The following is a 57,671-nucleotide window of genomic DNA, read 5'->3' as shown; positions in this document are numbered from 1 at the left end:
AGCCCCGATCCCCGCCGACGACCTGGCCCCCGGCATCGAGCTCCCCGACTACCTGGCGACCCTGAATTTCTAGCCCGTCCGGCCTTTGAGGACGAGCGCGTGGGTTCAGGGGCGCAGGCCACAGTGTGCCCGCGCCCCCGAACCCCCCGCCTCAGACAAGCACCGTTTCCTCCTCAGGTGCCGCGCGCCCGCCGGCGCCCGCGCCACGCGTTTCCGCCACCGCGAGCCCGGCGACCGAGCCCAGCATCAGCAAGGTGCCCACGAGCGTCGCCACGGTCAGTCGTTCACCGAGCAGCCAGACGGCCAGGACAGCCGCGCTCACCGGCTCAAGGAGCATGATCACGGAGACGGTCGCGGAACGGACGACGGCGGCACCCGCGAAGAACAGGGCGTAGGCCAGAGCCGTGGGGATGGCGGCGATGTACGCCAACAGGGCCAGGACGTGCATCGGTTGAGCGGCATGCGGGACCAGGCCCTCGGCCAGCCCGAGCGGCAGGAGGCAGACGGTGGTGACGGCGAACGTCCACGCCGTCGTGCCGGACCCGTCGGCTCGGCCGTCGCGTCCCCACCACCGGGTGAGCAGCGTCATCGTGGAGTACCCGGCCGCGGACACGACCGCGAGCACGACACCCCAGGGACGCACGGCCGCGTCCCCGCTGCCCAGCATCAGCACCCCGAGCCCGGCGAGCGCCCCGGCGACGGCGGTGGCTCCACCGCGCCCGAGCCGCTCCCTCATGGTCAGCCGCGCGCCGAGCGCGATGAGCACGGGCCCCGCACCCAGGGTGACGACGGTCGCCACCGCGAGGCCGGTCGCCTCGACGGCGGCGAAGTAGGCGGTCTGGAAGACGGCGAGCCCGAAGCCCGTGACGCCGATCCGCAGGGCCTTGCGGCCGAGCGGTTCACGGACGGCGGGGCGCTGTTCACTGACGGCGGGCGCGACCCGTCGGCCCCGCAGGAGGCGTACGGCGAGCAGCAGCACGAGTCCGCCCGCGCAGCGCCAGAAGGAGAGGGCGATCGGCCCCATGTCACTGGCCCGGTAGACCAGTGAGGCGGCCGCACCCGCGGTGCCCCAGGCGGCACCGGCGACGATCAGATAGAGGAGGCCTCGCCCGATGGGCAGGCCGGAAGCAGCGTTCGACACGTGTTCTCTCCGCAGATACGCAGAAGTTCAGGAAGGGACCGCGTCGCAGCCCGTGCCGCGGGGGCAGGGGCGTACGGAAAGGTCCTCGGACTTCTTCTGCGGGCAGCACCGTTCCGCCCGGCGTGGGGCCGGGCGTGGATTCCGGAGGGCCCGCCTCAGGCGGCCGGAGGCGGAAGAACGAGCGTCGAAGGCATGATCAGCACCCTAAGCGGAAATCCTGTGCGCCGACAACTCCCCTTCGACGCCGCCCCCACCGACATCACTCCCGGCGACGTCGCTGCCACCGCCGCCGACCGGTCCGTCCCAGGGCTTCGCGGGAGCCGACGACTGCGCGATGAACGCGCCGAGCAGCACCACCGCACCGCCGACGATCTGCGGTACTGAGAGGTGCTCGCCGAGCAGCACCCAGGCGAGGACGGTCGCGATCACCGCTTCGAGACAGGCCACGACGCCCGCGACCTGCGGGGAAAGCCGGCGCACGGAGACCACTCCGGTGACGTACGCGACGACGGTCGCGATCAGCACGATCCAGCCGAGGAGCAGCGCGGCGAGCACGGACGTCCCGTTCATGTCCGCGCTGCCCCCGAGCACGGACCAGTCCATGGTCCAGGGGCGGGCGATGACGGTCAGCACGAGGGCGCCGACGAGCAGCCCGTAGGCGATGACGCCGAGCGGGTTCGGCGCCTCGCGGCCCGCGTCGCCGCCCTGGTCGGACAGGACGAAGTAGCCGACCTGGCAGCAGGCCGCGCCCAGCGCGAGCAGCAGTCCGACGGTGTCGAAGCTCAGCCCCGACCAGACCTCGACCACACAGGCGAGCCCGCCGACCGCGAGGACGACCCCGAGGGCGGCGGCCCGCGTCACGGGCCGGCGCTGCACGAAGCGCACCCAGCCGAGCACGAGCGCGGGCGCGAGGTACTCGACGAGCAGGGCGACGCCGACGGGGATACGGGAGATCGCGGCGAAGTAGAAGGCCTGGACACCGGCCACGCCGAGCAGTCCGAACCCGGCGAGCAGCGCGGGGCGCTCCCGCAGCAGCGCCCGATGGCGTACGGCCAGCGGCAGCATCACCAGCGCGGCGCCCGCAACCCGCAACCACACCACGTGGAGCGGGTCGAGACCCGCCTCGATCAGCGGCTTGGCCGCGACACCCGATCCACCGAACGCGACCGCCGACACGAGCGCGAGGCCCAGGCCGACGCCCCTTCCGCGATTGCCCTGACTGCCCTCAGACGTATGCACCGGCACATGATGACAGGCGATGACATGAGCGTCATCCCCAGTGACACCTGTCTCAACGACTGGACGCAGACGCACCGACGCGACCGGTCGACAGCGGGCGACGCGGTAGGCGCCAAGAGCCGATGCGGCAGCCGGACAACAGCTGGGCGATGCGAAACCGGCGAAGGGTTTGGCCGACCGGGCGGCCGGGCTTGAGTACACCTGGACTCGACGACCGAGCGACGGAAGCGGAATTCCAGTCCCGGCTCGGCTTCACCACCCAACTCGCCCACCGCACGGCGAGTTCAGCGCCTCAGCAGCCCCCGTCACCCCGACCGGCGTACTCCTCGGCCCCCGGCTCGATCCGCCCCAGCAGCACCCGGGCATCGACTCCCGCGCGGCCCAGGACCTCGACGGCCCGCGACTGGGGATCGGCGATGGCCGCCGCGAGCAGATCGAGACCGCGGGCCTGCTCGTCGCCGCGCAGTGCGGCCCGCTCGTACGCCTCCTCCATGGCACCCGCCGCCACCGGGGACCAGCCCGCCTCGGTCACCACCGGCACGGCACCGGAGTTCTCGACGGTGCTCTGCCAGCGCAGCCCGTAGCCGATGCTGCGCTGCACGAGGTAGCCGAGCAGCCGGGCGATCTGCGGCCCGCCGTCGAAAACAGCGCGTACCCCGGGGTCGGACTCCAGCAGCGAGTGCAGCAGATGGGCCGTGTCGATCTGCCGGTCCCCGTCCCGCAGCGCCCGTCTGCGCGCGCCGGAGACCGCCGAGGCCAGCTCGGCACTGAGCCCGGCCTCGAGTTCCCTACGGTTCGGGCCGCTCTCGGCGGACTGCTGGGGAATACGGGATGACACAACCCCTACCCCATCAGTCTCTTCGAGTCGGGGCATCCCCGGCTGGCAGCATTTTCGCGTCCCACACAGGGAGGGCAACCGGGAGCACCTTCTCCTCCTTGCGGATGACTTCTCACCGATTTCCCCCCGGAGCGCGCGCCGCCTTGCCCCGCGCCCCTCACGCAACCGCCACGCTCGACCGCTCGTCCCTCGGAACATGGAGAGCAGGTGCTGGCTGGTGGCCCTGCCGGCGATCGACGGCAGGCAGTACGTGTACCGGGTGTACGCCCCCGAGGACGCCCTGCTCGCCGACCTGTTCTGGGAGGCGTGGCACTGCCACGACGAGGGTCCCCACCCGCGGGCATGGGACCTGTTCGACGCGGCGGTGATACGACGGGCGGGCTGAACCCGGCGACCGGCCCAGCGCCGGCAACCGGTCCCTCCCTGCGACCGGCCCAAGGCAGACAACCGGCGCCTCCCAGTGACCAGCTCCTCCCGCCACCCCTCCCCTCCACAATTCCTGACGGTTCATCAGTATTGAATGTTTCAGGCCCCGCGGCTACGTTCCGCGACACCGTAGCCCGACACGAAGAGGTGGTCGCATGGCCGAAGTCAGCGCGGAAGCTCGTATCGAGGCGCCCGCCGAGAAGATCTGGGCCCAGCTCACGGACTGGTCCGCGTACGGCGAGTGGAACGCGACCCACACCGGCTTCCCGAAGGGCGGCCCCGAAACCCTCGAAGTGGGCGGCACCTTCGAGGAGAACATGAAGCTCATGGGTTTCCCGGCCGAGGTGAGCTGGACCATCGAGCAGCTGGAGCCCGCCCGTACCCTGGCCATCCGCGGCAAGGGCCCGATGGCGGTGAGCGTCGCGACGCGCTACACACTGACGCCGGATGGCGACGCCACGACGGTACGGATCGACGGGGAGTTCACCGGCGCGGCCGTCTCGCTCATGGCGGGCAAGCTCAAGGACTCGGGGACGGCCGCCCTCAACGAGTCACTGCGCAAGCTGGCCGGACTGGTGACCTGAGCCCCGCGCGCCGCTCCCGCACGCGGAACGGCGCCCCGCGGAACGCTTCCGCGGGGCGCCGTCAGCTACCACAGCGCACCTTCAGTCTTCCTCGGCGAGGATCAGGTACAGCTTCTTCCGGGCTTCGTTGATGACCGCCACCGCCTTGTCGCGCTGGTCCTTGCTGCCGGTCTTCCAGACCTGGCCGAAGGCCTCCATGAGGCCGAAGCCGGCCTGCCGGATCTCGTGCAGCGTCTCCCAGTCGAGCCCGCGCCCGGCCTCTTCCCACGGCGCGTTGGGACCCTCGTCCGCCGCGCTGCGGCCGGACTCGGTGAGCGAGAACAGCTTCTTGCCGCCCTCCGCCTCGCTGGTGATCAGGCCCTCGTCCTCCAGCAGCTGAAGGGTCGGGTACACCGAACCCGGACTGGGCTTCCACGCCCCGCCGCTGCGCTCGGCGATCTCCTGGATCATCTCGTAACCATGCATGGACCGGTCCTTGAGCAGGGCCAGGATCGACGCGCGTACGTCGCCGCGCCGCGCCCTCCCCCGGTGCCCGCCCCGGCCGCCGCGCCCACCCCAGGGGCCCGGGCCGAAGCCGGGAACACCGAAGCCGGGACCACCCGGCCCGAAGGGCCCGAAAGCCCCACGCCGCCCCTCGAAGCCGCCCCGATCACGAGGACCGGGGCCGCCGTGGTGTCCATGTCCGTGTTCGTGCTCGTATCCGAAGTCTTGTCCACGGGAACGCATCGCCATCACTCCATTCCATCGTTGATCGGTCGCGATGCGTCAACGATATATCGGAAGCGCCTGCCCGACAACCCCCTCGGGGCCAGGCACGAGAGGCGCGGCCGCGGCCGCCTAGGGGGAAGGGCCAGGGCAAGTGACGTAACAAGACGCGTGTCGTGCCGTGTGGCACGCCACCCGATCCCGGTCCGCACCCCGGCCCCGAACCCGGTCCGGATCCAGGTCCAGATCGCGCGAATTGGCCTTGGCCCGCGACTACGCGAGGCCGTTAGCGTCATGCCATGCGGATTCGAATCGTCGACGCCTTCACCGACCGCCCCTTCGCCGGCAACCCGGCCGGGGTCCTCCTCCTCGACGCCTTCCCGGACGACGCCTGGCTCCAGCGCGTGGCCGTCGAGGTCAACCACGCCGAGACGGCGTTCGCCCACCGCCTTCCCGAGGGCGGCGAGGCCGACTGGGCGCTGCGCTGGTTCACTCCCGCCACCGAGGTCGCGATGTGCGGCCACGCGACGCTGGCCACCGCGCACGTCCTGCACACCACGGGCGCCCACGCGGGGCCCGTACGGTTCGCCACGCTCAGCGGCGTCCTCATCGCCGCGCCGCACGAGGACGGTTCGATCACGCTGGACTTCCCGACCGCGCGGCTCACCCCGGTCGAGGTCCCGGACGGCGTGGCCGAGGCACTGGGCGCCGAGCCGCTCACCGCCTTCGACGCCGGTCCGAACATCGGCGACCTGGTGATCGAAGTCGCCGACGAGAAGACGGTCCTGGGCCTCGCCCCGGACCACAAAGCGCTGGCGCGGTACTCCGAGCGCGGCATCATCGCGACCGCCCGCGCCGAAGACCCCTCCCGGGGCTACGACTTCGTCTCCCGCTGTTTCTTCCCGAACGTCGGCATCGACGAGGACCCGGTCACCGGAAGCGCCCACACGGCCCTCGCCCCCTACTGGTCCGAACGCCTCGGCCGTCCCGACCTCACCGGCCTGCAGGCTTCCCCGCGCTCCGGCCTCGTCCGCACCGAACTGCGCGGCGACCGCACCCTCCTCACGGGCCGCGCGGTCACGGTCATCGAGGGCGAGCTGTTCGCGTAAGGGCACCTTCCGAGCAACGGCACAAAAGGGGCGTACGACATCGCCGTACGCCCCTTCAGAACCCGTCCACGCCGATCACACAGAACCCGCCCCACCGCTCACGCCGTCGGCAGCCACCCCACCTTCCCGGCCAGCAGCGCGTACCCCACGAACGCCCCGATGTCGAGCAGCGAGTGCGCCACCACGAGCGGCCCGACCCGCCCCCAACGCCGGTACAGGAAGACGAAGACCACGCCCATCACCAGGTTGCCGACGAACCCGCCGATGCCCTGGTAGAGGTGGTACGAGCCGCGCAGCACCGAGCTCGCCATCAGGGCCGCACCCGGCGTCCAGCCCAACTGGCCGAGCCGGCGCAGCAGATACCCGACGACGATGACCTCCTCCAGTACGGCGTTCTGCATGGCCGACAGGATCAGCACCGGGAACTTCCACCACACGTCGGGCAACGCCTCCGGCACCACGGTGAGGTTGAAGCCGAACCCCCGGGCCGCCAGATAGAAGGCGATACCCGTGCTGCCGATCACCGCCGCGATCACGGCTCCGCGCCCGAGGTCCGACCACGGCCGCGTACGGTCGAAACCGATCACGCGCAGCCCCTGGCCCTCCCGCAACAGGAAGTGCGCGACGAGCAGGACCGGCACCAGAGCCGACGCGATCCCGAACAACTGCCAGGCCAGATCGAGCCAGGGGCGCCCCGGCGCCGCCGAGGCGTTGAGGGTGGCCGCCTGGTCCTTGAGACCACCGGGTTTGGTGACCGATCCGACAAAACTGATCAGCGCGGACACCCCACTCGCACCGAGCGAGAGCCCGAGGACGAGCAGCGTCTCATCCCGGAGAATCCGTCGTGTCAGCCGCTCCTTCGGACCTGCGTCGGCCATCGACCCCGCCTCCACCTGCACTCCCGCCTGCAGTTGAGTCATCCCGCCTCATCCCCATCTTCGCCCCGCCAGGGTCTCGAAAGACGTCACGAAGATCGTGCGCGACAGGCCGTTGAGGGACGGGCGCCGCACGGGGCGCACCTCCCCTTTTGTCTGCCTTACGGCTGTCTCACGGCTCGAGACTCACCAGGGAGCGGCACCGCCGTCATGGGACGTCACAGCTTGCCCGACGAACACTGGGCGGGCGCAGCCGCCCCCCGGACCCACGCGCGCCGCCGCAAGGTGACCGCCGCGACGGCGCGCGTTCTCACCGTCGCGGCGGGTACGCGGCCGCGGTCCGCGGTGACCTGCTCTCCTTCGGTGCCTCCTGCCAGGTCGGCCCGGACGCCGACCTAGAGGAGGCCGAGCAGATCGTCAGGGCGACCCGAGGGGAACCGGCTCCGGCAGCCCCACCGGCCATGTGTGCACCGGCTCCCCGAGATGCATCAGTTCGCCGTACCGCCTGGTTGTCGCGGCCAGCGCGGCGTCCCGTCCGAGCCCCTTCTCCAGGGCCCGGTGGAAGGTGGTCGCCTGCCACCCCGCTCCGTTGGTGCGCAGCCGGCAGCGGTCGTCGATCACGCCCAGGTAAAGGTCCCGGTCGGCGGGCTCGACCCCCCACGCGTCCAGCCCGGCGGCGGCGAGCGGCAGCAGCTCGTCGCGGACCAGGTTCACGGCGTCGACCCGCGTGGTCCCGCCGTGCCGGCCGCGCCGCGGCCACTCCAGGCGCGCGTCGATGCCATGGCGGCAGGCGGCGTCGAAGTTGGCGGCGGCGGCCTCGAACGGCAGCCGCGTCCATACGGGCCGCGCGTCCTCGGCGAGCGCGCGGACGAGCCCGTAGTAGAAGGCCGCGTTGGCGATGACATCGGTGACGGTGGGCCCCGCGGGCAGCACGCGGTTCTCGACGCGCAGATGGGGGACGCCGTCGGCGATGCCGTACACGGGCCGGTTCCAGCGGTACACCGTGCCGTTGTGCAGCACGAGTTCGGCGAGCTTGGGGACGCCTCCCTGGTCGAGGACACCCAGCGGATCCTCGTCGTCGCAGATGGGCAGCAGGGGCGGGAAGAAGCGCAGGTTCTCCTCGAAGAGGTCGTACGCCGACGAGATCCACCGCTCGCCGAACCAGGTGCGCGGCCGGACCCCCTGCGCCTGCAGCTCGGGCGGCCGGGTGTCGATGGACTGCTGGAACAGCGGGGCCCGCGACTCACGCCACAGCTCATGTCCGAACAGGAACGGCGAGTTGGCGCCCACCGCGACCTGCGCGGCCGCGACCGCCTGTGCCGCGTTCCACACGTCCGCGAACCGCCCCGGGGTGACCTGGAGGTGCAACTGCACGGAGGTGCAGGCGGCTTCGAGCGCGATGGACTGCGACGTACAGACGAGGCGCTCCACGCCGTCGATGTCCAGCGCGAAATCCTCACCGCGAGCGGCGACGATCTGGTCGTTGAGCAGGGTGTAGCGGTCGACGTCCGAGAGGTTCGAGGAAACCAGGTCGTCCTGGCCGAGCGTCGGCAGAATGCCGATCATCATGATTCCGGCGTCGACTTCGCTCGCTTTCCGATGGGCATACCCGAGTGAGGTACGCAGCTCCTCTGCGAGTCGGTCGAATACCCGGCCGCCCAGCCGATGGGGGGCTATGTTGACTTCTAGGTTGAACATGGCGAGTTCTGTTTGGAAATCGCGGCTCGCAATCCGTTCGAGTACTTGCGCATTCATCATTCGTGGCATGCCGTCGGGCCCTGCGAGATTCAGCTCGATCTCCAGACCCATGAGATTCTTGGGGCGGTCGAACCGCTTCTCCTCCAGCAGCCGCTCCAGCCCCGTCAGACACCGCCGGAGCTTGCCGCGGTAGCGCTGGCGATCGGACAGGTCGAACGGCCCCGCCACGACCTTCTCCCCCATCGAAGCGTCCTTCCTCGGAGGGGCAGGCCGATCCTCCGGCCCCTGGTGTCCCGGGTCACGGGGGATGATGCCCCGGCAACGCGATCGATAACGCCCCGGACAAGCCATCCGCCCGCTACGCTGGATCGGGGCCACGGGCACATTCACCGGGCAAGCGGCAATACGCACGTTCCCCGTCGACACGATCTCGTGAAAAACGCCGACGAGAATCGGCCGACCGCTCCGGCGAAGAATTTCGAGGTCATCGCGGCGTGTCCCCGCCGAAGAGGGATGAACTTCGCGTTTCACCGACCGAATACCGCCTTGTTCTTCATATCCAGGAACGCTAGACGAAACACCGTCTGAACCCGTCTCGTATAAACTGCGCAAACGAGGCAGAGAGTCGGCGCGCGCGGTCCTCGGTCCTGTCGTCAAGGTGACTTACGGCAGGCAGCATCCAGACGAAAGATCACGGCCCCCTCGCCCCTCTGACCCCGAGAGCTGACAACGCCGTCCGCCCTCGCGCCACCGTGCCTGTCGAATGAGAGGCGACCCACCATGCCGCTGCATGTCCCCCCGGCTCCCGCGCCCGCCCTGCGTACCGTCCTCACGGCACTCGGTTCCCCCACCGCTGTCCGCGAGGCGCGCACCCCGTCCCTGCGCATGGCCCAGGGACCCGTCACACCCGAACTCCCGCTGCCCGTACACGTCCTGGACCGGATCACCCCCGCGGGCGCGTCTGCCACCCGGCTCGCCGGCTGGCGCTTCCTGATCCGCTGCGGCGAACGCGCGGTGGCCGCGGCCGACACCATGCTGACCCCCGACGGCTGGGCCTTCTCGCGCTTCTTCGAAGGCCCGTACATCACCGCCACCGAACACGCCCTGCGCCAAGCCGAAACGATGCAGCAGTCGTATCAGGCCCGCCTGTTGTCCGTGCCCGAGCTGTACATGCTCACACTCTGGCTGCACGGCGACTGCGCCGCGGACGGCGCCACCGGCCACCCCGTCGCCACCGACCTCCTGGTCCCGCTGGCACCCGCCCCGCCCGGCATCGCCGCCCACCGTCCGCACCGCGTCGCCGAATTGCTGCCGGTGCTCACCCATCGGGTCACGCCCGCTCCCACGCCCGCCCCGCTGATGAGCTCCCCCGCGTAAGCGAGACCATCCGTGCCCCACGGCCGCGCTCTCGGCCGCGGGGCACGTCGCTGTCGGAGCCCGATGCCGGAGCCGTAGAGCTGTCTGCTCGTTAGGGCCACACCCCGCTCGTACGAGGAAAAACGCGCTCTCGCCCCGACCGGACTAGCCCCATTCGGCCATCGCGAACCACCCGAAGAGACAGTGGAGTTGAGATGAACCGTCCGCTCGGGTGATGCGTCATCAACCTGTGAGAAGCGGTGCCGCGAAATCCCTGCGGATTGACGCCCGTAGGGCAACACTGGGACCCAGACCACACACCAACGGGGGGCGGCCATGAACACATCGAGCCGCGGGACAGACGCCACATCCACCACTCACATCTCAACCCAGCGAAAGATCCCATCCATGTGCCAGCACCAGCCGCCGTGTCCGTCAGCCGAATCAGCCGACCGGGAGTCCGCCCGCCTCATGGCGCACCACCCGGAGCAGGGATGGAGCCTGCTGTGCAACGGCGTTCTGCTCTTCGAGGACACCGGTGAGCTCCTGCCGGACGGCCAGATCATCGCCCCGCACCGCCCGTTGGGCAGCGGACATGTGATGACGGCCGCCTGAGCCGCACGACCACCAAAGGCATCTGCCCCGACAGAACCAAAGGCATCTGCCCCGACAGAACCAAAGGCATCTGCCCCGACAGAACCGAGGGCATCTGCCCGGACGAGCACCAAGGGCATCTGCCCGGACAGAACGAGGGGCCGGCCGGAGACACATCCTCCGAACCGGCCCCGACGCGTGCCCGAGGGCGATTACTCCCCGTAGGCGTCCACGTCCCGAGCGCTGATCAGTCCCCGTAAGCGTCCAGCGGCGGGCAGGAGCAGACCAGGTTCCGGTCACCGAAGGCCTGGTCGATGCGGCGCACCGGCGGCCAGTACTTGTCGGCGGCGGAGACCCCGGCCGGGAAGACGGCCTCCTCGCGCGCGTACCCGTGCTTCCACTCCCCGCCGAGCGCGGCGGCGGTGTGCGGCGCGTTCCGCAGCGGGTTGTCGTCCGCCGCCCACTCGCCCGAGCCGACCTTCTCGATCTCCGCGCGGATCGCGATCATCGCCTCGCAGAACCGGTCGAGTTCGGTCAGGTCCTCGGACTCGGTCGGCTCGATCATCAGCGTCCCGGCCACCGGGAACGACATCGTCGGCGCGTGGAAGCCGTAGTCGATCAGGCGCTTGGCGATGTCGTCGACCGTCACGCCGGTCGCCTTGGTCAGCGGGCGCAGGTCGATGATGCACTCATGCGCGACGAGCCCGCCCGGACCGGTGTAGAGCACCGGGTAGTGCGGCTCCAGGCGCTTGGCGATGTAGTTGGCGGAGAGCACCGCCACCTGCGTGGCCCGCTTGAGGCCCTCGCCGCCCATGAGGCGGACGTACGCCCACGAGATCGGCAGGATGCCCGCGGAGCCCCACGGAGCGGCCGAGATCGGGCCGACACCGGTCTCCGGACCGGCCGCGGGCTGCAGCGGGTGGTTCGGCAGGTACGGCGCCAGGTGCGCGCGCACACCGACCGGGCCGACACCCGGACCGCCACCGCCGTGCGGGATGCAGAAGGTCTTGTGCAGATTGAGGTGCGAGACGTCACCGCCGAAGTGGCCCGGTTTGGCGAGCCCCACCAGGGCGTTGAGGTTGGCGCCGTCGACATAGACCTGGCCGCCCGCCTCGTGCACCTGCGCGCAGATGTCGGCGACATGCTCCTCGAACACACCGTGCGTCGAGGGGTACGTGATCATCAGCACCGCCAGCTCGTCGCGGTACTGCTCGATCTTGGCGCGCAGGTCCTCGACGTCGATCTCGCCGTCGTCCGCCGTCTTCACGACGACGACCTTCATACCGGCCATCACGGCGCTCGCGGCGTTCGTGCCGTGCGCGGAGGACGGGATGAGGCAGACGGTGCGCTGCTCGTCGCCGTTGGCACGGTGGTAGCCGCGTACGGCCAGCAGACCGGCCAGCTCGCCCTGCGAACCGGCGTTGGGCTGCAGCGACACCTTGTCGTATCCGGTGACCTCGGCAAGCCGCTCCTCCAGTTCCTGGATGAGCGTGAGGTAGCCCTGCGCCTGCTCGGCGGGCGCGAAGGGGTGCAGCTGGCCGAACTCGGGCCAGGTGACCGGCTCCATCTCCGTGGTGGCGTTGAGCTTCATCGTGCAGGAGCCCAGCGGGATCATGCCGCGGTCCAGCGCGTAGTCGCGGTCGGAGAGCCTGCGCAGGTAGCGCAGCATGGCGGTCTCGGACCGGTGCTGGTGGAAGACCGGGTGCGTGAGGTAGTCGTCGGTGCGCAGCAGCGCGCCCGGCAGCGTGTCGGCCGCCGTCGCGTCCAGCGCCTCGACATCGCCCTCGACACCGAACGCGGACCACACGGCGCCCACTTGCCTGCGCGTGGTGGTCTCGTCGCAGGAGATCGACACGTGATCGGCGTCCATGAGGTGGACGTTGACACCCTGGTCGCGCGCCTCCGCGACGAGCTCGGCGGCGCGGCCCGGGACCCGTACGGTCAGCGTGTCGAAGTACGCGCCGTGCACGACCTCGACCCCGCCCGCCGTCAGACCCGCGGCGAGGATCGTGGCGTAGCGGTGGGTCCGGCGGGCGATGGTCCTCAGACCCTCGGGACCGTGGTAGACGGCGTACATGCCGGCCATCACGGCGAGCAGCACCTGCGCCGTACAGATGTTGCTCGTCGCCTTCTCGCGACGGATGTGCTGCTCACGCGTCTGCAGGGCGAGGCGGTACGCCTTGTGCCCGTCCGCGTCCACGGACACCCCGACCAGCCGGCCCGGCAGGCTGCGCGCGAACTTCTCGCGCACCGCCATGTATCCGGCGTGCGGCCCGCCGAAGCCCATCGGCACACCGAAGCGCTGCGTCGTACCGACCGCGATGTCGGCGCCGAGGTCTCCGGGCGAGGTGAGCAGGGTCAGGGCGAGCAGGTCGGCGGCGACGGTGACGACCGCACCGAGCTCGTGCGCCTGCTCGATGACCGGCTTGAGGTCGCGTACGGCACCGGAGGCGCCCGGGTACTGGATCAGTACGCCGTTGATCTCGCGCTCGGCGATCTCGGCCGGGATGCCCTCGCTGAGGTCGGCGACGACGACCTCGACGCCGGTCGGCTCGGCCCGGGTCTCGATGACGGCGACGGTCTGCGGCAGCGCGTCCGCGTCGACCAGGAACAGGCCCTTCTTGTTCTTGCCCATGCGCCGGGACAGCGCCATGGCCTCGGCGGCGGCCGTGCCCTCGTCGAGCAGCGAGGCGCCGGAGGTCGGCAGCCCGGTCAGCTCGGCGACCATGGTCTGGAAGTTGAGCAGCGCCTCGAGGCGGCCCTGCGAGATCTCCGGCTGGTAGGGGGTGTACGCGGTATACCAGGCCGGGTTCTCCATGACGTTGCGCAGGATCACCGGCGGCGTGAACGTGCCGTAGTAACCGAGGCCGATCATCGAGTCGAGCACCTGGTTGCGGTCCGCGAGGGAGCGCAGTTCGGCCAGGACCTCGGCCTCGGTGCGGGCGCCCGGCAGCTTCAGCGCCTCGGCGTTCTTGATGACGTCCGGCACCGCGGTGGCCGTCAGCTCGTCGAGCGAGCCGTACCCGACCTGCGCGAGCATCTTGGCCCGTGCCTCGGAGTCGGGCCCGATGTGGCGCTGCTCGAAGGGGATTCCCTGTTCGAGCTCGGAGAGCGGAATGCGATGGGCGGTCATTGCGGAGGCCTCCTGGTCTGACGCGACCTTCGAGGGGCACCCCGGCACGGGTACCCCGACGGCCTCCCCCTCTGTCATCTCAACCTGAGAGCTTCACCGGTCCGTTGGCTGACGACCGGTTTTCACCGTCGGTGAGGGCGGAAGCCGTCGAGCAACCGCCCTGCTTTCCAGAGTGACCTCGTCCGTGCGGTACGTGAGCCTGAGAGATTCCGGGGAGGATTTGCTCCTTCGGCGCCTCCGGTGAAGTCTGGAGGACTCTCCCGCACGGGGTCAGCAGCCGCCTGCCAGCCTACCAGCGAGGACTGGACCCGAGCCTTCGAGTGGCCGCCTTCCTCAATGTGCTCTTTTGTAGTGCTTACGGATGAGTTGCGACCAAGTGGAGGGCCCGTGCAGACCGACATCGATCCGCGCAACCTGATAGGCCGCAAGGCGTTCGACCGTCATGGCACCAAGATCGGCACGATCGACGAGGTCTACCTCGACGACGCGACCGGGGTCCCGGAGTGGGCGGCCATACGTACCGGCCTGTTCAGCAGGGACGCCTTCGTGCCCCTGGAGCCGAGCGAACTCGTCGAGGGCGCCCTGCGCATCCCCTTCGACCGTTCCCTGATCAAGGACGCCCCTGACTTCGGCGTCGGGCGCCACCTCTCCCCCGAGCAGGAACTCCAGCTCTACCACCACTACGGTCTCGACGTGACGCCCCCTCCGCCGCTGCCGGACCGCGATTTCGGCCACTTGGCGGGCACGGACGACGCCTGACGCGTGCCGCGTGGGGGGGGGCGGGGCCGTGACATTCCGAGACTCCGTCGCGCAGGCGCGAGCAACCACGAACGACCCACGGTGGCGGACCCGTCTCAGCTGCCACGGCGCAGGGCTCATGCCCTCTCAGGCACGCCGGCGGTCACACCCTCCGCACTCCCCGGTCTTCGTGGCACCAACGGCAACGGATCCGCCGGCTCCAACGCCGGGTCATCCGTACGGAATGTACGCACCCGCCCGGGCTCGGAGTAGGGCGTCTCGAACCGCACCGTGACCCGGCCGAGGCCGCTGCCCTGCACCCACCCGTGCCCGTACTCGGAGTGCCGCACGTCGTGCCCGGCAGGCCACCGCCGCTCGGCGGGCGGCACGTGCTCCACGACGGACTCCTCCGACACCTCCTCCGCCGCCGCGTGCTCCTGCGCCGCGGGCTCCGCGGCAGCGGCCCGCGCCTGTGCGAAGAGGTCCTCCTGCGTGTAGTCGGCCAGCCCCGAGACGCCGACCCCCAGCAGTCGTACGCCACCGGTCGTGTCCACCGCCTCCAGAAGCCGCGCGGCCGCCTCCCGTACGACCGCGGGGTCGTCCGTGGGCCCCCGCAGCGTCTCGGACCGGGTCAGCGTCGAGAAGTCGTACCTGCGCACCTTCAGGACGATGGTCCGCCCCGACAGCCCGGCCCCGCGCAGCCGGTGCACGCACCGGTCGGCGAGCCGCTGCACCTCCAGGCCGACCCGCACCCGGTCGTGGATGTCCACGTCGTACGTGTCCTCGACCGACACCGATTTGGCCTCCCGCTCGGCCACCACGGGACGGTCGTCGTGCGCCAGCGCCATCGCGTACAGCGCGTGCCCGTGGGCCTTCCCCAGCAGCCGTACGAGCTCGTCCTCGCCCGCCTCGGCGAGCTCCTCGACGGTGGTGATCCCGGCCCTCCGCAGATGGTCCCCGGTCGCGGGTCCCACGCCTGGCAACGTCCGCACCGACATCGGTCCCAGCAGGGCGCGCTCGGTCCCCGGCTGTATCAGCACCAGGCCGTCGGGCTTGGCCTGCTCCGAGGCGATCTTCGCGAGCATCTTGGAGGCGGCAAGCCCCACCGACCCCGTAAGGCCCGTGCCGGCCCGTATGTCCGCGCGCAGCTTCGCCCCGGTCAGCCGCGCCGAGCTCTCGTCCCAGGCCGCTCCCCCCGCCTCCAGATCCACGAAGGCCTCGTCCAGGCTCAGTGGCTCCACCAGCGGCGACAGGGCCCGCAGTAGCCCCATCACCTGCTCGCTGACCTCCCGGTAGAGCCCGAAGCGCGGCACGAGATACGCGGCGTTCGGCGCCAGCCGGCGTGCCTGGGCCATGGGCATCGCCGAGTGCACTCCGAAGACGCGTGCCTCGTACGACGCGGTGGCGACGACTCCGCGTGGTCCGAGCCCGCCCACGACGACGGCCTTCCCGCGCAGACTCGGCTTGGACGCCTGCTCCGCCGAGGCGAAGAAGGCATCCATGTCGAGATGCAGGATCGTGGGCGCGGTTCTCACATCTCCGATGCTGCCCTACGCCACTGACAATGCCGCGCCCACCGGCGCGCCAGCTGTCTTTCGGGCATCGGTGCTCGCGGGACAGCGTCCGTCGAACTCGCCAGGCGGCCGCGCGGTCCCGGGCCGTCAGCCTCTTCGACGGCGCCCTCGGCACCGGCACGGCCGCCGCCGGTCGGCGGGCCTACTCCGGGTCACTGGCCGCGCTGCACACGGTCGGTGCGGTGTTCCAGCGAAGGGCGCAGGCCGACGGCGCTGGCCCGGTCGGCCAGACACCTTCCGCCCGCCCGTCAGACACCCTCTGTCACATTCATCAGGCGACTTCCGCCCCGCCCGTCAGACCCGCCCCGTCGCACCGCCAGACCGCCTCAGTCGCGCCCGTCAGGCCGTCTGGGTGTACCCCTGAGACCGCGAGCCCCGCGCCCGTCAGACCGCCTGAGCCGTACCCCTCAGACCGCGAGCGCCGCGCGTCAGACCGCGAGCGCCGCGCCGGTCAAACCGCTTCCACCGCGCCCGTCAGACCGCGCGGTTGCGCCGCCGCGCCAGCTCGTCCGTCGGGTGTTGTCCCACGAGCGTCTCGCCCGTGTCCACACGCTCTCCGTGCAGCTGCGAGAGCGCGCTCTCGACGTCCCGCCACACCACCCCCACGGCGATCCCGAAGACCCCCTGGCCGCCCTGCAGCAGCGCGTGGACGTCGTCGGGCGACGTGCACTCGTAGACCGTCGCGCCGTCACTCATCAGCGTCATACGCTCCAGGTCCCGGAATCCGCGCTCCCTGAGGTGCTGGACCGTGGTGCGGATGTTCTGCAGCGACACCCCGGTGTCGAGGAACCGCTTGACGATCTTCAAGACCACAACGTCCCGGAAGCTGTACAGGCGCTGCGTCCCCGACCCGTACGCGGGCCGCACACTCGGCTCGACCAGACCGGTCCTCGCCCAGTAGTCCAGCTGCCGATAGGTGATGCCCGCGGCCGCGCACGCCGTGGGACCGCGATAGCCGATCTCTTCGGAAACCGCCCCACCCACGCCCGGCACCGCTGTCGGCCGCCGCGGAACGTGATCGGCCGCGCTGCCGTGAAGCGGGTACGGGCCGCTCTCCCCCAGACCGCGTCCGGGGGCACCCCCAGCCGTACCGTCGCCGCTGCTTCTCACGCCGACCTCCGTCCTTGACCTGCCCTCTCGACGGTAGGCAGTCACCAGGGGTGCGTCAACGATCGCCACACTCGGCACGCCGAGTGATAATCACCCTAGGAGTGGTTTCCCGTGCCCCACCGCGGGGAAAGGCTAGCCGAATGCTCTCGGGGCGGACCGCGCCACACCACACTGGCCGTGGGCAATTGCCAGGCCGAGCGCCCTGACACTGCAGGTCGTCCCCGGTGTGACCGGCTATCGGTGCCGGACTTCACTGGCTGCCGTCGGTGCCGCGCATCACTGGCTATTGGTGCCGAAGTCCTCGGGCGAGATCTGGTCGAGGAACTCGCGGAACTTCTCCACCTCGTCCTCTTGCTCGTCCGGAATCGCGATTCCTGCGTCGTCGAGCACCCCGTCGCTGCCGTAGATCGGCGTGCCGGTGCGCAGGGCAAGCGCTATGGCGTCGGACGGCCGCGCACTCACTTCGACACCGCTGGCGAACACGAGCTCCGCATAGAAGACGCCGTCACGCAGGTCCGTGATGCGCACTTCGGTGAGTTCCTGGCCCACAGCCTCCAGCACGTCCTTGAACAGGTCGTGGGTCAGCGGTCGCGCGGGGGCCATGCCCTGCTGAGCGAAGGCGATCGCCGTCGCCTCCCCCGGTCCGATCCAGATGGGGAGGTAACGGTCGCCTCCCACTTCACGCAGAAGCACGATCGGTTGGTTGGAGGGCATCTCGACCCGGACACCTACGACATCGAGCTCGTTCACACAGCAACCCTAGGCCGTGCCCGGGACGTTTGGGTAGTCGGGCACAGAACGGGTGGACGATCCGCAGGCCGGTCCGGCGCCTCGGATCAGGGCAATCGCACGCCCAGCGCGGTCTGCACCAGCGCTGCGTGCAGCTTCACCGTGAGCCCCGCCAGCTCCTTCGTACGGGCTTCCGCGTGCGCCCTGGTCTGCGGATTGCGGTGACGCCTCAGCGGGGCCACCACCTGGTCCACAAGGCCCGCGTCACGGTCCGCCGCGGCCTTCATCGCGCGCAGATGGCGCGGCTCGATCCCGAACCGCCCCAGCTCGACGACGAGCGCGGCGACGGTCACCGCCTCCGCGTCGTACGCACCGTCCGGCAGCGGTGCGATCAGCCCGTACGACTCCCACTCCTTGAGCTGCTGCTCACCGATCTCGGCGGCGGCCAGCAGCTCGGCACGGCCCACACGGGCCGCAGTGGGCGCCTCGGACTCTCCGAAAAGATCACCGAGCGGTTCTCCGGCGTCGGCGTCACGCTGGCGCCCCACGGACGGCAGGCGCACCGCCTCACCGCGCTCCAGGGCGTCCAGGTGCTCCCTGATCACCTTCAGCGGCAGATAGTGGTCCCGCTGCATCCGCAGGACGTGGCCGAGGCGCTCGACGTCGCGCGCACTGAACTTTCGATACCCCGAGGGCGTCCGCTGCGGCTCGATGAGCCCCTCCGACTCCAGGAACCGAATCTTGGAGATGGTGACTTCGGGGAACTCGTCGCGCAGCGCGTTCAGCACCACGCCGATGCTCATCAGCCCACTGTCCGCGGCGGCGGTACCGCTTCCGGTACCGCCGCTCGGTGTTTGAAGCATGGACCTTCCCTGGGATCCCCCCGGACGAAGTCCGGGGGAGGGTCAGATGCCCCGCTGGCTCGCGTAGAAGACCAGCCGGTACTTCCCGATCTGCACCTCGTCACCGTTCGACAGGGCGACCTGGTCGATCCGCTCCCGGTTGACGTAGGTGCCGTTCAGGCTGCCGACGTCGGCCACCGTGAACGTGCCGTCCGCGGCGCGGCGGAACTCCACATGGCGGCGCGACACGGTCACGTCGTCCAGGAAGATGTCGCTCTGCGGATGACGCCCTGCCGTGGTCAGATCGCTGTCCAGCAGGAAGCGACTGCCCGAGTTCGGGCCGCGGCGCACCACCAGGAGCGCCGAGCCGAGCGGCAGCGCGTCGACGGCCGCCTGCGCCTCGGGAGAGAGCATCGGCGAGGGCGTCTGGCCCGTCACCTCGGCGTCGTAGGCCTCGAGGCCCGAAATGGAGATCGTGGACGTCGTCTCGGACGGACGCTCCGGACCGCCCCGCAGCGGCGCACCGCAGTTGGAACAGAAGCGGCTGTTCTCCGCGTTGCGGTTCCCGCACCTCGTACACACCAGGGCCGACATGGACGGATCCTCCTGCCGCGGCTGCCCGCCAGGGGCATGGGACGCGTACGGGTCGGAGGCAAACCCTCCACCCGCACTTGAGGTTGACGGTTCCCCGAAACCTATGCGGCCTGACTGGGCAGGGTCAACAGACGGCGCGCCCTGACCACCGGAAATGTCACCGACCTGGTCCCGGAACAGCGGGCGCTCGCCGCTCTGGCCCTCGGCCTCTCCATGGCGTGGTGCGCGGTGCCGGGCAGTCGCGTTGTCACCGCTGCCCTCTCGCGCGCTCTTGCCGAACAACTTCGCAAACAACTTCACGGGCGATTCCCCTTGACCGAAACAGACCCGCCCGTGGGGCAGGACGAACCCTGATTGAACACACCGGTCGACCCGGACATCCTCACAACGTCCGTATCCACCAGACAGTTTCCACCACGCACCACCCATTCGGTGCGCCGACCCCCCGCAACCTCATGCCCTCGCCGGACGCCCGCCATGCGGCCCCGGTTCACTGGGACGACGACCGAGCGTAGTCAGGCCGCTTCGCCTGCCGCAAGGCGTCCACAACGATCTTCGTCGAGCGGTCCACCGTGACGGTGGCCTGCTCCTTCTCCAGTGTCTGCACCACGCCTCCGGGGATGTTGAGCGCCGGCTCCAGGTCCTGCGGCTTGCCGATGACCTTGAAACGATAGGGCTGGGCGATCTTGTTCCCGTCGACCTTCACTCCGCTCCCGGAGTCCGTCAGATAGGTGCTGGCGACGACGCGTACGCCGTTGACCTGGATCGCCTCCGCGCCGGCCGCGCGCAGCTCCTGGATCGCGTCAAGCAGCATGTCCGCCTCGACCGTCCCCTTCGTGTCGTTGACCGTCACCGTGATGCCGGGTCCCTGCGCGGCCACGGTGCCCGCCAGAATGCCGAGTTGTCTCTCCTTCTCGACCGTCTGCTTGCGAGCCTCCTCAGCCTGGTCCGAGCTGCTCTCCAGCTCGGTGCGCTGATCTTCCAGACCCTGCTTCTCGTCTTCAAGACGCTGAGTACGGTTGTCGAGTTCATCGAGGATACGTACGAGATCTTCCTGACGTGCGCCGCGCAGGGCGCTGTCGCTGTCGCTGTTGGAGGCGACCTGGACGGCCAGGCCGAAACCGAGGCCGAACAGCAGCACGGCGACGATGAGTTGCGCACGCGTCACACGCGGCGGCCACAACCCCTTGGCCAGTCGCTGACGGCCGGTCAGCGACGGTTCGGAGCCCTCATCGTGCTCCTCCTGCCCGGAACCCTCGGGTGCCGCGGCGGACACCTCTTCGGGCAGTTCCCTGCGCAGCCGGTTCTCAGGCGTCTTGGAGGAGGGCTGGGAGGACTCCGCGGTCTCGGAGGGCCGGGAGGTCCCGGCAGGCTGGGGAGCCTCGGAGGGCCGGGGGGCCTCGGAGGGGTGGGTGGTCGCGGAGGGGTGGGTGGTCTCGTCCTTGTTGCTCATCGGCCTCACGCCCGGAACACGTGCCGGCGGATCGCCGCGGCGTTGGAGAAGATACGGATACCGAGGACGACCACGACGCCCGTGGAGAGCTGGGCGCCGACGCCCAACTTGTCGCCCAGGAAGACGATCAGCGCGGCCACGACCACGTTCGAAAGGAACGACACCACGAAGACCTTGTCGTCGAAGATGCCGTCGAGCATCGCGCGCAGGCCTCCGAACACGGCGTCGAGCGCCGCCACCACGGCGATGGGGAGGTAAGGCTCGACGACCGCCGGAACCTCGGGCCGGACCAACAATCCAGCCACGACTCCCACGACGAGGCCCAGTACGGCGATCACGATGTGCCCTTCTCTGTGCTCGGCTGTGCTGTACGTACGATCACACTCGGTGCGGCGGACAACCCGACCTCGTCCTCGACGGAAATGCTGGTCCGGATCCCGAAGTTCTCCTGCAGGGCGTGCAGATACAGCCCGTCGGCACTGTTCTGGAACCTGGTGCCGAGCCGCTTGCCGTCCCCCACCGCGAGCACCGTGTACGGCGGCACCAGCGGCTTGTTGTCGACCAGTATCGCGTCACCTGCGGCCCTGATCGCCGACAGGGCCGTCAGCCGCTGTCCGTTGATGGCGATGGCCTCGGCACCCGACTCCCAGAGCCCGTTGACGACGCGCTGCATGTCACGGTCGCGGACGCGTCCGGTGTCGGAGAACCCGGAGGTCCCCCGCGGATCGCCCTCTCCGCCCGCGGTGGCATCCTTGGCGTCGTTCACGACGAGCTTCACGCCGGGGCCATGCACATCGGTGGCGCCGGACAGGAGACTCACCAGGTCGGCCTGCTCACCGCCCCCGTTCTTGTTGAGCGCCTCTCGCTGCCGGGCGCTCACATCGGCGCGCAGGGTGTCGACACTGCTCTCGAGCTTGTCGGCGGCCGCGGTCTCGCGCTCGATGCGGTCGATGAGCTCCTGGCGCTCCTTGGCGACGACAGGGGCGGCTATCCGCGCGTTCGCGGCTCCCACGGTCACGACCAGGGCCGCGAGGACGAGACCGGCGGCCAGACCGAGCTTCGCCCGCACCGTTTTCGGCATGCCACCAGTGCCCTCGGCCTTCTTACGGGCGGCCGCTTCGGCGTATCCGTCGTCGAGGCTGTGGTCCATGACGTTGGTGAGCAGCGACATGGAGGCGTCCGGGCGCGAGAGGCGCGGAGGTGTGCTCCGAACGGGGGGTGGCTGCGGCATGCCGCACATCGTCGCACGTCGCGGGCGCTACCTCCGAATGGCCCCACCGGCGTGCCGGACAGGCCCCCTTGGGGGCACTTGTCCGGCACGCGCGCGTGCAGGGTGTTTAGCGACCGGCGCTGTCCACGACGGCCGCCCACTCGTCGAGCAGCGCCTCCGCGGAGGCGTCGTCGGGACCTTCGGCCCACAGATGCGTGACCGCCTCGGCGGGGTCAGGGAGCACCATCACCCAGCGCCCGTCGGCCTCGACCACACGTACGCCGTCGGTGGTGTCCACAAACCGGTCTCCGGCTTCTTCCACGACCCGGCGCATCACCAGTCCCTTGACCGCCCAGGGAGTCGCGAGATCGCGCTTGATCACGTGCGCCCGCGGAATCCGCGCGTCGATCTGGCTGAGCGTGAGCTGCGTCCGCGCCACCAGCCCGATGAGTCGTACGAAGGCGGCCGCGCCGTCGAACACACCACTGAACTCGGGAATGATGAAGCCGCCGCGCCCGTCACCGCCGAAGATCGTCGACTCCTCGCGCCCGACCCGCGTCAGATCATCGGGAGACGTGGTCGTCCACTCCACCTGCGTACCGTGGTACGCCGCCACCTGCTCGGCGATCCGCGTGGTGGTCACCGGCAGCGCCACCCGCCCACTGCGCCGCTCCGCGGCCACCAGGTCGAGCATGACGAGCAGGGCCCGGTCGTCCTCGACGATCCGCCCCTTCTCGTCGACGAGCGAGAGCCGCTCACCCACCGGGTCGAAGCGCACCCCGAACGCCGCCCGCGCGGATGCGACGATCTCGCCGAGCCGCACCAGACCGGCCCGCCGCGTGTCCGCCGTCTCCGTCGGCCTCGACTCGTCGAGACCGGGATTGATGGTCAACGAATCCACGCCGAGCTTGCCCAACAGGCTGGGCAGCACAAGCCCCGCACTGCCGTTGGAGGCGTCCACGACCACCTTCAGCCCGGATTCGGCGATACCGGTGGTGTCGACATTCCTCAGCAGCGATCCCGTGTACGAATCGAAGACGCTGGCCGGGAAGTGCAGATCCCCGATCTCACCCGGGAACGCGCGCCGGTACTCCTGCCGCGCGAATACCCGGTCCAGTTTCCGCTGCCCTCCCTGCGAGAGATCGGCGCCCTGCCCGTCGAAGAACATGATGTCGACGGAGTCCGGCACTCCAGGCGTCGTCCGGATCATGATCCCGCCCGCACTGCCCCTGGCGGTCTGCTGCCGGGCCACCGGCAGCGGCACGTTCTCCAAGTCGCGTACGTCGATGGCGCTGGCCTGCAGAGCCGAGATGACTGCCCGCTTCAGCGCACGAGCGCCTCGGGAGTGGTCACGGGCCGTCGTGACCGTGGAGCCCTTCTTGAGCGTCGTCGCGTATGCCCCAGCGAGGCGTACGGCGAGTTCCGGGGTGATCTCCACGTTCAGGATTCCGGACACGCCACGGGCGCCGAAGAGATGCGCCTGGCCTCGCGACTCCCAGATCACCGAGGTGCTGACAAAGGCGCCGGCCTCAATGGTCTTGAACGGGTAGACGCGTACATTGCCCTGGATGATCGATTCCTCACCGACAAGGCATTCGTCGCCGATGACGGCGCCGTCCTCGATCCGGGCGGCCCGCATGATGTCGGTGTTCTTCCCGACGACGCAGCCGCGCAGATTGCTGTGCTGCCCGATGTAGACGTTGTCGTGCACCACGGCCCTGTGCAGGAATGCGCCGCTCTTGACGACGACATTGGAGCCGACGACGGTGTGCTCGCGGATTTCGGCGTTCGCCTCGACCTTGGCATAGTCCCCGATGTACAGGGGTCCACGCAGCACCGCATCGGGGTGCACCTCGGCGCCCTCGGCCACCCACACGCCCGGGGAGATCTCGAAGCCGTCGAGCTCGACGTCCACCTTGCCTTCCAGGACGTCGGCCTGCGCCTTCACATAGCTCTCATGGGTGCCGACGTCCTCCCAGTAGCCCTCGGCGACATAGCCGTATACCGGCTTGCCCTCCTTCATCAGCTGAGGGAAGACGTCGCCTGACCAGTCGACGGACACATCGGCCTCGACATAGTCGAAGACCTCGGGCTCCATGACATAGATGCCCGTATTCACGGTGTCCGAGAAGACCTGCCCCCAGGTCGGCTTCTCCAGGAAGCGCTCGACCTTGCCCTCTTCGTCCACGATGGTGATGCCGAATTCGAGCGGATTCGGTACGCGCGTCAAACAGACCGTGACCAGCGCGCCCTTCTCCTTGTGGAAATTGATGAGCTCAGTGAGATCGAAGTCGGTCAGAGCATCACCGGAGATCACGAGGAAGGCGTCGTCCTTCAACGCCTCCTCGGCGTTCTTGACGCTGCCGGCAGTACCGAGTGGCTTCTCCTCATTGGCATAGGTGAGCTCCATGCCGAGCTCCTCGCCATCACCGAAGTAGTTCTTGACCAGCGATGCCAAGAACTGGACAGTAACGACGGTCTCGTTGAGCCCATGCCTTTTGAGCAGCCGTAGCACATGCTCCATGATCGGGCGGTTGGCCACGGGCAGGAGCGGCTTGGGCATGCTTGAGGTCATGGGACGAAGGCGTGTGCCTTCGCCTCCGGCCATCACGACGGCCTTCATGTCGGAAGCGTCCTCCTTGAAGAGATGACGGTCTAGCCGACTTCACCCGTCCAGATTGTCCCGCACTTTTCGTCCGCGGGCCATCGAGCCACTGCAGCCGCACAATCGGCGAGCTCAATCGGCCATGGCGTCCGCCCTGACGAGACGGCGGACCTGAACCACGTAGAGGATCCCTGCCCACCAGTAGAGCGTTGTACCCCATCCGGCGAACGCCCAGCCGAAAATAGCAGCGAGTGACGCGATCCATCCACTTGCGTCACTGAGCAGCAGCAGCGGGAAAGCATACATCAGGTTGAACGTGGCCGCCTTCCCAAGGAAGTTGACCTGCGGCGGCGGATAGCCGTGACGCCGGAGGATGCCCACCATCACCAGCAGAAGCAACTCGCGCGCCAGAAGTACAGCGGTCAACCAGAGCGGGAGAATCTCGCGCCAGGTGAGGCCCACAAGAGTCGACAAAATGTAGAGCCGGTCGGCGGCGGGATCAAGCAGCCGGCCAAGGCTGCTGATCTGGTTCCAGCGCCGGGCGAGCTTCCCGTCCAGATAGTCGCTGATACCGCTCAGCATGAGCACGAGCAGCGCCCAGCCGTCACTCTTGGGACCGCCGAACTCCGGCCTGAGGATCAGCCACAGGAAGATGGGTACGCCGGCAAGGCGCGCCATGCTGAGGATGTTCGGGATGGTGAGGACCCGGTCTGTCTGGACGCGGGTCTCCTGGACCTCCACCCGGGGGCCTCCTGTGGGAAACGAGCCAACGATGCCCCCTGACTTTACCCGCAGCCTTCACGCTCTGGTACAGAGGGGGTCGGGACGGACGCCATCGGCAAAACTCCCAGAGGAAACAAAAAAGCTCCGGCTCTCGGGCTGTATGCCCAAGAGCCGGAGCTCTAAAAGAAGTTCGGCGGCGTCCTACTCTCCCACAGGGTCCCCCCTGCAGTACCATCGGCGCTGTAAGGCTTAGCTTCCGGGTTCGGAATGTAACCGGGCGTTTCCCTCACGCTATGACCACCGAAACACTATGAAACTGTGAATACCGCACCGTCGCCGTGGCCCGACAACGGGGTTGTTCGTGGTTTCAGAACCAACACAGTGGACGCGAGCAACTGAGGACAAGCCCTCGGCCTATTAGTACCAGTCACCTCCACACCTTACGGCGCTTCCAGATCTGGCCTATCAACCCAGTCGTCTACTGGGAGCCTTAACCCCTCAAGGGGGTGGGAGTCCTCATCTCGAAGCAGGCTTCCCGCTTAGATGCTTTCAGCGGTTATCCCTCCCGAACGTAGCCAACCAGCCATGCCCTTGGCAGGACAACTGGCACACCAGAGGTTCGTCCGTCCCGGTCCTCTCGTACTAGGGACAGCCCTTCTCAAGACTCCTACGCGCACAGCGGATAGGGACCGAACTGTCTCACGACGTTCTAAACCCAGCTCGCGTACCGCTTTAATGGGCGAACAGCCCAACCCTTGGGACCGACTCCAGCCCCAGGATGCGACGAGCCGACATCGAGGTGCCAAACCATCCCGTCGATATGGACTCTTGGGGAAGATCAGCCTGTTATCCCCGGGGTACCTTTTATCCGTTGAGCGACGGCGCTTCCACAAGCCACCGCCGGATCACTAGTCCCGACTTTCGTCCCTGCTCGACCCGTCGGTCTCACAGTCAAGCTCCCTTGTGCACTTACACTCAACACCTGATTGCCAACCAGGCTGAGGGAACCTTTGGGCGCCTCCGTTACCCTTTGGGAGGCAACCGCCCCAGTTAAACTACCCATCAGACACTGTCCCTGATCCGGATCACGGACCCAGGTTAGACATCCAGCACGACCAGACTGGTATTTCAACGACGACTCCACAAACACTGGCGTGCCTGCTTCACAGTCTCCCAGCTATCCTACACAAGCCGAACCGAACACCAATATCAAACTGTAGTAAAGGTCCCGGGGTCTTTCCGTCCTGCTGCGCGAAACGAGCATCTTTACTCGTAGTGCAATTTCACCGGGCCTATGGTTGAGACAGTCGAGAAGTCGTTACGCCATTCGTGCAGGTCGGAACTTACCCGACAAGGAATTTCGCTACCTTAGGATGGTTATAGTTACCACCGCCGTTTACTGGCGCTTAAGTTCTCAGCTTCGCCAAGACGAATCCTGACTAACCGGTCCCCTTAACGTTCCAGCACCGGGCAGGCGTCAGTCCGTATACATCGCCTTACGGCTTCGCACGGACCTGTGTTTTTAGTAAACAGTCGCTTCTCGCTGGTCTCTGCGGCCACCCCCAGCTCGAGGAGCACGTCCCCTCACCAGTGATGGCCCCCCTTCTCCCGAAGTTACGGGGGCATTTTGCCGAGTTCCTTAACCATAGTTCACCCGAACGCCTCGGTATTCTCTACCTGACCACCTGAGTCGGTTTAGGGTACGGGCCGCCATGAAACTCGCTAGAGGCTTTTCTCGACAGCATAGGATCATCCACTTCACCACAATCGGCTCGGCATCAGGTCTCAGACAATTGCCAGGCGGATTTACCTACCTGACGTCCTACACCCTTACCCCGGGACAACCACCGCCCGGGATGGACTACCTTCCTGCGTCACCCCATCACTCACCTACTACCAGCTCGGGTCACCGGCTCCACCACTTTCCTTTCCCCGAAGGGTCCGGAACGGCTTCACGGGCTTAGCATCACTGGATTCGATGTTTGACGCTTCACAGCGGGTACCGGAATATCAACCGGTTATCCATCGACTACGCCTGTCGGCCTCGCCTTAGGTCCCGACTTACCCTGGGCAGATCAGCTTGACCCAGGAACCCTTAGTCAATCGGCGCACACGTTTCTCACGTGTGTATCGCTACTCATGCCTGCATTCTCACTCGTGAACCGTCCACCACTGCCTTCCGGCGCGGCTTCACCCGGCACACGACGCTCCCCTACCCATCACAGCCTCCGTTGGGAGTATTGCTGCAATGACACGACTTCGGCGGTACGCTTGAGCCCCGCTACATTGTCGGCGCGGAATCACTAGACCAGTGAGCTATTACGCACTCTTTCAAGGGTGGCTGCTTCTAAGCCAACCTCCTGGTTGTCTCTGCGACTCCACATCCTTTCCCACTTAGCGTACGCTTAGGGGCCTTAGTCGATGCTCTGGGCTGTTTCCCTCTCGACCATGGAGCTTATCCCCCACAGTCTCACTGCCGCGCTCTCACTTACCGGCATTCGGAGTTTGGTTAAGGTCAGTAACCCGGTAGGGCCCATCGCCTATCCAGTGCTCTACCTCCGGCAAGAAACACACGACGCTGCACCTAAATGCATTTCGGGGAGAACCAGCTATCACGGAGTTTGATTGGCCTTTCACCCCTAACCACAGGTCATCCCCCAGGTTTTCAACCCTGGTGGGTTCGGTCCTCCACGACCTCTTACAGCCGCTTCAACCTGCCCATGGCTAGATCACTCCGCTTCGGGTCTTGAGCGCGCTACTAAACCGCCCTATTCGGACTCGCTTTCGCTACGGCTTCCCCACACGGGTTAACCTCGCAACACACCGCAAACTCGCAGGCTCATTCTTCAAAAGGCACGCAGTCACGAGACACATCCGAAGATGTGTCCGACGCTCCCACGGCTTGTAGGCACACGGTTTCAGGTACTATTTCACTCCGCTCCCGCGGTACTTTTCACCATTCCCTCACGGTACTATCCGCTATCGGTCACCAGGGAATATTTAGGCTTAGCGGGTGGTCCCGCCAGATTCACACGGGATTTCTCGGGCCCCGTGCTACTTGGGTGTCTCTCAAACGAGCCGCTGACGTTTCGACTACGGGGGTCTTACCCTCTACGCCGGACCTTTCGCATGTCCTTCGCCTACATCAACGGTTTCTGACTCGTCCTGTCGCCGGCAGACAACAGAAGAGAGATCCCACAACCCCCCAAGCGCAACCCCTGCCGGGTCTCACACACTTGAGGTTTGGCCTCATCCAGTTTCGCTCGCCACTACTCCCGGAATCACGGTTGTTTTCTCTTCCTGCGGGTACTGAGATGTTTCACTTCCCCGCGTTCCCTCCACACTGCCTATGTGTTCAGCAGCGGGTGACAGCCCATGACGACTGCCGGGTTTCCCCATTCGGAAACCCCCGGATCAAAGCCTGGTTGACGACTCCCCGGGGACTATCGTGGCCTCCCACGTCCTTCATCGGTTCCTGGTGCCAAGGCATCCACCGTGCGCCCTTAAAAACTTGGCCACAGATGCTCGCGTCCACTGTGCAGTTCTCAAACAACGACCAACCACCCATCACCCCGAACCAGTAGTCCGAGTGCACTGGGGCCGGCACTGAAGGCAGCCACATTCGGCCGTACCCTCAGACACCCAACAGCGTGCCCGACACCCCTACCACCCATGATCCGCGTTCCACACTCCGAAGAGCACTACCAGCAGGCCGAGTTGGCTGAAGATGCCGAATAATCAACGTTCCACCCATGAGCAACCAGCATCGGACGTTCGCCGATGTACTGGCCTCTGACCAAGTCCCCGAAGGTCGTTGGTGAGAAGTGCTCCTTAGAAAGGAGGTGATCCAGCCGCACCTTCCGGTACGGCTACCTTGTTACGACTTCGTCCCAATCGCCAGTCCCACCTTCGACAGCTCCCTCCCACAAGGGGTTGGGCCACCGGCTTCGGGTGTTACCGACTTTCGTGACGTGACGGGCGGTGTGTACAAGGCCCGGGAACGTATTCACCGCAGCAATGCTGATCTGCGATTACTAGCAACTCCGACTTCATGGGGTCGAGTTGCAGACCCCAATCCGAACTGAGACAGGCTTTTTGAGATTCGCTCCGCCTCGCGGCTTCGCAGCTCATTGTACCTGCCATTGTAGCACGTGTGCAGCCCAAGACATAAGGGGCATGATGACTTGACGTCGTCCCCACCTTCCTCCGAGTTGACCCCGGCAGTCTCCTGTGAGTCCCCATCACCCCGAAGGGCATGCTGGCAACACAGAACAAGGGTTGCGCTCGTTGCGGGACTTAACCCAACATCTCACGACACGAGCTGACGACAGCCATGCACCACCTGTACACCGACCACAAGGGGGCACCCATCTCTGGATGTTTCCGGTGTATGTCAAGCCTTGGTAAGGTTCTTCGCGTTGCGTCGAATTAAGCCACATGCTCCGCTGCTTGTGCGGGCCCCCGTCAATTCCTTTGAGTTTTAGCCTTGCGGCCGTACTCCCCAGGCGGGGCACTTAATGCGTTAGCTGCGGCACCGACGACGTGGAATGTCGCCAACACCTAGTGCCCACCGTTTACGGCGTGGACTACCAGGGTATCTAATCCTGTTCGCTCCCCACGCTTTCGCTCCTCAGCGTCAGTAATGGCCCAGAGATCCGCCTTCGCCACCGGTGTTCCTCCTGATATCTGCGCATTTCACCGCTACACCAGGAATTCCGATCTCCCCTACCACACTCTAGCCTGCCCGTATCGACTGCAGACCCGGGGTTAAGCCCCGGGCTTTCACAACCGACGCGACAAGCCGCCTACGAGCTCTTTACGCCCAATAATTCCGGACAACGCTTGCGCCCTACGTATTACCGCGGCTGCTGGCACGTAGTTAGCCGGCGCTTCTTCTGCAGGTACCGTCACTTTCGCTTCTTCCCTGCTGAAAGAGGTTTACAACCCGAAGGCCGTCATCCCTCACGCGGCGTCGCTGCATCAGGCTTTCGCCCATTGTGCAATATTCCCCACTGCTGCCTCCCGTAGGAGTCTGGGCCGTGTCTCAGTCCCAGTGTGGCCGGTCGCCCTCTCAGGCCGGCTACCCGTCGTCGCCTTGGTGAGCCACTACCTCACCAACAAGCTGATAGGCCGCGGGCTCATCCTTCACCGCCGGAGCTTTCCACCCAGGAGCATGCGCTCCCGGGTCGTATCCGGTATTAGACCCCGTTTCCAGGGCTTGTCCCAGAGTGAAGGGCAGATTGCCCACGTGTTACTCACCCGTTCGCCACTAATCCACCCCGAAGGGCTTCATCGTTCGACTTGCATGTGTTAAGCACGCCGCCAGCGTTCGTCCTGAGCCAGGATCAAACTCTCCGTGAATGTTTTCCCGTAATCGGGACGACACCACGAGAGCGGAACGATCAGCCGGAATAAGACCGATCGTTCACAGCGTCCTCGCTGTGCGCCTGCCCCGAAGGGCAGGACTTTTTCAAAGGAACCTCGCCCCAGCCGATCGGCCGGAGACGGGGTATCAACATATCTGGCGTTGATTTTTGGCACGCTGTTGAGTTCTCAAGGAACGGACGCTTCCTTTGTACTCACCCGAGAGACTCTCTCAGGCTTTCCTCCGGGCGCTTCCCTTCGGTCTCGCGTTTCCGACTCTACCAGATCTTCCCGATCCGATTTCCTCGACGCTTTCCAGGTTTCCACTTTCGCGTTTCCCTTTCCAGCGGGTCCGACTCTATCAGATCCTTTCGGGCCTGATTCCCAGTCAGCGGGGATTGTCTTCCCGGCCCTCGGGCCGTTCCGATGTCCCAAACATTAGCGGATCCTCCCGGGCGGCGCCTAATCGGGCCGCCGAGCCCCAATCGAATTACTTTCGGACGCGCCGAATGCAATCCCGGATGGGTGACCGTGCTGGTGGTTGGGTGCCGCATCAGCGGCCAAGGTGCCACCGCGGAACCGTTACGGCTCCGGGGCAGACCAAGAACAGTACGGATCGGCACAGGGGGTGTCAACCCCCGCTGTCAAGATTTTTTAGGCGAGGGTGACCCGGGTGCGCTCGCGATGCGGAAGCCGATCTGTCGCAGCTGGTGGTCTAGACCACCAGCTGCTAGCTTCCATACAGAACCGACACTTCATCTGACATACCCTGCTGCTCAGTGTGCCGTCCGGGACTGGCAGTGACGGCCCATTTGCATCTCCACCCCTGGGAGGCTTCCCATGACCACCGTGACGTCCCCTCTTGCAGGACGTGCCATCGGACTCGCCGCGGTGCCGGATCCCGTGTTCTCCGGAGCGATGGTCGGCCCGGGCACAGCGATCGATCCCGTGCGCGAGCCCTCAGAGGCTGTCGCCCCCGTTGACGGAGTAATTGTCTCGCTTCACCCGCATGCCTTTGTCGTAGTCGACAGTGAGGGCCACGGTGTGCTCACGCACCTGGGTATCGACACCGTGCAGCTCAACGGCGAGGGCTTCGAGCTGCTCGTCAACAAGGGCGACACCGTGACCCGCGGTCAGGGCGTAGTGCGGTGGGACCCGGTCGCCGTCGAGGAGGCGGGCAAGTCCCCGGTGTGCCCGATCGTCGCGCTTGAGGCCGGGGCCGGCTCCCTTTCCGATGTCCGTGAGGACGGCGATGTGAAGGCCGACGACATCCTTTTCGGCTGGCAGTGACACCAGTGCCGTCTTGGCGGACGGCACGTAGGACAACCACCGCGGCGGCCGGACCCGCCGCACTATCGGAGACGGGTGAGATGGAGACAACTCTGCGAGGCGTCGGTGTGAGCCACGGTGTGGCGATCGGCGAGGTTCGGCACATGGGGACGGCTGTTCTTGAACCGCCTGCCAAGCAGATCCCTTCGCAGGACGCGGAGCGCGAACAGGGGCGTGCCCGCAAGGCCGTGGAGGCTGTGGCAGCCGACCTGATCGCGCGCGGCAACCTGGCGGGGGGCGAAGCCCAGGCGGTGCTCGAGGCTCAGGCCATGATGGCCCTGGACCCCGAGCTGATGGCGGATGTGGAACGGCGTATCACGGTCGGCAGCACGGCCGAGCGCGCGGTCTATGACGCGTTCGCCGCTTACCGCGCTCTGCTGGCCGGTGCCGGTGAGTACCTCGCTGGTCGCGTGGCCGACCTCGACGACGTGCGGAACCGTATCGTCGCCCGGCTGCTCGGGGTGCCCATGCCGGGTGTCCCGGACAGCGACGAGCCGTACGTCCTTATTGCTCGTGACCTCGCGCCTGCGGATACCGCGCTGCTCGACCCGACTCTGGTGCTCGGTTTTGTGACCGAGGAGGGCGGGCCGACCAGCCACAGCGCGATCCTGGCGCGCGCGCTCGGTGTTCCCGCCGTGGTCGCTCTTCCCGGTGCCGGTGAGCTCGCCGAAGGCACTGTGATCGCGGTGGACGGCAGCACCGGTGAGATCTTCGTGGAACCGAGCACTGAGAAGAAGGCGCAGCTGGAAACCGCCGCGGCCCAGCGCAAGGCGGCGCTGTCCGCGTCCACGGGTCCGGGTGCCACGTCCGACGGTCACAAGGTGCCGCTGCTGGCGAACGTCGGTGGTCCCGCGGACGTGCCGGCCGCCGTCGAAGCCGGTGCCGAGGGTGTCGGTCTGTTCCGTACCGAGTTCCTCTTCTTGGACGACAGCAAGAACGCGCCGTCCGAGCAGAAGCAGGTCGAGGCATACCGCCAGGTGCTCGAGGCCTTCCCCGAGGGCCGAGTCGTGGTGCGTGTGCTCGACGCGGGCGCGGACAAGCCGCTCGACTTCCTGACTCCGGCCGACGAGCCGAACCCGGCACTGGGTGTGCGGGGGCTGCGCACGCTGCTCGACCACCCGGACGTGCTGCGCACGCAGCTGACCGCCCTCGCGAAGGCTTCGGAGGGGCTGCCGGTCTACCTCGAGGTGATGGCTCCGATGGTCGCGGACCGTACCGACGCCAAGGCGTTCGCGGACGCGTGCCGTGCCGCTGGGCTGCAGGCGAAGTTCGGCGCGATGGTGGAGATTCCCTCGGCCGCGCTGCGGGCGCGGTCGATCCTGCAGGAGGTCGAGTTCCTGTCCTTGGGAACCAACGACCTCGCGCAGTACACCTTCGCCGCGGACCGGCAGGTGGGTGCGGTGTCGCGTCTGCAGGATCCGTGGCAGCCCGCGCTGCTCGACCTGGTCGCGCTGTCCGCCGAGGCGGCGAAGGCCGAAGGCAAGAGCTGTGGTGTCTGTGGTGAGGCCGCGTCGGACCCGCTGCTCGCGTGTGTGCTGACCGGTCTGGGGGTCACCTCCCTGTCTATGGGTGCCGCGTCGATTCCTTATGTCCGAGCGACGCTCGCGAAGTACACGCTGGCTCAGTGCGAGCGTGCGGCCGCGGCCGCACGTGCGGCGGATACGGCCGAAGAGGCGCGTGCGGCGGCGCAGGCGGTGCTGTCCGGCGAGTAGCCGGGCCGCGTCGTAGATCGGCTGGTGTTTCAGGGGCGCTCCACCCACGGGTGGGGCGCCCTTTACGCGTTCAGTGCGTGTGGCCCCTGGCTTCTCCTTCTTCTCCCAGGTCGGGTGGCACGCAGTAGTCGACACCCGATTCCGGGGAGACGAGGTCGCCGGAAGCAGCGTCGGTGCAGTAGGCGTCGAAGACCTCCGCTGCGGTCAGGGGTTCCAGGCCGTCCCCGCGCAGCCGCCAGCCGTAGATTCGGTCGGTGGTGTCGGGGGCGGTGGTGCGCATGACCAGTCCCCCGGCACTCTGGGTGGCGATGCCCAGGGCGAGGACGGCGGTGAACTCGAGGGTTTCCGACTCGTCGAGGTGGGCGGCGCCTGCGTCATCCTCGGCGCGGAGTACGGCAACGAGCGTTTCGGGTGTTGCCGAGACACTGCAGACGAGGTGGAGGTCACCGCGGTCCGCGGTGTCGATGATCCGGGTGAGCAGGTGGGCGGCGCGGGCGAAGGAGGCGCGGCCGATGTCCTCACCGCAGGATGCGCAGGTGCCGAGGCGGGCCAGGAGTGTGGTCGCGTACTCCCAGGTCGCCATGCGGACGGACTCGTCGACGAGGTCCGGGACGAGTTCGTCGAGGGACTGTCCGTCGTACGGAATCGTGGGGCCCGTGGCCGCCAGTTCGGCGGTGAAGCGTGTGCGGCTGGCCGGGGCGTCGGGTTCGAGGCCGCTTTCGGCGCAGAATTCGGCGTACTCCTCGGGGTCGAAGAGTGCCACTGTGGTGTGGCTGCCCTGGGCGGCGAGGGTCCTGAGCAGGGATTCCACCTGTTGCAGGTAGGTCGTGTGATCGTCGAAGGCGAAGGTGCGGTAGCGCCGCATCGCCGTGAAGTCCTCTTCGTCGGTCAGCAGACCGATGGTGCCGGCGATTTCGCGGCGCAGGACGCGTCGCATGGTCGGGTGCTGAGTGTGTGCCATGTTTCCCCCTGTGCACAGTCGATCAATGCTCACTCACAGTAACTGGCGGCACTGACAATGCCGGGTGGGTGAGGCGATCGCGCACGATGCGATGTTGAAACATGCAGGTCACGGCTATGGTCGCGCCGAAAGCGGTCCAGCCGAGGGGGCCGGCGGCCATGGCCGCCGTGAGGCGAGTGGCCCGACGCTTCGTTGGGCGGACTGCGCCAGTCCGTGGACGCCGGGGTATGCGCCTTGGGCCGTGTTGGGGGCGAGGGCGACGGCGAGTTCCCAGGAGACGGTGGCGTGGAGCATCTCGGCGACGGTGAAGGCGACGGCCGCGGCGGTGAGGAACAGGGTCGCTGCGACGACTCCACCCGTGGCCGAGAGCGCCATGGCGGCGCCGCCCAGGGCGAAGCCGGCGGAGAGCGGGATGAGGAGGGCGCGGCGCCGCAGCTGTGGTGGCGCCGAATCGAGCGAGCGGGACCTGAAGGGCCACCACCATCACGTTGTTGAGGACCATCAGCAGCGGCGCGAGGCCCTGCGGCGCGTGGTCCGAGTGCGCGATCCACAGCGGCAGCCCGACCTTGAACACGGCGTCGTCGAGGAGGAGGACGCTCTCGGTGGCGACGTACGCGAGGTAGGTGCGATCGCACCAGGGCCTGGGCGGTCGCGTCGTACGGGCGGGGTCCTTCGACGGGGTGATCGTGCGGGAGGCCGACGGTGGTTCGCCGCAGCGCGTGGTGACGAGGGCGACGGCGACGAACGAGAAGGCGTCGCCCACAAGGAGCCACTGGTACGCCGCGGTGGTGCCGACGGTGAGGCTCCCGCCGCGGCGAGGCCGCCCAGGGCCCAGCCGGCGTTGGCGACGGTGCGCTGGACGGCCTGGTAGCGGACCCGGTCGGGGCCTGCGGCGCGGGTGGCGTACAGCTTGGTAAGGACGTTGGCGGCGCGGTCGCCGAGGGTGCCGATGGCAAAGAAGGCCAGCAGCAGGGCGTAGTTGGCGGTGGTCAGCAGCGCCAAGGAGGCGAGGGGCCCGCAGGATCTGAAGGGCGATCAGGATGTGGGTGAGCGGCCAGGGGAATTGCCTCGTCCGCCGAACGAGGCGTGTCCGAAGTCGCGTTGGAGCCGGGGACGGCTCTGCCCCGGTGCGCAGACTTGCCGACGAGCTCGGCGTGAGCCCGGGAACGGTCGCGACGGCCTACAAGGAGTTGCGCCGACGCGCGATCGTGGTGACCCGGGGACGCGGCGGGACCGTGGTCGCCGCCGCCCTCTCGGTGGCGTCGCAGCGGCCGCCGAAAGTGCCGGACGGACTGCGTGACTTGGCGGGCGGGCATCCGGACCCGAACTGCTTCCCCGTCTGGTGCCGTCGTCACAGCTCTACCCCGGTGTGCGGTCACACCGCGGTACGCCACGACTGGCGCGACTGGAGGACGCGGTACGGGACTGGCTCGGGCCGGACGGCGTGCCGACGGATCACGTGACGTTCGCGCACGGTGCGCTGGATCCGATCGGGCGGCTGCTGTCAGTGGAGTTGCGGCCAGGGGATGCTGTTGCCATGGAGGACCGCGGTTATCACCATCTGCTCGATCTGGTCACGGCATTGGGGCTGCGTACCGTTCCGGTCGCGGTGGACGATCGGGGGATACGCCCCGAGGCTTTGCGCGGCGCCCTGCGAGCGGGCTAACGGTGGTGGCTCGCGGCGGGTGCGCGCTTCCGGACCCGGTGTACGGATCTCGGTGGCGGAACTCGAACCCGCCGGCGCGGTACGCCTGGCCTCGGACTTCACCGCCGTACTCGGCGAGTCCGAGGCCACCTACGGGGGGTGATCAGGCGCGCTTGCGGGCCAGGTCCTCGTAGAAGCGCAGCAGTTCTACGTTGTCCACGGAGCCGACGTTGACCGCCTTCTCCAAAGGGGCGCCCTGGAGCAGGCGTTTGACCGGGACCTCGATGCGCTTGCCCGTGAGGGTGTGCGGGACGCCGGGGACCTCGATGACCTCGTCGGGGATGTGGCGCGGGGAGAGCTGTTCGCGGATGGTCTGCTTGATCCGGTTCAGGAGGGCCTCGTCGAGGACGGCTCCGGGGGCGAGGTGCACGAAAAGGGGCATCCAGTAGCCGCCGTCGGGCTGTTCGACGCCGATGACGAGCGACTCCTTGATCTCGGGGAGGCGTTCGACGGCTTCGTAGATGTCGGCTGACCCCATGCGCACGCCTTGGCGGTTGAGCGTGGAGTCGGAGCGGCCGTGGATGACGACGGAGCCGCGTGAGGTGACGGTGATCCAGTCGCCGTGGCGCCACACTCCGGGATACGTGTCGAAGTAGCTGTCGTGGTAGCGGCTGCCGTCGGGGTCGTTCCAGAAGCGGATGGGCATGGACGGCATCGGGTTGGTGACCACGAGCTCACCGACTTCGTCGGTGAGGGGCTTTCCGCTGGGGTCCCAGGACTGGAGGTCGGTGCCGAGACCGGGGGCCTGGAGTTCGCCGATGTGCACCGGGAGCGTGGGTACCGCTCCTGCGAAGCAGGAGCACACGTCGGTGCCGCCGCTGACGGAGGCGATCCACAGGTCCTCGCGGACCTCGTCGTGCAGCCAGCGGAAGCCGTCCGGCGGCAGGGGCGAGCCGGTGGTGGCGACGCACTGCACGCGCGCGAGGTCGAAGTCGCGGGAGGGGTGGACGCCGGCCTTGCGACACGCCATGACATACGCCGCGGACGTGCCGAAGAGGGTCGCCCCGGTGCGTTCCGCGATGCGCCACTGGGCGCCCGTGTCCGGATGGCCGGGGCTGCCGTCGTACAGGACGATCGTGGTGCCCGTGAGCAGGCCGGAGACGAGGAAGTTCCACATCATCCAGCCCGTGGACGTGTACCAGAAGAAGCGGTCCTCGGGGCCCAGGTCGCAGTGCAGGCCGAGCTGCTTGAGGTGTTCGAGGAGGATGCCGCCCTGGGACTGGACGATGGCCTTGGGGAGGCCGGTCGTGCCCGAGGAATAGAGCACCCACAAGGGGTGGTCGAAGGGCACCTGCTCGAAGACGGGGTCCACGTCGGCGGAGGTCAGGGCGGACCATTCCAGGGCGCCCTCGGGTGCCTCGGTGCCGAGCAGCGGGATGTGGACGACGGCGCGCAGCGTGGGCAGTTCGCGGCGCAGCTCGGCGACCACGTCGCGGCGGCCATGCTCCTTGCCGCCGTAGCGGTAGCCGTCGACGGTGAAGAGCACGACGGGTTCGACCTGCTGGAAGCGGTCCAGGACGCTGCGGGCACCGAAGTCCGGGGCGCAGGACGTCCAGACGCCTCCCACGGCGGCCGTGGCGAGGAGGGCGACGACGGCTTGCGGAATGTTCGGGAGATAGCCGCTGACACGGTCTCCGGGGCGTACGCCGAGGGCGCGCAGCTCGGCGGCCAGGGAGCCGACCTGACGTCGCAGCTCGGACCAGGTCAACGGGGTCGGCTCATGGGTCTCGTCGACGTACAGGAGGGCCGGTTGGTCCGCACGGGTCCCGGCCGCGCGCAGAGCGTGCTCGGCGTAGTTGAGGTTCGCCCCGGGGAACCACTGGGCGCCCGGCATGGAGCGGTCGCCGAGCACGCGCGCGTAGGGGGTCGAAAACCGTACGTCGAACCACTCGGTGACGGCTTTCCAGAAGGTGTCCAGTTCGTCCACCGACCAGCGGTGCAGTGCCGTGTAGCCGCCGTCGGACGGGGCTCCGTGGTGCTCGGCCGCCCAGGCCTGGAACTTCGTGATCTGTGCCTGGGCGATGCGTTCCTCGGTGGGCTGCCAGAGCGGTGAGGGGTTCGCGGTGGACATGGGGCGGCTCCCGGACTGTGCGCGTCGTGTGCGTCTGTCGCGCACGAGCTGGGGTGTGCGCGTCACGCGGCTGACACGGACGATGCCATGTGATCGACTCCCGCACCAGGGTGCGCCACACATAGTCGCTGGCGTGAAGATGTGGCGTCGCCACGGGTGAACGGAAGTTTAACGACTCACTCTTTTGGGGTCGGCAGTGGCAGGCTGAGCAGCATGGACGGTCATGACCTGGTGCGTTCGGTGAAGGCGGTCGGTTCGGGGGGTGCCACTCAAGGGTTGCGCACGGTGCGGGCCGCGTGGCGCAGGAGGCGTGCCGACGCCACCGGGTTGCCGCGGCGGGGCGCCGAGCGTGCGCGGGTGCCCGGGCCGGTGCGCGGCGTGGAGCCGGGGCCCGGCGGCGGTGTCGTCCGCTTCACGCGGTCCGAGCTGCGGATCACTGTTGCGGTGAGCGGGGCGGTGTTCTGGGGCTGGGACGGGGTCGGCCCGGAGCCGTCGTACGCGCTCGCGGGCCGCTGCCCGGAGCCGGACCCGCGGGCCGTCCTGGAGCCCGACAAGGACGGCGGCTGGCGGGTCGTGGCCGAGCGGGTGACGGTCGTGGTCTCGCGGCACGGCGCGGTCGAGGTGCGGACCCCCGGTGGTGTGATGCTGCGCCGCGATCTGCCGCCGCGTTGGTGGGAGCCCGTCGACGGCGGCGAGGCCCGTTGGATGCAGCGCTCCGAAGTGGCCGCCGACGCGCGGTACTTCGGCCTGGGCGGGCGCGCGGCGGGCCCCCGGCTGCGCGACGGGACGTACCGGCTGTGGAACACGGATCCCGGGCAGGCCTTCGGGCCCGGCGACGATCCGCTGTACATCACCATGCCCGTGCAGATGGTGGTTGCCGACGCTGCCACGCATCTCGTGTTCCACGACACGTCCTGGGACGGCACGGTGACGCTGCGCGAGGGCGAGGAGGGGGCCGGCTCCGGGCACGACCGAGCCGGGACGTGTGAGCTGCGGATGGACGGCGGCCCGCTGCGCTGCTGGGTGATGGTGGGCACCCCCGCGCGCGTGCTGCACGCCTGGGCGTCGCTCACCGGGGCGCCCGCACTGCCGCCCTCGTGGGCGATGGGGCACCACCACGCGCGGTGGGGCTTCGGCAACGAACAGGAAGTGCGGCGGATCGTCGCGGGCTACCAGGAGCGCGGTCTGCCGCTCGACGCGGTCCATCTGGACATCGACCACTACGACGCGCACCAGGTGTTCACGGTCGACCGGGAGCACTTCCCGAGGCTGCCGGTGCTCGCCGAGGAGCTGCGCCGCGACGGCGTCCGCCTGGTCTCGATCGTCGACCCCGCGGTCAAGGCCGAGCCGGGCAACGCCGTGTACGACGGCGGCCTCGCCGAGGACGCCTTCGTACGGGATGCCTCGGGGCGGCTCGTGCGGGGTGTCGCATGGCCCGGAGAGTCGGTCTATCCGGACTTCACGCACGCGCGCGTGCGGCGCTGGTGGGGCGGGCTGTACGAAGAGCGCCTCGCGCAGGGGTTCGCCGGGTTCTGGCATGACATGAACGAGCCGACGTCGTTCACGGCGTTCGGGGAGTCGACGCTGCCGCGCTCGGCCCGGCACTCCCTGGAGGGGCGCGGCGGTGACCATCGCGAGGCGCACAACGTGTACGCCCTGGGCATGGCCCGGGCCGCGTACGAAGGCCTGCGTGAACATGCGCCCCAGGAGCGGCCGTTCCTCTTCTCGCGCTCCGGGTGGGCCGGAATGCAGCGCTACGGAGGGACCTGGTCCGGGGACGTGGCCACGGGCTGGCCCGGGTTGCGGGCCTCGCTGTCCCTGGTGATGGGGCTGGGCCTGTGCGGGGTGCCGTATTCAGGACCCGACGTGGGCGGCTTCGACGGGAGCCCGTCGCCCGAGCTGTATCTGCGGTGGTTCCAACTCGGCGCGTACCTCCCGCTGTTCCGCACGCACGCGAGTCTGCGGGCGGGCCGCAGGGAGCCCTGGGAGTTCGGCGAGGACGTCCTGGAGCACGCGCGCGTGGCGCTCGTCGCGCGGCGGCGGCTGCTGCCGTACTTCATGACGCTGGCGCATCTGGCGCGCCGCACGGGCGCACCGTATGTGCGGCCGGTGTGGTGGGGCACGCCCGAGGACCGGGCGCTGCGCGATTGCGAGGACGCCTTTCTGCTCGGCGACTGCCTCCTGGTGGCGCCGGTGCTGGATCACGGTGCGGATCGCCGGGCGGTGCAGCTGCCGCGGGGGCGTTGGTACGACACGGTCACCGAGGAGGCGTACGAAGGGCCGACCCAGGTGTTGGTCGACGCCCCCTTGTCGCGGATTCCGGTGCTGGCGCGCGCGGGCGCCGTCGTGCCCGTACGGGGCGCCGACGGCGGTCTGGAGCTGGAGGCGTGGGCTCCCGCGCGCGGACGCGGCGGAGGCGGGCTCGTGGTGCCGGACGTGGGCGACGGGTGGGACGAGCCGGAGATCGAGCGTTATGTGACGCGCTGGGAGGGGCGGCACGTGGTCGTGCGCCGGGAGGGCGAGAGCGGCCTGAGCGAGCCGTCGTATCCGGTACGGGTGCGAGGGCTCGGGGCACCGTGACGGTCGGCCGAGTGTCTCGCGAGGGCCCTTGGACGTACGGGGCCGGAGCGCGGCTTCGGGCGCACCAGCCCCTCAGACGTACCGTCCCTCGAACCACGCCCGCACCGCCAGGGTGTGCAGCGGGAAGGCGAGTTCGGCCGGTCTGCGCAGCAGGTGCCAGCCCTCCGTCTCGTCCGTGGCGGCGGGCGGCGGCAGTTCGGCGGCCGGGCGCTCCGGGAGGAGTCCGAAGAGCAGCAGATGCCCGGCGGGAGAACTCATCGCATCGGCGAGCCGCACTTCCCGGGGCGCCGCTTCGATGCCTGTCTCCTCCTTGAGCTCGCGGACGACCGCGTGCCGCCAGTCCTCCCGGTGGTCGATGAACCCTCCGGGCAGGGCGATGCCCCCGCGCTCGGGGGCGATGGTCCGGGTGATCACGACCAGGGCGGTTCCCTGGGCGTCGTAGGCGGGCTGCAGGGCGACCGCGACCGGCAGCGGATTGCGGTAGGCCACGGTGCCGCAGGCGGCGCAGGTGCGGGGCCAGTCGGAGATGCCCTCTCCGTAGGCTGTGCCACAGCTCGAGCAGTACGAGTGCGGTGCGAAGTCGGCGGGCGGGTGCGGGGTTGCGGACACGCCGCGGACTGTATCCGATCACTGGAGGGGGCGTCTTCGGGGCGGCACGCTGCAGCCACGCTGCTTCTGCGGCAAAGGTGTGTCATCGGGTGATCTCGGGCGGCCGGAGCCACCTGCCTCATGCGCCCTGCCCAATTCCCGTTGCCCATGGCACACTTCTGACGTCTCGTCAGATCTAGCCATGGAGGGGCCTTGTCGCGCACACGCACGCCCGTAGTCGACGGGTGGTTCACCGGGGACGGGGAGGACTTCCGTCTGCTCGGCACCCGCTGCTCTGCGTGCGGCTCGGTGTTCTTCCCCCGCGAGGACGCCTTCTGCCGCAATCCGGGCTGCCGGGGCGGTGAGCTGGCCGAAGTGCCGCTGTCTCGGCACGGCCGCGTCTGGTCGTACACGGACAGCCAGTACCGGCCACCGTCACCCTATGTGACCGATCGGGAACTCCCGTGGACGCCCCACGCGTTGATCGCTGTGGAGCTGGAATCCGAGCGCATCGTGGTGCTCGGCCAGGCAGTTCCCGGGATCACCGTCGCCGACCTGACGGTGGGCATGGAGGTGGAGGTCGTCCCCGGTGTGCTGCACGAGGACGCCGACACGACGTGGACGACGTGGCACTGGCGGCCGACGGAGGTGACGGCATGAGGGGCGTGTGGCGAAGGGGGATGACGGCATGACCGGCGAGGTGGCGGTGCTCGGCGCGGGCATGCATCCCTGGGGCAAGTGGGGACGCGGGTTCGTCGAGTACGGGGTCGTGGCGGCGCGCGCCGCGCTCGCCGACGCGGGGGTCGAGTGGCGGGAGGTCGGCTCGATCGTGGGCGCGGACACCGTGCGCGGCGGCTATCCGGGGTACGTGGCGGGGGCGACGTTCGCCAAGGCGCTGGGCTGGCAGGGGGCGCGGGTCGCGAGCGTGTACGCGGCGTGCGCTTCGGGAGCGCAGGCCCTCGACACGGCGCGGGCGCAGATCCTTTCGGGCCTGGCCGACGTCGTGCTCGTGGTGGGCGCGGACGCGGCGCCCAAGGGGTTTTTCCGGCCGGCGGGCGGGGACAGGCCGGACGATCCGGATTGGCTGCGGTTCCGCGTCCTCGGGGCGACGAATCCGACGTACTTCGGGCTGTACGCACGGCGGCGGATGGCCGTACACGGGGACACCGTGGACGACTTCGCCCAGGTCAAGGTGAAAAACGCCGCCTTAGGGGCACTGAATCCCAACGCGCGCTACCGCAAGAGGGTCACCGCTGAGGAGGTCGCCGCGTCCGCGGTCGTCGCGGATCCGCTGCGCCTGCTCGACATCTGCGCGACCTCGGACGGTGGCGCGGCGGTGGTGCTGTCCAGCATGGAGTTCGCGCGCCGGCACGGGGCGGCGGATCCGGTGCGGATCCGCGCGGTCTCCACGGTCACGCCGCGCTATCCCAACACGGTGCTGGACCTGCCGGACATCGCCACGGACTCCGCGGTCGCGGTGGAGCCCGCGGCCGGCACCTTCCGGGCGTCGATCGCGCGCGCGGCGTACGAGGAGGCGGGCATCGGCCCCGAGGATCTCTCCCTGGCCGAGGTGTACGACCTGTCCACGGCCCTGGAGTTGCAGTGGTACGAAGACCTGGGGCTGTGCGAGGAGGGCGAGGCGGCCAAGCTGCTGCGCGAGGGCGTCACCGCGCTCGGCGGGCGCATACCCGTGAACGTCAGCGGCGGGCTCGCCTCCTTCGGAGAGGCCGTTCCGGCGCAGGCGATCGCCCAGGTGTGCGAGCTGACCTGGCAGTTGCGGGGCAGCGCGGGTGACCGGCAGGTCGCGGGAGCACGCGTGGGGATCACCGCGAACCAGGGGCTGTTCGGACACGGTTCGTCGGTCATCGCCGTACGGTGAACCCGACAGGCGCGCGGCCCTCGACCGCACACTGTGTGACGACCTCGGAATCCTGTGTGAACAGCTTATGAATCGCATACCGGCGTGCGCCCACGCCGCCCATTATGCTGCCGTGCCCTCCTGGACGGACACTGTCCGCTTCGCCTTCCAGCCGGTCGTCAACCTGACGACCGGAGGGGTCGCGGCGCTGGAGATACTCGCCCGTCCGGAGGCCGGCGACATCCTGGCACAGGCCCGCCGTGACCCCGAACTCGACGGAAGGCTGGCCGCGTTGGCGATGCGGGCGGCCGCCCGCAAGGAGACGCTGCTACCGCTGCACATCAATGTGTTCGCCGGAACCCTCGCCGATCTCGGCGGGCTCGCTGCGCTGCGCGATGCGGTGCGCGAGGCCGGGCGACTGCCGTGGGAAGTCACGGTCGACGTCGGTCCGCCGTACACCCACGTGCCGCAGCATGCCCTGCTGGAGGCGGTGGCCGCGCTGCGGAACGATGGCTTCCGGATCTGTGCGGACGGGGTGGGTGACGGCGACGTACCGCTGCGGCTGCTCACGGACCTCGCGCCCGAGCTGATGAAGCTCGACGTGTCCCTGTTGTCGCGGCCCGCGGCCGTGCGGGCGATGCGGACGCTGTGCGAGCAGTTGGGCGCCCTGCTGTCCGTCGAGGGGGTCGAGACCGAGCTGCAGTGCGCGGCCGCGGTGTCGGCGGGCGCACAGTTGGCGCAGGGCGAGCTGTTCGCGCCACCCGCCCGGTTGCCCGCGGCAGACGTATACGTCCCGGCTCTCTCCCCCGCCGTCGCCTCGACGCCGCGGTCGGGGCCGTCCGTACGGCAGTTTGTGCGGCCGGCGGCGCTGTTGCCCGCCTCGGCGTCCGCGGGGCAGGTGCGGGCGCTGCTCATCGGCTCGCCCGACGTGTCCGGGGTGCTGCTCGTGGACTCCTCCGGGATCCCGGTCCGGTCGGTGCACCGGTCGCGGTTCCTGCTGTCGATGTCGGGGCGCTACGGGCACGCGCTGTACGCCGACCGGCCTGCCGCCAAGCTCGGCGACCCGCCGCGTACGGTCGGCGTGGACGCCACCGCCTGGGAGGTTCTCGACGTGGTGGCGGACGGGGACCGGGACCGTACGTCCGACGACGTCGCGGTCGTCGACCGATACGGGCGGTGCGTCGGGGTCGTACGGCTGGCAGATCTCGTACGGGCGCTGGCCGAGAGCCGGGTCGAGGAGGCGGCGGGGCTCAACCCGCTGACCCGGCTGCCGGGTTCGGACGCGATCACTGGCGAGGTGGACCGGCGGATCGCGGACGGCCGGTTGTTCGCGCTGAGCTGGCTGGACGTCGACCACTTCAAACAGGTCAACGACGGTGCGGGGTTCGCGGCGGGCGACGACCTGATCCGGGCGGTCGGGCGGGCCTTGCAGCACGCCGCGTCCGGGGCGACGCGCGTGGGGCACATCGGCGGGGACGACTTCCTGGTCCTGGCCGACCCTGACACCCTCGACCCCCTGGCGACTTCGGTTCTCGACACGCCCTGGTCGGCAGGCGGGCTGACCGTCACGCTGTCGCTGGCCACGGTGCTGTGTGCACCCGGCAGCGTGACCGACCACCGCCAGGCCGCCGCCTGCCTGGCGCCCCTCAAGCAGGCGGCGAAGTCCCTGAATGGGGCGAGTTGGGTGCTGGGACGCGCGGGGCTCCCGGGGCACGAGATCCGCCGCGGGCCGGGAGCGGCGTCGGCGCAGCCGTTCGGCCAGACACTGACGGGGTGACTCCGACTGACCGGCTGACTCCGCGCCAGCTGACTCCGCGGGCCAGCCGACCGGCACCTTGGGAAACCGAGGCCGCCGCCGCGACGGAGCCCGCCGCCGCGACCGAGGCCCCGTCGCAACCGACGTCAATGCCGTGGCGACGCCGACGCCAAGGCGGGGCAAGGCCCGGCAATGACCGATCCGCAGTCCAGGAACCCGGCATCGGCAGGGAAGGGCCCACCCCGGCGGCCATCGCCCCACGCCCCCTTTGCGGCCTTCGAAGCGTTGCCGTCCGCGACCTTGACGCCCCTTGGGCACCGGTGAACACTTCCGGGTGTCAGTCGGCATCGCCGCATTCGGGCGTCTTCATGCACCGCGCCGCTCGGGTCTCCGACCTGCACCCAAGGCCGTCCCCCACGGGCGATTCCGCTGCGAAGGCACGCTCGTCACGGACGCCGGGCGGGGCGCGGGACCCCCTGCCTCCGGCTGAAGTGGCCATGGGAAACGCACCCTGCACGGTGGCCCGGGGAGGATCGCCCCGGGCGAGGACCTAGGAGCCGCCATGAGCAACGGACACATCTTTGTCGGCGAGTTGATCGGCACCGCCATTCTGATCCTGTTCGGCGCGGGAGTGTGCGCCGCCGTCACCCTCAACAAGTCCAAGGCACAGGGCGCGGGCTGGGTGGCCATCGCCTTCGGATGGGGTCTCGGCGTACTCGCCGGCGCATACACCGCGGCACCGCTGTCCGGAGGCCAGATCAACCCGGCGGTGACCATCGGCTTCGCGATCGAGGGCTCCACGAAGTGGGAGGACGTACCTTTCTACTTCCTCGGACAGTTCGCCGGAGCCATCATCGGGGCCACGCTCTGCTGGCTGCTCTACCTCGGCCAGTTCAACCTCAACTCCGAAAAGGACAAGGCCATCGAGACGCTGGGGATCTTCTCGACGCGGCCCGAGATCAACAACCCCGTGCAGAACCTGATGACCGAGATCATCGCCACCGCCGCCCTGATGCTGCCCATCCTCGGGCTGGTCGGCGGGGACAAGCACGTCGCGGGCATCGGCGACGCGGGCCTGCCCGTCCTGCTCATCTCCCTCCTCGTCGTCGGCATCGGCCTCTCACTCGGCGGCCCCACCGGGTACGCCATCAACCCGGCCCGCGACCTGGGGCCGCGCCTCACCCACGCGCTGCTGCCGATTCCCAACAAGGGCACCTCGGAGTGGAGTTACTCCTGGATCCCGGTGGTCGGCCCGATCGCGGGTGCCGCCATCGGGGCCGCGATCTACAACGCAGCCTTCTGACGAAGGGGACGTCATGACGGACCATGCCGAAAAGTACGTCGCCGCAATCGACCAGGGCACCACCTCAAGCCGCTGCATCATCTTCAACCAGGACGGTGCCATCGTCGCCGTCGACCAGCGAGAGCACCGCCAGATATTCCCGAAACCGGGCTGGGTGGAACACGACGCCACCGAGATCTGGTCCAAGGTGCAGGCGGTGGTCGCGGGCGCGATCGCCAAGGCCGGGCTGCGCGCCGACCAGCTCAGCGCGCTCGGCATCACCAACCAGCGCGAGACGACCGTCCTGTGGGACCGCGCGACCGGCAAGCCCGTGCACAACGCGATCGTCTGGCAGGACACCCGAACGTCCGCGCTCTGCAACGAACTGGGCGGCTCGGACGGGCAGGACCGCTTCCGCGAGCAGACAGGACTGCCGCTGGCCAGCTACTTCTCCGGGCCCAAGGCCGCCTGGCTGCTGGACAACGTCCCGGGGCTGCGCGCGCGGGCCGAGCGCGGGGAGATCGCCTTCGGCACCATCGACTCCTGGCTGATCTGGAACCTCACCGGCGGCACGGACGGCGGGCAGCACGTCACCGACGTGACCAACGCCGGGCGCACCATGCTGATGAACCTGGAGACACTCCAGTGGGACCCGTCCATCCTCTCCGCGATGAACGTCCCCGAAGCGGTCCTACCCGAGATCAGGTCCTCCTCGGAGGTGTACGGCACCGCCGTGGGCCAGCTCTCGGGTGTCCCCGTCGCGTCTGCTCTCGGCGACCAGCAGGCGGCGGTGTTCGGGCAGGCCTGCTACGACGTGGGGACGGCGAAGAACACGTACGGCACGGGCAGTTTCCTACTGCTCAACACCGGTAACCGGCCCGTACCCTCGAAGAGCGGGCTGTTGACGACCATGGGGTACAAGATCGGCACCGAGGCGCCGGTCTACTGCCTCGAAGGGTCGATCGCGATCACCGGGGCGCTGGTGCAGTGGTTCCGCGACCAGCTCGGCATCATCCGTTCGGCAGACGAGATCGAGACGCTGGCGGCGAGCGTCGAGGACAACGGCGGGGCGTACATCGTGCCCGCGTTCTCGGGCCTGTTCGCGCCGTACTGGCGCTCCGACGCGCGCGGTGTCGTCACCGGGCTCACCCGGTACGTCACGAAGGGGCACCTCGCTCGCGCGGTCCTGGAGGCGACCAGCTGGCAGACGCGCGAGGTCGTCGACGCCATGTACCAGGACTCCGGGGTGCAGATCACCACCCTGAAGGTGGACGGCGGCATGACCAAGAACAATCTGCTGATGCAGCACCAGGCCGATGTCCTCGGGGTGCCGGTGATCCGTCCGAAGGTCTCCGAGACGACCTGCCTGGGCGCGGCATACGCGGCCGGGCTCGCGACGGGTGTGTGGAACGACCTCGACGAGCTGAAGTCGCACTGGCAGAAGGATGTCGAGTGGACGCCGACCATGGAGGCTTCCGTACGCGACCGCGAGTACCACAGCTGGCGCAAGGCGGTGGAGAAGAGCTTCGGCTGGCACGAGGACGACGTCAGCTGAAAACAGGGGTCCACGCGCGCGTGCGCCTCGCGCGAGCCACGCGCGCGTGCCATGACTGCGGCCCGTACCCCGGTCGGCGGGGGTACGGGCCGTACCTGTGCCAGGGTCGTGACGGCCTGGAGGGGACCGTACGCCTGCATCAGGTCGCGACGGCCTGAAGGGGACCGTACGCCCGCGTCAGGTCGTGACGGCCTGGCGGCGGTCGGCCGCGTACGCCATCGCGTGCTGGACGACGCCGATGAGGACCTCCTTGACCGACTCGCGCTCCCGCGCGTCGCAGAGCACGACCGGCACACCGGGGTTCAGGTCAAGGGCCTGACGGACGTCGTCGGCGGCGTAACGGGCGGCGCCCTCGAAGCAGTTGACGCCGACCACGAAGGGTATGGAGCGCCGCTCGAAGTAGTCGACGGCCGCGAAGCAGTCCTCCAGGCGGCGGGTGTCGGCGAGCACGACGGCACCCAGGGAGCCACTCGCCAGCTCGTCCCACAGGAACCAGAAGCGGTCCTGCCCGGGCGTCCCGAAGAGGTAGAGCACCAGGTCCTCGCGGAGCGTGATGCGCCCGAAGTCCATCGCGACGGTGGTGGTGTGCTTGCCCTCCACACCACTGGTGTCGTCGATGGGCCGGCCCGCCTCCGTGAGCACCTCTTCCGTGCGCAGCGGTTTGATCTCGCTGACCGCGCCGACCAAGGTCGTCTTGCCCACACCGAAGCCGCCGGCCACCAGGATCTTGAGCGTGACGGGCTCGACCGGGGGCTTGCCGCGCTCAGAACGCCCGAAGATCATCGATCTCTTCTCCTGCTTGATGGGGGTCGTTCGGCGGTGGGCCGTAGCCCCCGCCGCCGGGGGTTTCGATGACGAGTACGTCGTCGGGGCCGACGTCCGCCGCATCACTTCCGCCAAGTTCGGTGGCCGTGCCGTCCGCGCGCTCCACCCGGTTGGCCCCGAGGGCTCCGGGCTCGCCGCCCGCCATGCCGTAGGGCGGCACCCGGCGGTGCTGGGAGAGCGTGGAGACGGTCATAGGCTCGTGGAACCGGATACGGCGTACGGCGCCGTCCCCGCCCCGCCAGCGGCCGGCGCCACCGCTGCCGCGCCGGACCGCGAACTCGTCGAGGTGGACCGGCAGTCGCCACTCCAGTACCTCGGGGTCCGTGAGCCGCGAGTTGGTCATGTGGGTCTGTACGACGGGCGCGCCGGGGAAGCCGTCGCCCGCGCCCGATCCGGAGGCCACGGTCTCGTAGTACTGGTACCGCTCGTTGCCGAACGTGACGTTGTTCATGGTGCCGGAGCCCTCCGCCTGCACGCTCAAGGCCGCGTACAGGGCGCCGGTGATCGCCTGGGACGTCTCCACGTTGCCCGCGACGACGGCGGCCGGTGGCTCGGGGGCGAGCATCGATCCCGGTGGCACGACGATGCGGAGGGGCCGCAGACAACCGTCGTTGAGCGGGATGTCCGCGGCGACCAGGGTGCGGAAGACGTACAGGACCGCGGCGTTGACCACGGAGAAGGGCGCGTTGAAGTTGGTGGTGAGCTGTGCGGACGTGCCGGTGAAGTCGATGGTGGCGGAGCGTTGTTCGCGGTCCACGGAGACGCGGACGCGGATGACGGCGCCCGAGTCGGTCTCGTAGGTGAACTCACCGTCTTCAAGGGCGTCGACAACGCGGCGCACCGCTTCTTCCGCATTGTCCTGGACGTGCTTCATGTACGCCTGGACGACGTCGAGGCCGAAGTCCTCGATCATGCGGGCGACTTCGTCGACGCCTTTCTGGTTGGCGGCGATCTGGGCGCGCAGGTCGGCGAGGTTGGTCTTCGGGTTGCGCGAGGGGTAGCGCGCCTCGGTGAGCAGGGTCAAGGTCTCGGCCTCGCGGAAGCTGCCGTTCTCGGCGAGCAGCCAGTTGTCGAAGAGGATGCCCTCCTCCTCGATGGTGCGGCTGTTCGCCGGCATGGAGCCCGGCGCGATGCCGCCGATCTCGGCGTGATGGCCGCGCGAGGCGACGTAGAAGAGGATCCGCTCACCCTCCGTGTCGAAGACCGGAGTGATCACCGTGACGTCGGGGAGGTGCGTGCCGCCGTGGTACGGGTCGTTGACCGCGTATGTGTCGCCCGGGCGCATGCTGTCGCCGCGCCGGCTGATGACTTCCTTCACGCTCGTGCCCATGGAGCCCAGGTGGACGGGGATGTGGGGGGCGTTGGCGACGAGGTTGCCGTCGGGGTCGAAGAGGGCGCAGGAGAAGTCCAGGCGTTCCTTGATGTTGACCGACTGGGCGGTGGACTCCAGTCGTGCGCCCATCTGCTCGGCGATGGACATGAAGAGGTTGTTGAAGACCTCGAGGAGAACGGGGTCCGCTTCCGTGCCGAGATCGGAACTCTGCGTAACCGCCACGCGTTCCATGACCAGATGCCCGTCGTCGGTCATCGCGGCCTGCCAGCCGTCGTCGACGACGGTCGTCGCACTGGCCTCGGCGATGATCGCGGGGCCGGTCACGGTCTCGCCGGGCGGGAGTACTTCGCGCTGATGCAGGGGTACGTCGCGCCAGGCGCCGCCCGTGTGGAGGCTGACCGTCTCCGGGGCGGCGGGGCCGTGCGAGGCGGTGCCGTCGTCACGGACGGCCAGGGCGGAGAGATCGGGGGGTTCGGTGAGACCGGTGGCTTCTACGGAAAGGGCTTCCACGACGACCGGGCGGTCGAGGGTGAAGGAGTAGGTGGCGCGATGGCGTTCTTCGAAGGCGTGGGTCATGGTGTCGGGCTCGGTGAGCTCGACGGTGAGCACCGTGTCCGTGCCGTCATAGCGGAGCTGGGCGCGCCGGGTGACCTGGATGCGGTCCTCGGGCACGTCCTCGGCGAGGAGTTCGGCGCGGGCGGCGCCCTCCAGGTCGTCGGCGGTCTTCAGGACGGCGGGCATCGAGGAGGCCTTCAGCGGCGCCTCCACGGACTGCTCGCGCATGGCCGTCGTATCGGCGAGTCCGATGCCGAGGGCGGACAGCACGCCGGCCATCGGCGGGACGAGGACGGTGCGGATGCCGAGCGAGTCGGCGACCATGCACGCGTGCTGGCCGCCCGCGCCGCCGAAAGTGGTCAGCGTGTACCGCGTGACGTCGTGGCCCTTCTGGACCGAGATCCGTTTGATGGCGTTGGCGATGTTGGCCACGGCGATCTGGAGGTAGCCCTCGGCGACCTGCTCGGGGGTGCGCTCGTCGCCGGTCTGCTCGCGGATCTCGCGCGCGAGGGCGGCGAACCGGTCACGGACCAGCGTGTCGTCGAGGGGCTGGTCCCCTTCGGGGCCGAACACCCTGGGGAAGTGGGCGGGCTGGATGCGGCCGAGCGCGACGTTGGCGTCGGTGACGGTGAGCGGGCCGCCGCCCCGGTAGCAGGCGGGACCGGGGTCGGCGCCCGCCGAGTCGGGGCCCACGCGGTAGCGGGAGCCGTCGAAGTGGAGCACCGAGCCGCCGCCCGCGGCGACGGTGTGGATGTCCAGCATGGGCGCGCGCAGCCGGACCCCGGCGATCTGGGTGGTGAAGACCCGCTCGTACTCGCCCGCGAAGTGCGAGACGTCGGTGGACGTGCCGCCCATGTCGAAGCCGATGACACGGTCGAAGCCGGCCAGCTGCGACATCCGGGCCATGCCGACGATGCCGCCCGCGGGTCCGGACAGGATAGCGTCCTTGCCGCGGAACTGGCCGGCTTCGGCGAGCCCTCCGTTGGACTGCATGAACATCAGCCGCACGCCCTGGAGCTCGTCAGCGACGTGCTGGACGTAGCGGCGCAGCACGGGCGACAGATAGGCGTCGACGACGGCTGTGTCACCGCGTGGCACGAGCTTCATCAGCGGGCTGACCTCGCTGGAGAGCGAGATCTGCGGGAAGCCGACCCGGGCGGCCAGCTCGCCGACGGCCTGTTCGTGGGCGGGGTGGAGGTGGCTGTGCATGCAGACGACGGCGAGGGCGCGGATCCCGGAGTCGTACGCCTCCTGGAGTGGCCCGGCGAGGGCGTCCAGGTCGGGGGCGTGCAGCACGGTGCCGTCGGCGGCGATCCGTTCGTCGACCTCGACGACGCGTTCGTACAGCAGCCCGGGCAGTTCGATCGCGCGGGCGAAGATGCGCGGGCGGTTCTGGTAGGCGATGCGCAGGGCGTCGCGGAAGCCGCGGGTGATGACGAGGAGGGTGCGCTCGCCCTTGCGTTCCAGGAGGGCGTTGGTGGCGACGGTGGTGCCCATGCGGACGGCCTCGATGTGCGCGCCCGCCGTGTCCGAGCCGTCGCCGCCTTCACCGAGGAGCTTGCGCACGCCCGCGACCGCCGCGTCGGCGTATCGGGCCGGATTCTCGGACAGCAGCTTGTGCGTGAGCAGGCGGCCGTCCGGGCGCCGCGCGACGATGTCGGTGAAGGTGCCGCCTCGGTCGACCCAGAACTGCCAGCCTGTCACGTCTGTTCCCCGCTTTCGCCCCGCTCAGAGCGCCCGGAGGCCGCTGATCACGTCGCGCAGAATACTCTCGTCCGGCAACTCGGCAGGGGGTACAGGCCGTGTCACATGGACCATGTCACCGTTCACCAGGTCCCCGATGAGGACCCGTACCACTCCTACGGGCAGGTCGAGTTCGGCCGAGAGTTCGGCGACCGACTGGGGAGCGTCGCGGCAGAGTTCGACGATGTCCACGTGTTCCGGGGACAGCGTCTGGTCCGCTTCGGGGTCGTCGGCGTGCGATTCCGTGACGACCACGGCGATCAGATCGAGGCGGTGCTGGGCCGGACTGGTGGTGCGGCCCCGTGTCATGGCGTACGGACGGACCACCGGTCCGGCCTCGTCGTCGAACCAGTGGCGTGTTCTCTGACGGTCTCCGCTCATGTCATCCCACTACCCGCCCGAAGGCAGATCGGTGCGTGGAGTGGCGGCCAGATGTGCGCCGACCCGCTTGACCAGGAGCGTCATCTCGTACGCGACCTGCCCGACGTCCGAGTCGGCGTCCGAGAGGACGGCGAGACAGCTGCCGTCTCCGGCGGCCGTGACAAACAGAAAGGCCTCGTCCAGCTCGACGACCGTCTGCCGGACGCTGCCCGCCTCGAAGTGGCGGCCGACGCCCTTGGCGAGGCTGTGAAATCCGGAGGCCACGGCGGCCAGGTGCTCGCTGTCCTCCCTGGTCAGGTCCTTGGAGGCCCCGATGGGCAGGCCGTCACCGGAGAGCACGATCGCCTTGCGGATGCTGGCGACGCGGTCCACCAGTTCGTCGAGCAGCCAGTTCAGCTCACCCGACGCCTTGCCGGTCGCGGTGGGTCCTGCGGCCTTCGGTGCGGTCATCGACCGTCTCCCTTTGTCGTTCCTCGTACTGTGCCGTCCTGGGCCTGCTCGCCCACGGCGTTCTCCTTACGGCCGCGCTGCCAGCCGCGCTGGAGCGAGGCCATCCGGCTGCGTACCTCGTCGGCGTCGCGCTCGGCAAGGTTCGCTCCGGTGCCGGTGCGGGCCTCGTCGCGCTCGGCGCGTCGCTCGGGGCCGTCCTTCAACTGTGGGGCCAGATTGGCCTGCCGGACGCGGCGGGGCAGCGGGTCCACGCCTGATTCTGCCTCTCCCGTGGTGGCCTCGGAGCGCGGGGTGATCGCGGAGCGGGGGGTGATCGCGTCCGCGCGCGCGGACGCGGTGCTGCGGCGGGTGCGCTGGGGGAGCACCGGTCCCAGGCTCTGTACCGGCTCCGGGCCTTGGGGCGGCTCGGAGTCGTGGGCGAGTTCCTCGTCCACGTCGTCGCGCCGGGACCTCGTGCGGGTCACGGGACGGCCGTGCGAACTGACGAGCTTGGGGGCCCTGCGCCGCGGCAGCGGGACCGGGGTGGCGCCCGGAGGGTCGTCGTCGCCCGAGCGCGCGGGCTCGCCGCCGCTGTCGCGTGCCTGCTGGTGCTGGTCGCCGGGGACACCGGCGATGGAGGGGCGCGGCCGGAACAGACCGCCGCGCTCGCTGTCCTCGTCGTCGAGGGCGTCCCGGAAACCGGTGAGGGTGTCCAGGTCGACCGGGGCCTCCAGTTCGACCGGACCGTCCAGGATCGAGGCGGGCAGGCTCGGGATCCGCACCGGCGTGTGGGAGAGCGCGGCCTTGCGGCCCTCCTCGGTCTCGCCCTCCTTCGTGAGCAGCGTGCGGTCGAGGCGGAAGCCGATGCCGTTGGTGTCCGGGACGTCGTCGGTGAGCAGTGCGTCGGGGATGAACACGACGGCGGTGGTACCGCCGTACGGGGAGGGCTGGAGGGAAACGCGAACGTTCTGCCGCTGGGCGAGCCGGCTGACCACGAAGAGGCCGAGCCGGTCGGTGTCGGAGAGTTCGAACTCGGGGGTCTCCGCGAGCCGCAGGTTGGCGTCGAGCAGCGCCTCGGCGGCCATACCCAGGCCGCGGTCGTGGATCTCCAGGGTGAAGCCGTTGGCGACCCGCTCACCGAGGACCTGGACGGCCGTGTGCGGGGGTGAGAACACCGTGGCGTTCTCCAGGAGTTCGGCGACGAGGTGGGTGAGGTCGGCGACCGCGGGGCCCGTGACGGCGACGCGCGGCAGACGCCGTACCTCTATGCGCTCGTAGTCCTCGACCTCCGCCACGGCGGCGCGGACGATGTCCATGAGCTGCACCGGCTTGCGCCACTGCCGGGACGGTGCGGCGCCGGAGAGGATGACCAGGCCCTCGGCGTGGCGGCGCATGCGCGTGGTCAGGTGGTCGAGGCGGAACAGGTCCGCCAGTTCGTCGGTGTCCTCGGTCCTGCGCTCCATGGTGTCGAGCAGGGTGAGCTGCTTGTGGAGCAGGACCTGGCTGCGGCGGGCGAGGTTGACGAAGACTTCGGAGACGCCGTCGCGCAGTTCGGACTGCTTGACGGCGGCCTCGACCGCGGCGCGCTGAAGGGTGTTGAGGGCCTGGCCGACCTCGCCGATCTCGTTCTTGTCGTACTCCAGGCGCGGCACTTCGGTCTCGACGTCGACCTGTTCGCCGGCGGAGAGGCGGCGCATGACGCTGGGCAGCCGCACGCCGGACGCCTCGTGGGCCTCCAGTCGCAGCTGGCGCAGGTCGCGGACGAGGCCCCGGCCGATGCGCAGGGACATGAAGAGTGAGATCAGCAGGGCGATGAGTCCGAGAACGCCTGCGATGGCCGCCTTGAAGATGACGCCCATGGCCACGGGGCGGACCCGGTCCTGGAATCGCTCGCCCGCCTGGTCGTCCAGCGTGGCGAGTTCGTCGAGCACGTGTCCGGCCGCGCTGTCCCAGCTCTTCGCGGTGACACCGCGCGGCGAACCGGGCGTGGAGGACATGACGGACCGCTCGGCCACGCGCAGACGCGCCGTGTCGGCGTTCTTCCAGTAGCGCTCGAAGCGTTCGCGATCCGAGGAGGGCAGCAGGGCCAGGCTGATGTCGTAGAGCAGATTGCGCTGGGCCACGAGCTCGGAGATGTCGCGGATTTCGTCACGGGTGAGACGACTCGCGACCAGTGCGGAGCCGAGGAGGGCGTCCTCGCGGGAGAGGAGTTCGCGGGCGCGGGCGACGCCGACGAGGGCGCGGTTCTGCTTGTCCGTCTCCGCGTTGTCGACGACATGGAGGTTGCCCAGAAGGACGTAACAGGGGTCGACCAGGCGGTTGTAGAGGTCGAGAGCCTGGGACCGGTTGACGGTGCCCTCCTCGACGCTGCGGCGCAGGGAGTCGATTCCGTGGAGGGCGTCCAGGATGGAGGAGAGGCGCTCCGTGGTGCCCTCGCCCATCTCCTCTTGTACGTCCTTGTTCTTGGCGTTCTGGCGGAGTTTCGCCACCATGCGGTCGGTGGCGGCTTGGCTGCGTCTGAGCGCCGCGAGCGCGTCGGAGGCGCGGGGATCGGCCAGATGGACGAGAGTCCGACGGCGTTCCTGCTGGAGGACGCGGACGGTGTCCTCGGTGGGGTGGGCGATCTTCTCGACGATGTCCGCCACGCTGAACAGCCGGCTGGCCTCGCGCCCGGTGATCACGGTCGCGAACGTCCAGATCGAGGTCAGGGACAGCAGCGGCACGAGGAGTAGCGCCACGATCTTCCGGCGGATGGACTTCCCGCGAAAGCGCATGGCCTCCCCCAGCTCGACCCCCTCCAGCCGGGGGTACACATGTGCGTCAACCAACGTGCGTGAGCGTACTACTGAGGCACAGGTAACTCGAAGACGCGTCCAGGTGCAGCCCCGGCCCGATGGGAACGAGACATGGGGAGTTGTCCGTTCATTGGGGGAGATTGCCTTCCCTAATCCGGCACTTGAGTCCGGATCACATCGGAGTGGTGAACGTGGCCGGTTGGCCGAAATCTTTCGCTCGTGGGGAATCTTCGGGGCACGTCGTTCGTCGTTATCTACGGGAAATGGGGGCGGAATCGGCCGCAGGGGCCGTATGCGCGCTCAGGCGGCGTAAAACAGCGCAAGCCGGGCAGCCACTGGGGAGCCGGTGTCGCATGACGCCAGTGCGAGGGGCCTGCTGGGCGGTGGGGAGTGACGAGTCGATGGGCACGGCAGAGCGGCGCGGGGCGCCCGGGACAGGTGTGACCACGCCTGAGGCGGCGCAACCGGCCACTCAGGCACCGGATGACGCCATTCCGGGGGATGAGCGCGATCAGCCGGACGAGCGGCACGGGGCGGTGGCCGAGCGGCACGGTGCGATGGGCGGGCGCGAGGAGACAACAGAAGAGCGGGGGTACGGAACGGGCGGGGGCGGCCCAGCGTCCGAGCAGCGCTTCGAGGCGGCCGGGGACGGGCGAGTCGACGGGGCGGGCGCTTCGGTGGAAGTGGAAGAGGACGAAGAGCAGGCGTACTACAGGCCGTTGTGGATCGAGGAGCCCGCGCGCAGGCGGCGGTTGCCCGATCCGGTGCGAACGTCGGCCGTGCGGGCGGTGCTGGTCATCGCCGTGACCCTGACGCAGGCGGTCGTGGCCTTCCTGTGCACCCTCGCGGGATCCTGGCTGGCCTTCCCCATGGTCCTCAGCAGCCTGGCCAGCACGGTCGTGGCCACATGGGCCGCCCTCGACGTCTGGGTGACGCGACAGGTGTGGAACCAGCGGAACGGCGTGGTGTCGGTCCCGAGCAGCACCGCGCGGGCCCTGCGACGCGAGCGCCGCAGGGCCAGGCGACAGGCACGGGCGGCGGAGCGCGCTCAGGAGCGAATAGGCCCGCAGGGCGGGACCGGGCAGTTGTCGCACTCTTAGGCACGACCAGAAGGAGCTCTGCCCGTCACAGGAGGAGCTCTGCTCGGTCACGGCCAGGCAGGAGGAACCCCCTGGTGACGGCTGCGCACCCTGCCCTGTCCGCCTGCTTGTGACCATGGGGGTGGGTGGACCTCGGACCTCCACCCGTCGGCCCACCCACGACATGGTCACGGTCGGAGTCACGCCCTCAGCCTGCCGCCGGCTCCACCGGAACGGGCCCTGCGCTGCGCGCCAGTTCACGCCGCGCCCGCATGAATGGGCGCGGGCGGTCGATGGAGAGCACGGCTGTTGTCCGGCCGTCGCGTTCGTAGACGGCGAGGAGACCGCCCTCGGCGGGCCCGCCGTCCTCGATCGCGCCCTCCGCGATCCGGATGGTGTCCGCCTCGTGCCGCCGCCCGGCGAACGGTGATGGGCGCAGCCGTGGAGCGGCTCGGCGACGCGGCGGCCATCGAGCACTACGGCACCGAGAACCT

Annotated in this window: 46 protein-coding genes, 3 rRNA genes, 1 pseudogene and 1 riboswitch (2 of these 51 running past the window's edge); of the genes and pseudogenes, 21 read left to right on the top strand and 29 right to left on the bottom strand. The window is 68.9% G+C overall.

What is annotated here, in order from left to right; translation table 11 throughout:
- Positions 1–73: the final stretch of a pyridoxamine 5'-phosphate oxidase family protein gene (locus C4B68_RS34780; RefSeq protein ID WP_373682265.1), read on the top strand. 647 nt of this gene lie to the left of the window's left edge; only the last 73 of its 720 coding nucleotides appear in the window; its start codon lies beyond the left edge, outside the window; its stop codon occupies positions 71–73.
- A gap of 78 nt (positions 74–151) precedes the next feature.
- Here C4B68_RS34780 and C4B68_RS34775 read toward each other — a convergent pair whose 3' ends face one another.
- The 3 genes from C4B68_RS34775 to C4B68_RS34765 all read right to left on the bottom strand — a co-directional run bounded on the left by C4B68_RS34775 (position 152) and on the right by C4B68_RS34765 (position 3,218).
- Positions 152–1,141, bottom strand: coding sequence for a DMT family transporter (locus C4B68_RS34775; protein ID WP_099505517.1), 990 nt, complete (start codon positions 1,139–1,141; stop codon positions 152–154).
- 204 nt (positions 1,142–1,345) lie between these two features.
- Positions 1,346–2,386, bottom strand: a complete 1,041-nt coding sequence (locus C4B68_RS34770) for an EamA family transporter (protein ID WP_099505516.1) — start codon at positions 2,384–2,386, stop codon at positions 1,346–1,348.
- 286 nt (positions 2,387–2,672) lie between these two features.
- Positions 2,673–3,218, bottom strand: coding sequence for a Clp protease N-terminal domain-containing protein (locus C4B68_RS34765; RefSeq protein WP_240634565.1), 546 nt, complete (start codon positions 3,216–3,218; stop codon positions 2,673–2,675).
- A gap of 196 nt (positions 3,219–3,414) precedes the next feature.
- Here C4B68_RS34765 and C4B68_RS41490 point away from each other — a divergent pair, with 196 nt between their 5' ends.
- Complete coding sequence (locus C4B68_RS41490; protein WP_143674460.1) at positions 3,415–3,603, top strand: hypothetical protein; 189 nt, start codon at positions 3,415–3,417, stop codon at positions 3,601–3,603.
- A gap of 196 nt (positions 3,604–3,799) precedes the next feature.
- On the top strand, positions 3,800–4,228 hold the full coding sequence (locus C4B68_RS34760; RefSeq protein ID WP_099505513.1) for a type II toxin-antitoxin system Rv0910 family toxin: 429 nt from the start codon (positions 3,800–3,802) through the stop codon (positions 4,226–4,228).
- Between the two features lie 81 nt (positions 4,229–4,309).
- On the opposite strand, the gene C4B68_RS34755 is transcribed toward C4B68_RS34760, so the two are convergent.
- Positions 4,310–4,954, bottom strand: a complete 645-nt coding sequence (locus tag C4B68_RS34755) for a PadR family transcriptional regulator (RefSeq protein ID WP_099505564.1) — start codon at positions 4,952–4,954, stop codon at positions 4,310–4,312.
- 278 nt (positions 4,955–5,232) lie between these two features.
- On the opposite strand from C4B68_RS34755, the gene C4B68_RS34745 reads away from it, so the two are divergent.
- Complete coding sequence (locus C4B68_RS34745) at positions 5,233–6,042, top strand: PhzF family phenazine biosynthesis protein (protein ID WP_099505512.1); 810 nt, start codon at positions 5,233–5,235, stop codon at positions 6,040–6,042.
- 98 nt (positions 6,043–6,140) lie between these two features.
- Here the strand turns inward: C4B68_RS34745 and C4B68_RS34740 are convergent, their stop codons facing one another.
- Positions 6,141–6,941 (bottom strand): CPBP family intramembrane glutamic endopeptidase, encoded by an 801-nt coding sequence (locus tag C4B68_RS34740; protein WP_099505563.1) that lies wholly within the window; start codon positions 6,939–6,941, stop codon positions 6,141–6,143.
- Positions 6,942–7,334: 393 nt separating this feature from the next.
- Complete coding sequence (locus C4B68_RS34735; RefSeq protein WP_099505511.1) at positions 7,335–8,858, bottom strand: glutamate-cysteine ligase family protein; 1,524 nt, start codon at positions 8,856–8,858, stop codon at positions 7,335–7,337.
- Between the two features lie 537 nt (positions 8,859–9,395).
- Here C4B68_RS34735 and C4B68_RS34730 point away from each other — a divergent pair.
- Positions 9,396–9,992 (top strand): hypothetical protein, encoded by a 597-nt coding sequence (locus tag C4B68_RS34730; RefSeq protein ID WP_099505510.1) that lies wholly within the window; start codon positions 9,396–9,398, stop codon positions 9,990–9,992.
- 387 nt (positions 9,993–10,379) lie between these two features.
- On the top strand, positions 10,380–10,586 hold the full coding sequence (locus tag C4B68_RS34725) for a DUF5999 family protein (protein WP_099505509.1): 207 nt from the start codon (positions 10,380–10,382) through the stop codon (positions 10,584–10,586).
- Between the two features lie 226 nt (positions 10,587–10,812).
- Here the strand turns inward: C4B68_RS34725 and gcvP are convergent, their stop codons facing one another.
- On the bottom strand, positions 10,813–13,698 hold the full coding sequence (gene gcvP / locus C4B68_RS34720; protein WP_099505508.1) for an aminomethyl-transferring glycine dehydrogenase: 2,886 nt from the start codon (positions 13,696–13,698) through the stop codon (positions 10,813–10,815).
- A 177-nt stretch (positions 13,699–13,875) separates the two neighbouring features.
- Positions 13,876–13,971, bottom strand: a riboswitch (glycine riboswitch).
- A 114-nt stretch (positions 13,972–14,085) separates the two neighbouring features.
- On the opposite strand from gcvP, the gene C4B68_RS34715 reads away from it, so the two are divergent.
- Positions 14,086–14,457, top strand: coding sequence for a PRC-barrel domain-containing protein (locus C4B68_RS34715; RefSeq protein ID WP_180289364.1), 372 nt, complete (start codon positions 14,086–14,088; stop codon positions 14,455–14,457).
- Between the two features lie 116 nt (positions 14,458–14,573).
- Here C4B68_RS34715 and C4B68_RS34710 read toward each other — a convergent pair whose 3' ends face one another.
- The 13 genes from C4B68_RS34710 to C4B68_RS34650 form a co-directional block, all read right to left on the bottom strand.
- Positions 14,574–15,971, bottom strand: coding sequence for a DNA polymerase IV (locus C4B68_RS34710; protein ID WP_099505506.1), 1,398 nt, complete (start codon positions 15,969–15,971; stop codon positions 14,574–14,576).
- Between the two features lie 513 nt (positions 15,972–16,484).
- A complete protein-coding gene (locus tag C4B68_RS34705) occupies positions 16,485–17,120 on the bottom strand; it encodes a MerR family transcriptional regulator (protein WP_099505505.1) in 636 nt (211 codons plus the stop codon).
- Positions 17,121–17,396: 276 nt separating this feature from the next.
- Positions 17,397–17,870, bottom strand: a complete 474-nt coding sequence (locus C4B68_RS34700) for a bifunctional nuclease family protein (protein WP_033327106.1) — start codon at positions 17,868–17,870, stop codon at positions 17,397–17,399.
- 86 nt (positions 17,871–17,956) lie between these two features.
- Complete coding sequence (gene ftsR, locus C4B68_RS34695) at positions 17,957–18,712, bottom strand: transcriptional regulator FtsR (protein WP_099505504.1); 756 nt, start codon at positions 18,710–18,712, stop codon at positions 17,957–17,959.
- Between the two features lie 42 nt (positions 18,713–18,754).
- On the bottom strand, positions 18,755–19,714 hold the full coding sequence (locus C4B68_RS34690; protein ID WP_099505503.1) for an FHA domain-containing protein: 960 nt from the start codon (positions 19,712–19,714) through the stop codon (positions 18,755–18,757).
- 61 nt (positions 19,715–19,775) lie between these two features.
- Entirely contained in the window at positions 19,776–20,738 is a 963-nt protein-coding gene (locus tag C4B68_RS34685) for a DUF881 domain-containing protein (RefSeq protein ID WP_240634563.1), read from the bottom strand.
- A gap of 5 nt (positions 20,739–20,743) precedes the next feature.
- On the bottom strand, positions 20,744–21,076 hold the full coding sequence (locus C4B68_RS34680) for a small basic family protein (protein WP_003988855.1): 333 nt from the start codon (positions 21,074–21,076) through the stop codon (positions 20,744–20,746).
- Complete coding sequence (locus C4B68_RS34675; protein ID WP_099505502.1) at positions 21,073–21,978, bottom strand: DUF881 domain-containing protein; 906 nt, start codon at positions 21,976–21,978, stop codon at positions 21,073–21,075. The genes C4B68_RS34680 and C4B68_RS34675 overlap by 4 nt, the downstream gene beginning before the upstream one ends.
- A gap of 97 nt (positions 21,979–22,075) precedes the next feature.
- Positions 22,076–24,571 (bottom strand): mannose-1-phosphate guanyltransferase, encoded by a 2,496-nt coding sequence (locus tag C4B68_RS34670; protein ID WP_099505501.1) that lies wholly within the window; start codon positions 24,569–24,571, stop codon positions 22,076–22,078.
- Positions 24,572–24,685: 114 nt separating this feature from the next.
- Complete coding sequence (gene clsA / locus C4B68_RS34665) at positions 24,686–25,294, bottom strand: cardiolipin synthase ClsA (protein ID WP_099505500.1); 609 nt, start codon at positions 25,292–25,294, stop codon at positions 24,686–24,688.
- Between the two features lie 170 nt (positions 25,295–25,464).
- A 5S ribosomal RNA gene (gene rrf, locus C4B68_RS34660) occupies positions 25,465–25,581 on the bottom strand.
- A 92-nt stretch (positions 25,582–25,673) separates the two neighbouring features.
- Positions 25,674–28,793, bottom strand: a 23S ribosomal RNA gene (locus C4B68_RS34655).
- Between the two features lie 318 nt (positions 28,794–29,111).
- Positions 29,112–30,637, bottom strand: a 16S ribosomal RNA gene (locus C4B68_RS34650).
- The 16S, 23S and 5S rRNA genes sit together here, the layout of an rRNA operon.
- Before the next feature lie 843 nt (positions 30,638–31,480).
- Between C4B68_RS34650 and C4B68_RS34640 the strand changes: the two genes are divergently transcribed.
- Both C4B68_RS34640 and ptsP read left to right on the top strand, forming a co-directional pair.
- Positions 31,481–31,930, top strand: a complete 450-nt coding sequence (locus C4B68_RS34640; protein WP_099500457.1) for a PTS sugar transporter subunit IIA — start codon at positions 31,481–31,483, stop codon at positions 31,928–31,930.
- Positions 31,931–32,010: 80 nt separating this feature from the next.
- A complete protein-coding gene (gene ptsP / locus C4B68_RS34635) occupies positions 32,011–33,681 on the top strand; it encodes a phosphoenolpyruvate--protein phosphotransferase (protein WP_099500456.1) in 1,671 nt (556 codons plus the stop codon).
- A gap of 70 nt (positions 33,682–33,751) precedes the next feature.
- Here the strand turns inward: ptsP and C4B68_RS34630 are convergent, their stop codons facing one another.
- Positions 33,752–34,642, bottom strand: a complete 891-nt coding sequence (locus tag C4B68_RS34630) for a hypothetical protein (protein WP_099500455.1) — start codon at positions 34,640–34,642, stop codon at positions 33,752–33,754.
- Between the two features lie 114 nt (positions 34,643–34,756).
- A complete protein-coding gene (locus C4B68_RS44190) occupies positions 34,757–35,017 on the bottom strand; it encodes a hypothetical protein (RefSeq protein ID WP_276311611.1) in 261 nt (86 codons plus the stop codon).
- Positions 35,018–35,054: 37 nt separating this feature from the next.
- On the opposite strand from C4B68_RS44190, the gene C4B68_RS44185 reads away from it, so the two are divergent.
- The 4 genes from C4B68_RS44185 to C4B68_RS44180 all read left to right on the top strand — a co-directional run bounded on the left by C4B68_RS44185 (position 35,055) and on the right by C4B68_RS44180 (position 36,450).
- Positions 35,055–35,513, top strand: a complete 459-nt coding sequence (locus C4B68_RS44185; RefSeq protein ID WP_276311610.1) for a hypothetical protein — start codon at positions 35,055–35,057, stop codon at positions 35,511–35,513.
- A 283-nt stretch (positions 35,514–35,796) separates the two neighbouring features.
- Positions 35,797–36,105 carry a hypothetical protein gene (locus C4B68_RS43685; RefSeq protein ID WP_240634562.1) on the top strand — a complete coding sequence of 103 codons (309 nt, stop codon included), beginning with the start codon at positions 35,797–35,799 and terminating at the stop codon, positions 36,103–36,105.
- Positions 36,102–36,308: a hypothetical protein gene (locus tag C4B68_RS43680; protein WP_240634561.1), complete on the top strand. Its 207-nt coding sequence runs from the start codon at positions 36,102–36,104 to the stop codon at positions 36,306–36,308. The genes C4B68_RS43685 and C4B68_RS43680 overlap by 4 nt, the downstream gene beginning before the upstream one ends.
- Before the next feature lie 19 nt (positions 36,309–36,327).
- Positions 36,328–36,450 carry a hypothetical protein gene (locus C4B68_RS44180; protein WP_257217258.1) on the top strand — a complete coding sequence of 41 codons (123 nt, stop codon included), beginning with the start codon at positions 36,328–36,330 and terminating at the stop codon, positions 36,448–36,450.
- Here the strand turns inward: C4B68_RS44180 and C4B68_RS34615 are convergent, their stop codons facing one another.
- Positions 36,451–38,418, bottom strand: coding sequence for an acetoacetate--CoA ligase (locus C4B68_RS34615; protein ID WP_099500454.1), 1,968 nt, complete (start codon positions 38,416–38,418; stop codon positions 36,451–36,453).
- Positions 38,419–38,631: 213 nt separating this feature from the next.
- Here C4B68_RS34615 and C4B68_RS34610 point away from each other — a divergent pair, with 213 nt between their 5' ends.
- Positions 38,632–40,998 carry a glycoside hydrolase family 31 protein gene (locus tag C4B68_RS34610; RefSeq protein WP_099500453.1) on the top strand — a complete coding sequence of 789 codons (2,367 nt, stop codon included), beginning with the start codon at positions 38,632–38,634 and terminating at the stop codon, positions 40,996–40,998.
- 72 nt (positions 40,999–41,070) lie between these two features.
- On the opposite strand, the gene C4B68_RS34605 is transcribed toward C4B68_RS34610, so the two are convergent.
- A complete protein-coding gene (locus tag C4B68_RS34605) occupies positions 41,071–41,607 on the bottom strand; it encodes an NUDIX domain-containing protein (RefSeq protein ID WP_099500452.1) in 537 nt (178 codons plus the stop codon).
- Between the two features lie 192 nt (positions 41,608–41,799).
- Between C4B68_RS34605 and C4B68_RS34600 the strand changes: the two genes are divergently transcribed.
- The 5 genes from C4B68_RS34600 to glpK all read left to right on the top strand — a co-directional run bounded on the left by C4B68_RS34600 (position 41,800) and on the right by glpK (position 48,037).
- Positions 41,800–42,246: a Zn-ribbon domain-containing OB-fold protein gene (locus C4B68_RS34600; RefSeq protein ID WP_099500451.1), complete on the top strand. Its 447-nt coding sequence runs from the start codon at positions 41,800–41,802 to the stop codon at positions 42,244–42,246.
- 28 nt (positions 42,247–42,274) lie between these two features.
- Positions 42,275–43,465 carry a lipid-transfer protein gene (locus tag C4B68_RS34595; RefSeq protein ID WP_099500478.1) on the top strand — a complete coding sequence of 397 codons (1,191 nt, stop codon included), beginning with the start codon at positions 42,275–42,277 and terminating at the stop codon, positions 43,463–43,465.
- A 112-nt stretch (positions 43,466–43,577) separates the two neighbouring features.
- Positions 43,578–45,221, top strand: a complete 1,644-nt coding sequence (locus C4B68_RS34590; RefSeq protein ID WP_099500477.1) for a GGDEF domain-containing protein — start codon at positions 43,578–43,580, stop codon at positions 45,219–45,221.
- A gap of 541 nt (positions 45,222–45,762) precedes the next feature.
- Positions 45,763–46,503: an MIP/aquaporin family protein gene (locus C4B68_RS34585; RefSeq protein WP_099500450.1), complete on the top strand. Its 741-nt coding sequence runs from the start codon at positions 45,763–45,765 to the stop codon at positions 46,501–46,503.
- Positions 46,504–46,516: 13 nt separating this feature from the next.
- Complete coding sequence (glpK, locus tag C4B68_RS34580; RefSeq protein ID WP_099500449.1) at positions 46,517–48,037, top strand: glycerol kinase GlpK; 1,521 nt, start codon at positions 46,517–46,519, stop codon at positions 48,035–48,037.
- A 177-nt stretch (positions 48,038–48,214) separates the two neighbouring features.
- Here the strand turns inward: glpK and C4B68_RS34575 are convergent, their stop codons facing one another.
- From C4B68_RS34575 to C4B68_RS34555, 5 genes are read right to left on the bottom strand one after another with little or no spacing between them, the layout of a single operon-like run.
- Positions 48,215–48,820 carry a GTP-binding protein gene (locus C4B68_RS34575; RefSeq protein ID WP_099500448.1) on the bottom strand — a complete coding sequence of 202 codons (606 nt, stop codon included), beginning with the start codon at positions 48,818–48,820 and terminating at the stop codon, positions 48,215–48,217.
- Positions 48,801–52,454 (bottom strand): hydantoinase B/oxoprolinase family protein, encoded by a 3,654-nt coding sequence (locus C4B68_RS34570; protein ID WP_099500447.1) that lies wholly within the window; start codon positions 52,452–52,454, stop codon positions 48,801–48,803. The genes C4B68_RS34575 and C4B68_RS34570 overlap by 20 nt, the downstream gene beginning before the upstream one ends.
- 24 nt (positions 52,455–52,478) lie before the next feature.
- A complete protein-coding gene (locus tag C4B68_RS34565; protein ID WP_099500446.1) occupies positions 52,479–52,874 on the bottom strand; it encodes a DUF742 domain-containing protein in 396 nt (131 codons plus the stop codon).
- A 9-nt stretch (positions 52,875–52,883) separates the two neighbouring features.
- Positions 52,884–53,324, bottom strand: coding sequence for a roadblock/LC7 domain-containing protein (locus C4B68_RS34560; protein WP_099500445.1), 441 nt, complete (start codon positions 53,322–53,324; stop codon positions 52,884–52,886).
- The gene (locus C4B68_RS34555) at positions 53,321–56,077 is read right to left on the bottom strand and encodes a nitrate- and nitrite sensing domain-containing protein (protein ID WP_099500476.1); all 2,757 of its coding nucleotides are present in this window, start codon (positions 56,075–56,077) and stop codon (positions 53,321–53,323) included. Before C4B68_RS34555 ends, C4B68_RS34560 begins: the two co-directional genes overlap by 4 nt.
- 422 nt (positions 56,078–56,499) lie before the next feature.
- Between C4B68_RS34555 and C4B68_RS34550 the strand changes: the two genes are divergently transcribed.
- Complete coding sequence (locus tag C4B68_RS34550) at positions 56,500–57,198, top strand: hypothetical protein (RefSeq protein WP_240634769.1); 699 nt, start codon at positions 56,500–56,502, stop codon at positions 57,196–57,198.
- A 402-nt stretch (positions 57,199–57,600) separates the two neighbouring features.
- Positions 57,601–57,671 (top strand): annotated as a pseudogene (locus C4B68_RS34540) (RHO alpha subunit C-terminal catalytic domain-containing protein); its annotated part runs 589 nt beyond the window's last position; the annotation flags it as partial.

The sequence above is a fragment of the Streptomyces dengpaensis genome (genome assembly GCF_002946835.1).
GTDB classification, from domain to species: domain Bacteria; phylum Actinomycetota; class Actinomycetes; order Streptomycetales; family Streptomycetaceae; genus Streptomyces; species Streptomyces dengpaensis.
Note: the sequence above shows the minus strand (reverse complement) of the source record. Positions and strands in the feature narration are given on the sequence as shown.

Coding starts and splice junctions, on each gene's coding strand:
- C4B68_RS41490 (WP_143674460.1), top strand. CDS start 3,415: ATGGAGAGCAGGTGCTGGCTGGTGGCCCTGCCGGCGATCGACGGCAGG.
- C4B68_RS34760 (WP_099505513.1), top strand. CDS start 3,800: ATGGCCGAAGTCAGCGCGGAAGCTCGTATCGAGGCGCCCGCCGAGAAG.
- C4B68_RS34755 (WP_099505564.1), bottom strand. CDS start 4,954: ATGCGTTCCCGTGGACAAGACTTCGGATACGAGCACGAACACGGACAT.
- C4B68_RS34745 (WP_099505512.1), top strand. CDS start 5,233: ATGCGGATTCGAATCGTCGACGCCTTCACCGACCGCCCCTTCGCCGGC.
- C4B68_RS34735 (WP_099505511.1), bottom strand. CDS start 8,858: ATGGGGGAGAAGGTCGTGGCGGGGCCGTTCGACCTGTCCGATCGCCAG.
- C4B68_RS34730 (WP_099505510.1), top strand. CDS start 9,396: ATGCCGCTGCATGTCCCCCCGGCTCCCGCGCCCGCCCTGCGTACCGTC.
- C4B68_RS34725 (WP_099505509.1), top strand. CDS start 10,380: ATGTGCCAGCACCAGCCGCCGTGTCCGTCAGCCGAATCAGCCGACCGG.
- gcvP (WP_099505508.1), bottom strand. CDS start 13,698: ATGACCGCCCATCGCATTCCGCTCTCCGAGCTCGAACAGGGAATCCCC.
- ftsR (WP_099505504.1), bottom strand. CDS start 18,712: ATGCTTCAAACACCGAGCGGCGGTACCGGAAGCGGTACCGCCGCCGCG.
- C4B68_RS34690 (WP_099505503.1), bottom strand. CDS start 19,714: ATGGGTGGTGCGTGGTGGAAACTGTCTGGTGGATACGGACGTTGTGAG.
- C4B68_RS34685 (WP_240634563.1), bottom strand. CDS start 20,738: ATGAGCAACAAGGACGAGACCACCCACCCCTCCGCGACCACCCACCCC.
- C4B68_RS34675 (WP_099505502.1), bottom strand. CDS start 21,978: ATGTGCGGCATGCCGCAGCCACCCCCCGTTCGGAGCACACCTCCGCGC.
- C4B68_RS34670 (WP_099505501.1), bottom strand. CDS start 24,571: ATGAAGGCCGTCGTGATGGCCGGAGGCGAAGGCACACGCCTTCGTCCC.
- C4B68_RS34640 (WP_099500457.1), top strand. CDS start 31,481: ATGACCACCGTGACGTCCCCTCTTGCAGGACGTGCCATCGGACTCGCC.
- ptsP (WP_099500456.1), top strand. CDS start 32,011: ATGGAGACAACTCTGCGAGGCGTCGGTGTGAGCCACGGTGTGGCGATC.
- C4B68_RS34630 (WP_099500455.1), bottom strand. CDS start 34,642: ATGGCACACACTCAGCACCCGACCATGCGACGCGTCCTGCGCCGCGAA.
- C4B68_RS44190 (WP_276311611.1), bottom strand. CDS start 35,017: ATGGCGCTCTCGGCCACGGGTGGAGTCGTCGCAGCGACCCTGTTCCTC.
- C4B68_RS44185 (WP_276311610.1), top strand. CDS start 35,055: ATGAGGAGGGCGCGGCGCCGCAGCTGTGGTGGCGCCGAATCGAGCGAG.
- C4B68_RS34615 (WP_099500454.1), bottom strand. CDS start 38,418: ATGTCCACCGCGAACCCCTCACCGCTCTGGCAGCCCACCGAGGAACGC.
- C4B68_RS34610 (WP_099500453.1), top strand. CDS start 38,632: ATGGACGGTCATGACCTGGTGCGTTCGGTGAAGGCGGTCGGTTCGGGG.
- C4B68_RS34595 (WP_099500478.1), top strand. CDS start 42,275: ATGACCGGCGAGGTGGCGGTGCTCGGCGCGGGCATGCATCCCTGGGGC.
- C4B68_RS34585 (WP_099500450.1), top strand. CDS start 45,763: ATGAGCAACGGACACATCTTTGTCGGCGAGTTGATCGGCACCGCCATT.
- glpK (WP_099500449.1), top strand. CDS start 46,517: ATGACGGACCATGCCGAAAAGTACGTCGCCGCAATCGACCAGGGCACC.
- C4B68_RS34575 (WP_099500448.1), bottom strand. CDS start 48,820: ATGATCTTCGGGCGTTCTGAGCGCGGCAAGCCCCCGGTCGAGCCCGTC.
- C4B68_RS34565 (WP_099500446.1), bottom strand. CDS start 52,874: ATGAGCGGAGACCGTCAGAGAACACGCCACTGGTTCGACGACGAGGCC.
- C4B68_RS34560 (WP_099500445.1), bottom strand. CDS start 53,324: ATGACCGCACCGAAGGCCGCAGGACCCACCGCGACCGGCAAGGCGTCG.
- C4B68_RS34555 (WP_099500476.1), bottom strand. CDS start 56,077: ATGCGCTTTCGCGGGAAGTCCATCCGCCGGAAGATCGTGGCGCTACTC.
- C4B68_RS34550 (WP_240634769.1), top strand. CDS start 56,500: ATGGGCACGGCAGAGCGGCGCGGGGCGCCCGGGACAGGTGTGACCACG.